Below are 56,759 nucleotides of genomic sequence, written 5' to 3' on the forward strand. Positions count from 1 at the left end.
CAGGCACCAGGCGGACTCGACGTCGGCGGGCAACCACCCCCGATTTTCACGCCCGCAGGGCGTGCGCGCAGCCACATCAAAGACTGAAAAGCGGACGGTCCTGCCAGGAACTGAGCCAACACGTAGGGCGTGTTCTGCAGCCCATAGAGTCGAAACCCGATCTTGCTCTATAGTCTGCTTAACGATATATATCAGCTATGGCACTACGTGAGCAGAGCTACCTCGTGCTCCTGGCGCTCTCCGACGGGCCCCTTCATGGCTACGGCGTGATCAAAACGGTCCAGGAGTTGTCGGAAAGCCGCATCCGGCTGGGCGCGGGCACCCTGTACGGCGCCCTGGACCGGCTGGCCGGAGAAGGCCTGGTCACCGTGGTCAAAGAAGAAGTCGTCGATGGCCGCCACCGCCGCTACTACGACCTGACCGGCCACGGCCGTCACATCCTGGCCGAGGAGACCGTCCGACTCGCCCGCCTGGCCGCCACCGCTCAGCGCCGACTCCGACTCCAGCTCGGAATGGGGATGTGATGGACGCCTACGAGCGGCGCTGCCGCCTGCTGATGCGCACCTACCCGCCGCGTTTTCGCGAGCATCGGGGCCAAGAGCTGCTGGGCACCCTGCTGGACCTCGCTACACCAGGGCGGACGCGACCCAGCCCGCGTGACAGCTTCGACATCGTCCGCGGCGGGCTGCTCACCCGGCTCAGAGACCATCCCCCTGCCGGACAGTGGATCCTGTACCGGCTGTTCGGCAGGCTTGTGTCCGACCAATACCGGATGTGGGTCCGCGACGACCTCCGCAGCAAGCTGTACTTCTTCCACACTTCGTTCCTGCGGTTCATGCTGATCGTTCCGCTGCTTGCCAGCATTGACGCGTTCCTCCGCGCTAACGGTATAGAACTGATGAACTGGCCGATCCCTGTGGCTCTCGGGCTCGCTTACCAGAGCGCGATCGCGACCAGACGTCGGGCATGTGATCGATATGGGCTTGAGGGTGTCGGACGCATCATGACCTGAGGCGGTCAGGTACGGCTTTTCCGCCCAATCAACCCGGGGCAGGACGGTTCCCGGTACTCTCTGCCCGAGCACGAGCTGTGGCCGGAGCCGGCGCCAGGCTTCTGCGCTCATGGGTGCCCTCTTCTCTCCGGCCAGGGTAACGCGGTTCGGAGAGGACGCTGATGGAGTGAGGTACTTCCGGCGAGGATGGGATGAGGCTCGGGGAGACGAGTACGCGAGTTGGGGGATGTCCACGTTCTATCTGGTGCTCGATGGCGAGGGGTACGCCCATGTGCAGGTCGAGGTCTACGCCGACGGCACGGTGATCGCCTACGACGCGGAGCACGACGAGGACCGGTACGGTGTCCTGACCTACGCTCAGTTGGATCTCGACGAGTTCGCTCCGTACGAGATCGGCGAGCGGGAGTTCTCCGAGGAGTTAGGCCGTCTGTGCCCGATGAACCTACGGGCTGATCGACCATGGCCACCTGGTCGATGAGGCTCCTTGTTCCGTCGCTGTTCCGTGGGAGCGTCGAAACCAGCGAGAAGTGACGCGAGATGACCACAGGCGTGATCCCTGCTCAGCGACATGATCGAGCCGTTTCCACAGGTGATGGCACCCGGCATCCAAGATCACCCAGATCTACGAGGGCAGGGCACACTCAGGGCACACGAGTGCGAGAAGCAGCGCGCAACGATGAGAACCGGTGAGTGGTAAAAGTGCTGCTCACAGGCATGATGAGACGGCTGTCGCAGATCAGAGTGGATAGCCGATCAGATCTCGGTCTACTAGTGCTCTGGCGGCCTGACCTGCGGTTACGTAGACGGTCACCCTTCTTGAGGGCACATCCCGGGTTTCCGGCACGTGCTGAAGAGCAGCCGTGCCGTATGCGGTGGGCCGTCCAGTGTGCGCCAGGGCAGTGTCAGCTCCGGCGAGCCGACGGCCTCGATGTGGGCGGCGAGCCGCAGTGCCACGCTCTCCAGGAGCGGGACGTCACGTAGCTTGCCGCCCTTCGGCGGAGCGAAGACCTGCTCTTGCTTGCCACCGAGCAACTTGACCTGTCGGCGTACATGGACGATGCCACGTAGGAAGTCGACGTCGTCGACGGCCAGGCCGAACGCCTCCCGTTCGCTGATTCTCAGTGTTTCTCGGTGAGAGCCAGCGAGCTGCCGCGTTGCCGGGGCAGCGTTCCCCGTTGCCGGGGTTTCCGTTTCACCGGGGCGTGCCCGGCGCGGGCGCCGGGTCTTACCGCTCCTCCACGGGCGTTTGGCGTCTCCCCGCAACTCTGGGCGACGTCGGCCGCCAACGCGGCCAGATTACGGGCGGCGTTCAGATCCCGGTCCAGGACCAGACCACACGCCGCGCAGGTGTAGGTGCGTTCGGACAGGGCGAGCTTGGCTTTCACCGCGCCACAACCCGAACACGTGAACACAAACGGCCTGCTACGTCAGTACTTCCCCAAGGGCACCGATCTGGGCCGCTTCACCCCTGCCGATCTGACCCGCGTCGAGAACCTTCTCAATCATCGGCCAAGACGGGCCCTCGGCTGGCGCACGCCGGCCGCCGTGTTCGCTGAACGTCTGCAATCATGAGCCATCGCTGTTGCGACGATCATGCGAAACCACCCTGAAACCCGCCCGCCGCCACGGGGTCACGGTTGGCGCGACGTCAACATGTGGTTCACGACTCCTTTGTCTCCTTTGTTCGCCAGGCGACCACAACGAGCCAAATGATCCAGGCGAGCATGAGGACATAGCCGATCAGGATTGTGGACGTGTTGGTTGCCGAGAAGCCGTCGGAACCTAGCACCCAGCTCTGCACGATGTAGGCAAGACCGGACAGCCCCATCAGGTAGCCAAGGGCTCTCGGCAGCCTCGCCGCCAAGGCCACTGCGCTGCCGAGCAGGATCAAGGTGAGACCGAACATGAAGCTCTGATAGCTCCTGGCGCCCCACTCCAACCACCGAACCGTCTCAGCGCTGGCGAAGTGGGCCGTCTTCTCCGCTGCCGGCGCGCTCACCCAAGCATCAACGGCCTGTTTGAGGGCGACCCCGTCCACCGCCTGCAGGACGCCGTAGAGCCCAAGCGCCACCCCCGCAGAGACAGCTCCCAGTCGCGCCACCCAGGCCGCGCCTCCAGCTCTGACGTCAAGAGCGAAGTAGAGGGCGAGTAGGCCGGCGATGATCACTGCCATGCCGGCGAACTGGCCGAGATGCACAACGGCCCAGCTGTCGCTCCTGGCGTAGTCGGCGAACACCGCCTTGTGGTTGTTGGCCGGCCCGCCGGTGTGGAGGAGGCCAATGAACACGTAGGAGATGAACCCCACTGCAAGCAGGACTGCCGGAAGGCGAAACGTCTTGCAGTCGATCATGATGGTGTCGCTCCCTCGTTTCGTAGGTGTGTGGGCGACTCCCACACTCCGGTCCAAGCGGTGGGATCGCACCGGCGAAACCGCCAGTTCTCGGTCAACACGTGTGGCACTGGAAGCGAGGACGGTGGCTATCCGCCGTTATCACGGACGCCGACGGTCGATCGCAAAGAAGGAGCACCGCGTCCGATGGAGCGCACGAACTCGCGGGCGTCGCGGACGAGCGCGGTTCACGGGTGTAGACATCGGCGCTTCCGGGACTGTCAGAGGTCTGTCGGGATCGTGTTCGTGCCCGAGAACGCCCCGCCGGTCAAGGTGGCTCGCCTGGAGGCATACGGCGCGAAGGCCATCGCCCCTGGGATCGAGTACGCGACGGCGTTAGCGGCCGCTGAGAAGTACGTGAAGCGGACGGGCGCGCTCTACTGCCACACTGCCATGCCTACGACCAGCCGGATATCGCGGCGGGGCAGGCATCCTGACCCTTGAGCTGCTTGAGCAGACCACGAACCCCGTCGACACCGTGGTCGTCGCCGTCGGCGGCGGCCTCATGCCGGGGGTGGCGGCAGCCCTGGAGGACCGTCCCGTACGGGTTGTCGCAGGCGAGCCTGAGACCGCGCCCACTCTTCGATCCGCGCTGGACATCGGGCAACCGACCGACGTTCCGGTCTCGGGTGTTGCCGCCGACTCGCTTGGAGCTCGGCGAGTTGGCGAGATCGCCTTCGATGTGGCACGCCGGAGCAATGCCCAAGACCTGTCGGTCAGCTTCGGGTTGGATGTGAAGGGCGTACCTTCCCGGGTGATCGACTGATTGGTCATCGAGTAGGCCCGCGTTGCTGCGCGGGTCGGGAAAGCACGCCATGGATGCTGCGGAACGGTACATGGCGGACTGGTTTGAGGCGATCAAGAGCCTGCGTCGGCCTCAAGGCTTCAGATCAGTGATCAGGAACGTGATCACGTGAGTCGCCGGTCGCCGTAGTGGGTTGAGGTCCTTTCTCGCCTCCGGCAGGGAGCTCCGCCCCGAGATGCACATTTTGTGCAAGCCGAAGGCCATCGGTGCCGAGCGCATGACCGTCGGCGGCCGACCTCCTCCGGCATCGGCCGGATGTAAAAAGTTCTGTACATGAGGTCAAAGATTCGCTACGTTTGCGATGTCAAAGATTTTGTACATCGAGGGGCTGGGAATGACACACGAGGAGAAACGTGCGTGGATCAGGCTGGTCGTCGGCGTGCTCGCGTAAGCCGCGTACGTGGTCGTCATCCTGAACCGGGCGGAGGGAGGCCCGCTGCCCGCCGTGCCGTATGCCGCCGCCCTGATGTGGTCGGTTGGCGGGGCGATCGTCGCGGCAGTCGCGGCCGAGACCGGGACGGCGATCGTGAACCCGCGAGCGTCCCGCGTCAAAGACGTGCGGGACAGAGAAATCGGGCGGCTCGGCGAATACACCGGTCAGTCGTTCGTCGTCATCGGCGCGGTGGCGGCGATGCTCATGGCGATGGCCGGGTGGGACCGGTTCTGGATCGCCAACGTGGTCTACCTCTGTTTCGTGCTGTCGGCGGTCCTCGGCTCGATCACCAAGATCGTCGTTTATCGCAGGAGCTTTCCGCAGTGGTGAAGCCAACCCGCGTCACGAACCGCATCCGCGCGCTTCGCTTCGCCCACGACGAGATGACCCAGGCCGAACTTGCCGAGCGCATCGCCGTGACCCGGCAGACCGTCATCGCCATCGAACAGGGCCGATACTCCCCTTCGCTGGAGATGGCCTTCCGGATCGCCCAGGTGTTCGGCGTTCCGCTCGACGACGTGTTCCAGTACCCCGACCTTCCCGAGGAGACGGCATGAAGGCCATCGTCCAGGACGCGTACGGCCCGGCCGACGTGCTCGAACTGCGGGACGTCGACCGGCCGTCCATCGGCGACGACGAGGTGCTCGTCGAGGTCCGCGCCGCCGGCGTGGATCCGGGCGTATGGATCCTCATGACCGGCCGGCCGTACCTCATGCGCCTCATGGGGTTCGGGCTGCGCCGGCCCAAGGTCCCGGTGCGCGGCCGTGACGTCGCCGGGGTGGTGGCTGCCGTCGGCGCCCGCGTCACCCGTTTCCGGCCAGGTCAGGAGGTGTACGGCACGTGCGAGAGCGGCTCGTTCGCCGAATACGCGAGCGCGCCGCAGGGACGGCTCGCGCCGAAGCCGGTCGGCCTGTCGTTCGAGCAGGCCGCCGCGGTGCCGGTCTCGGGGATGACGGCGCTGCAGAGCGTCCGTGACTGCGCCCGCGTACGGCCGGGGCAGCGAGTGATGGTGATCGGGGCGTCGGGAGGCGTGGGATCGTTCGCCGTGCAGATCGCCAAGGCGTCCGGCGCGAGCGTCACCGGCGTGTGCGGTGCGGTGAAGGCCGACCTCGTGCGATCGCTCGGCGCCGACGACGTCATCGACTACGCCCGTGACGAGATCGACCGCGATGGGGCACGCTACGACGTCGTCATCGACACCGCCGGGAACCGGCCGCTGTCCCTGCTGCGGCGCACCCTGACCCCGCGCGGGACGCTGGTGATCGTCGGGGGCGGGCACGACAGGTATCCGCTGTCCGGAGGCTTCGAGCGCCAGCTGAGAGCGCCGCTGGTCTCGATGTTCGTGAGTCAGCGGCTGCGCGGCCTGACCGCCAGGGAGCGCGCCGAGGATCTGGAGGAACTGGGACGGCTCATGGAATCCGGCACCGTCACCCCGGTCGTCGACCGCGCTTATCCCCTCGCCGGCGCACCCGACGCGATCCGCCACCTCGTCGGAGGGCACCCCGCGGGCAAGGTCGTCGTCACCCTGGCGGGAACGGCCTGACTCACGGACCAGCGACTCGGCCTTCCTGGCCTGGAACTCCTCCGCTCCAGCGTGGCGCGCTGAGCACCCGGGACGTCCGCGAACAAGCGCCGCTCATCACCGGTCGCGGGACCGCTGAACCGGCGGTCGCTCTCCTCGCCACCGAACAGCTCCGCTCTTCTCTTGAGGCTCGCCATGCACGCGATATCGCGTTACTCGTGCAGGTTGCAGCCCGTACCACGTGGGTATAGGCAGTTTCCCGAGGATGGTCCCGGACAGCAGGTCGTCGACGGCGCCGTAGCCGGAGAGTCCGGCGAGCACACCCAAGCCCAGTGCCGCGAGAGCGTATCGGAACCGGCTGAGCAGAGCCCAGACGACGGTCCCAAAGACGAGCAGGACCGAGGCACTGTGGTGCAGTTGCCGCATGAGCAGGCCGCCACGCACATCAAAACTGATCTTTCAGGCGGATCAGAAGGTTGGGGTTTCGAGTAGCTCCGGCCGCACAGCAGGTCAAAGGCCCTTCGAATGCGCCTGATCCCGAAGGGCCTTTTCGTGCTCGTACACCACCTCCATGGACGCAACCTCGCGCGCTGGCGGAAAAGCGATCTTGGGTCGTCTGGTCCAACTCCTGGTCGCCGTATGGCGCTGGGCCTGCACCGTCATGACAGTGCAGGCCCAGCGTGGTGGTGTCACTTAGGTGATACCAGGGTCAGCTCACTCGATGACCGCGAGGGCGTCGACGACACCAGCGCCGAAGAAGCTGTTGTCGTCGACGGTGCCGATGCAGGCCACGGTGTTCTGCGGGCACGGCTTGGATTCGGCCCGCGCTTTGAGCTCGCTGATCATCTTGACCGGCGACCAGGACGGGTGCGCCGACTTCATCTGCGCCATGACGCCGGCGACGTGCGGGCTCGCCATCGACGTACCGCTCTTGGTGCCGTAGCCGTCGGCCCCCGTCCGGGTGTTCCACGTCGTCGAGTAGATCGACGAGCCGGGAGCCGCGACGTCGATCTTGCCGAAGCCGTAGTTGGAGAAGGACGACCGGACGCTGTCCAGCGTGGTGCCCACGCGCTGCAGGGATGCGACCGTCACGACACCGTCAAACTCAGCCGGGATGTCGTTGCAGCGGTTGTTGATCGTGCGCACGGTCGGCCTCAGCGCGTCGTTGGGGCTGCCCTTGTCCACGGTCTTGTTGGCCATGTCGTAGTTGGAGTTGCCGGCCGCAGCGACGTGGACGACGCCCTGCTCGGTGGCCCACCCCACGGCGCGCCGGACGGCCTCCTTGCTGGCGGCCTGGTCGGGCTGGTCGTCACACCAGAACTCGAACGGGTCGACATAGTAGGAGTTGTTCGTGACGTCCATGTGCTTCAGGCCCGCCCACACGAAGCCGCAGATGGCGTACTCCGGGTAGATGTAGCCGTCGTCGTTGACGACCTTGACGGCCGCCATGCGCACGTTCGGCGCGACACCGACGATGCCGATGTTGTTGCGGGCGGCGGCGATGGTGCCGGCGACGTGCGTACCGTGGTCGCTCGTCGTCGGGCGCCAAGCCAACGGCGTCTGGTCCGGACGGCCGACGTTAGTGCAGTTGACCGAGTTCGCGACGTCGATGTTGGCCTTGAGGTCCGGGTGCGTCGGCGAGATGCCGCTGTCGAGCACCCCGACGAGGACGTTGCGGTTGCCGTCGGAGGTCGCCTGCGCCTGCGGGGCCTTGATCATCTGCATGTCCCACTGGATGCCCTCGTTGGGGTCGAGGCCCTCGCCAGGCTGCGGGTCGGACGGGATGTCGCCGTTGTCCGGCTTCTTGGCACCCTTCTTGTAACCGTTGGCGCCGGGGCCCCACGGCGGGGCCAGGTCGGTCGGCGTCCCCTCGGAGACCCCGGCCGTGCGGGTGGCGCCGACGGAGGCGACCGCGTTGCCACCCTTGGCGGTGACGTTCGCGCGGAAGGCCGCGCGGTCGGAGTGGGCGACGACCACGCCAATCTGGGGCCAGGACTGGACGACGACACCTCCGGCGGCCTCGACCGCGCGCTCAACGAGACGAGTCTGGCCGGGGTTGGCGATCCGGGCGTTGACGACGTAGCTCATGAGCATCCCGTCGGGGATGTCCACGTTGACCGGTGTCGACGTCGGCTCGTCGGTGGCGTCCGCGCTGGCCGAGCCGGTCGCGCCTCCAAGGAAGACGGCACCCACCATGGCGAACGCCGCGGCGGTGGCCGTAAGGCGTCGCTTGGGCAGGGAATGTTGCATGCGTTGCTCCTTGAACGGTGATGCCGCGGCACCCATCGCCGCGGTCTGGCTGGCCCAGATTCCGAAAGCCCGAAATAGCCCCGAAACCAACCTTTGGAGTTGGTTGGTGACAGTAACAACCCGACCATGAATTGTTCAAGAGCTCACCAACAAGGAAGGCTGACCGGATCAACCTGCTGGCCGGCGATCAAGCGCACAAGATGGTCATCTTCCGAATGGCGCTTCCGGGCTTCGTGTGGGTACGGTGGGGGTGATCAAGCGCCGGGGCGCAGGATCGGGGTATGCGCGACACGGAGCTGTACCGGCACCTGCTGGGCCTGGCCGCGGCCCACACCGGGCATGTTGCTGTATGGTAGGATGTACAGTAATTCCATCTCATACCGTCACACTTCACCGGCTCGCATCTACCGGCCGAGCAGGACGAGGGTCGTGCCCTTTCCTACGGATCAGAAGGCGCGCGGCTGTTACAGGCTAGAAGTCGCGCCACTGGTCGAACCAGTCAGCAGCCCCGGAATCCGGGACCCCGGCGCGTCGCGCCAGGGCGAAGAACGCGTCCGCGGCCTGTTCTCGCCGGAGCGTGTCGATGATCCCGTAGCGTTCGTCGATCCTGTTGAGTTTCTCGACGAGGTTTTGCAGGATCGGCCGCGCCTCGGCCGCCACGGCGGGATCGTTGGCAGACAGGTGGCCGATGGCGCGAAGGGCGGACGCGTAGGCCTTGCACGCGGCGGCGCCCGCCCGTTCGTCGTCATCGACCCAGTCACGCAACGGGTTGTCGACATTGGCCGCCAGCCAGGCGTCGGACTTGGCGCCCCAGACGGTCACGTGCACGGGCGTGCCCTTGTAGCGGGCCTTGAGAAGCCTGGCCTGGCTGCGCCGGATCCCATCGATGCTCAGGTGGCGCAGGGACGTCGCGGGGAGCGGCAGGCAGGGGGCGTCGATGCCGTAGGCGTCGGTGAGCCGCAGGGTGTGCAGCCGCGGGAAGCCGCTCAGGTCGGAGGCGTCCAGCAGCCGGCCATGCGGCCGATCCCACCGCAGGTGCAGCGACTCCAGGCCGGTCAGGGCTCTCAACGTGGCCAGTGACAGGTCACCCGCCACCTGAAGGTCGAGATCGCGAACTCCGTGCAGGCCGCTTGGGACGGCATGGGCCGATGAGGTCATGGTCAGCCGGATCCATCGGCCTTCCTCGGCTGCTTCGACGGCCTTGGGCGGTTCACCCGTCAGGTGGAGGGTCATCAGCCCGGGCGGCAGGCGCAGGTGCCGTAGCCCGGTGCCGGAGATCGTCAGCGTGGTGAGGTGCGTTGTGCTCAGATCGACGGTGCTCGGTGGATCGTCCCAGGTGAGCTGATCGATGAGGGGGCGGGTGGTGAGAGCCTCGGTGAGGCCGCGATCGGGACCGGAGTATCTCAGGTCGGTCAGGCAGGGCAGCGTGTCCAGGGCCGGCCAGCGAACCTGGGGGAGATGAGCCGGGAGGTCGAGGTCCGACATCGTGGCGTACATGGTCTGCGGTCCGTCGCCGAGATCGACCATGACCGGGTCATGGGTGGGGTTGTTGTAGGCCGTCTTGGCGTCTGTGGGCACCTGCAGGTCCCACTGCCGCTGGTGGACGGCCGGCAGTGGCACGTTTTCCCAGACGCCATAGGCGTTGGTCTCCTGAGGGACGCCGGGCAGGATGGGCATCTGCCCGAGCCAGAGGAGGTCAGGTGGCGGAGGGAGAGAGCTGTTGACCCTGAGGGCCGCCGGTCTTTCCGGCCATTTCCGCCAGTTGTGGTGAGTGAGGATGAGAGGACCGGTCGAGGCGAGGTCGTTCAGCGTGGGCATCACGTCGGAGTACCAGTCGAGCATGCACACCGTCGCCCACCCGTCATCGCTGACCCTGCTCACCTGGCACGCACCGTAGCCGCCCAGCGGAAGGGGCATGGCCGCGACGTCTCCGACCTTCATCATGGTCAGGAAGGTAGCAACCGCCTATGACAAGATCGCGTTCATTGGTTGGGCTACGCGCTCCCGTCTCCGCGCCCCTCATGGGGGTGATGCCGCTGGGAAAGGACACCGGCGAGGTGAGGTACTTCCGGCGGGGGTGGAACGAGGACCGGGGAGATCAGTACGCGAGCTGGGGAACGTCCACGTTCTACCTGGCGCTCGACGCCGAGGGAGACGCTCATGTGCAGGTCGAAGTCTACGTCAACGGCATAGTGATCGCCTATGACGCGGAGCATGACGAGGACCGGTACGGCGGCCTGACCTACGCTCGGCTGGATCTCGACGAGTTCACTCCGTACGAGATCGGCGAGCGGGAGTTCCACGAGGAACTGGGCCGGCTGCGCCCGATGAACCTGCGGGCCGATCAGCCATGGCCGTCCGGCCGATGAGATGCCTTGTTCCGTCGCTGTTCCGTGAAAGCGCCAAAACCAGTGAGAATTGACGCGAGACGACCGCAGGCGTAGTCCCTGCTCAGCAAAATGATCGAGCCATTTCCGCAGGTGACCGGATCCGGCTTCGGAGATCACCCAGATCTGGGAGGGCAGGGCACAGCCAGAGCACATGGGCGCGAGAAGCAGCGTGAAACGATGAGAACCAGCGAACGCCGAAAGCCCAGCTCAGAACGCCTTCTAGAAGGTCACCGCAGATCAGCCGCCATGACGGATCACATCTCGGTCTGCTAGCGTCCTGGCGCCATGACCTGCGGCTGTGGGCTGTGCGCTCGCCGGTCAGTAGGGAAGGAAGATCTGGCGCTCCGTCGCGCTGTCGTCGAAGGCCTCCAGCTGGGCCTGCCCTTCGGCGGCGAGGGTGTCCAGCATGGTGTGCAGCAGCGCGGTGCACAGAACCGTGGGACCGGCGTGGGAGTCGAACGCGAAGTCGGAGCTCACCGGCGCGAGCAGGACCTCGTCCGCGAGGTCGATGAGCTGGCCCACCGGTTGGTCGGTGATGAGAGCGACCTTCAGCCCGACGCGCCGCGCCCAGACGAGCCCCTGGGCCAGCTCGCGCGGGTAGCGCGGCAACCCGATGGCGAGCACCCATTCGGCTCCGGATTCAGCCGCCCGGCTCAGCCGGTCCTCCAAGGTCGAGCCTGCGATGTCCAGCACGCGTACGTCCGGGAGCACCTTTTCGGCGAGGTAGCCGAACAGATGCGCCAGCGGTGCGGAGATCCGCACTCCCATGACCAGGAGCGGACGCGACCTGGCCAGCTGACCGGCCACCCCTCGGAGCTGACTGAGATCCCCGAGACCGTCCCGCAGCCGCTCGAGGTCGCGGATCTCGGAGTTGACCAGTTCCTGGATCTCGTTTAGGTCCTCAGCGGGCGGCGCTTGCCGCGGGCCGCCGAACACGGATGAGCGGAGCGCGTCCCGGAACTCCGGGAACCCTCTGAACCCGAGCGCGGCGGCGAAGCGGGTGACCGACGGCTGGCTGACGCCAACGCGCTCGGCGATGTCGGCGCTGGTGAAGAAGACGGCCTCCTGCGCGTGTTCGAGCAGGTAGCGTGCGATCCGGCGCTGCGATGGGGAGAGCCGGTGGTCGCCGAAGAGCCCGCGCAGGTCCGCGGCGATCCGCGATGCGTCCGGCACGGCGAGCGGCTGGCCGGTCTCCCTGGCGTGCCCCATTGAACACTTCCCTTCTCCGTGGAGTGACAGACCCAGCGATGGCTCTCACCGCCCGGCGGGCGAGGCCATCGGATTGGCCGCGTGACTTCATGAATCGCGAAGTTTCCGTGGGCTCAAAGCGGCGCCGGGCGGCCCATTGTAGGGACCGCCCGGCTCGTTGGTGTGGGATGACGAGCGCTTAGTTCTTCGGACCGTTGCCGTTGAAGCGTGTCTTGCACTCCTGCAGTCTCACATCAACCTGCTCGCCCCTGTCGACGGTGACGTGCACCGTCTCGAGAACCTCGCCGCTCGGGCGGGCGCAGGTGAGCGTCCAGCTCTCCTGGAGGAATTTGCCCGGCCCGGTGGCGATGACGCCGGTCTCGGTGTAGGCGGGGGCCGGCCGCACCGACGGGTTGACGTGCCAGGTGAACTTGCCGTTGGTCGGGGCGACCAGCTTGGACTCCAGGTGGGTGGGGACCGCCTGGGGCGGGTCGATGACGTTGTTCGCCTGCCGGATCGGCGCGGTCCACAGGTCGAAGTCCTTCGTGATCGTCAGGACCGCGCCCTTCGGCGCCTTGCCCGTGATCACGGAGTGCGCCGCCGGGTCTGCCGCGTACTCCAGGGCCACCATGAACGCTTCGCGGTTCGACTTGCCCTCGTAGCGACCGGTGCCGAGGTAGTCCTCGATCACCTCGGGGTAGGTGTTGTTGGTCGACTGGGTCTTCATGATCTCGAAGGTGAACCCGAGGCCGCGGGTGGCGTAGTACGACCAGTCCGGGGTCTCGCCGGTCGTCTCGTAGTCGAAGCCCGACTTCATGCCCGTATAGCCGTTCTTGGCCGCCATCGCGTCGGTCAGGGCGGCGTAGACGGCCTCGTCCGGGGTGTCGCCCGCGCGCTTCTCCAGCGGCGGACGGAGGAGGGTGTGGCCGGAGGTGTGGTTCGTGATCAGGACGGTGACCTGGTTGGCCGTGGTCAGGTCCATGACGTTCTGCACTTCGGGCTCGGAACCCGGCCCCGGGCCGCGGGTCGTCGCGTTGGAACCCGCGTTGCTCCCCCAGCCGAAGGGGTAGTTGCGGTTGATGTCGATCCCGGCACTGCTGGCGCACGTCGGCGAGAGGCCGCAGCTGGTGCGCCGGTTGATCATGAACCCGTCCACGTTGACGACCGGGACGAAGATGACCCGTGCCTGATCGAGCAGACGCGTGATCTTCGGGTCCTTCCCGGCATTGTTGACCAGGTCGTAGGCGAACTCCAGCGTGTGCTCACCGGAGGGCCATTCGTTCCCGTGGTGGATGCCCATCATGAACAGGACGGGCTTGCCGTCGGCGGCGTTGACATCGCGGGTCACCTCGATGCCGTACACCTCACGGCCCTGACGGGTCTTGTGCGGCAGCGTGATGTGCTTGACGAGATCGGGGTGCTGTCTGCTCAACGCGAGCATCTCGTTGTTGTAGTCCGTGATCGTCCGGTAGGTGGTCCGGCCGCTGGGCAGACCTGCTGTCTGCTCGGCCACCAGCTGGAGGACCGCTTCGGTGTTGACCGACTCGGCGAAGCTGGTCGCGGCTGCCGGAATACTGAGACCTCCCAGTAGTCCGACGCTCAACGCAAGCGTCATAACGCGTTTCTTGGTGCTCCAGGCCATGGGCGGCTGCGAACCTCTTGAAGACATGGGGGAACCCTTTCTAACTGCGGACGAACTGGAACCAGAAACGCGCCCTTTTCCCCCGTGCGTTCTTTCGGGAGTGCTTTTGGATATCCGCCGATCGGCCGTTGATTGCAAAGTTTCAGGTAGTCTTGGGTATGAATGTATGCATGTCAACCCTCTCCGCCAAGGGTCTTCGCGAACGCGCGCGGAATGCCAGGGGTGACGGTGTCGTCACAGTCCGGAGTCAACCGGCGGGGCGGGCCGGCAGAGAGCCTGGGCGGCGCCGGCCTCCGGGTGGACCGCTGCGGGTTCACGGACCAGAACTTCTCGATCGTCTATCCTGAATCGCCTGCGCCATATCGGTATGCATGGTGACGGCACATGAAGCCCGATGCTCGAATTATGGTGTTTGCAGGTTTTGTATTCGAAGAACTTGACGCAGAACGGCCGGGCGTCTTCGGCGTGCCGAATTCATCATGGAGGACCGGGCAGTGTTTCACTGTCTTGAACCGTGTCCTGCTGTGCGGATTATCGTCGCTCACCTCCGGTCTGGAGTGTGACTTGATAATCCCCAGGTCAGACCACGGGTTAGTGACCGGTTTGAACGCCATCGCCGTGCCGTGATCGGCATGGATCGTGTGCGGAGCGAGCCCGCCGTTGGTGTGGATCGGGTTCTTGGTAAATGCTTCAGCGATTTCCCTGGATTTGCGGAAATCAACTGCCCAATACATGACATGTCATGAGATGATGTCAATCATCATGTACAGGTCGTAATATTGTCCGGCGACTGGCCTGTGTGACTCCGTGATATCCCACGTCCGGGCTCCGTTCGGCCGGCGGACGACCGGACACGGTTTCCTCGTGGAGTGAAGGTCTCTCCTGCTGTGGGAGTGAGCGCTGCCGCTGCTGGCCGGTCTTACTCGAAGGCGCGTAGTCGCAGGCTGTTGGTGACCACGAAGACCGAGGAGAACGCCATGGCCGCTCCGGCGATCATCGGGTTGAGCAGGCCGAGCGCCGCCAGCGGCAGAGCGGCCACGTTGTAGGCGAAGGCCCAGAACAGGTTGCCCTTGATCGTGGCCAGGGTACGGCGGGCCAGGCGGATCGCGTCGGCGGCCACCCGCAGGTCGCCGCGGACGAGCGTGAGGTCGGAGGCTTCGATGGCCGCGTCGGTGCCGGTGCCCATGGCCAGGCCCAGGTCGGCCTGGGCGAGGGCCGCGGCGTCGTTGACGCCGTCGCCGACCATGGCCACCGACCGGCCTTCCGCCTGCAGCCGCTTGACCACGTCGACCTTGTCGGCGGGCAGTACCTCGGCGATGACCTCGTCGATGCCCACCTCGGCCGCCACGGACCTGGCCGCGGCCTCGTGGTCGCCGGTGAGCAGCACCGGGGTCAGCCCCAGAGCGCGCAGCCGCCGGATCGCCTCGGCCGAGGTCGGCTTGACGGTGTCGGCCACCACGAGGACCGCGCGGGCGTGGCCGTCCCAGCCGACCGCGACGGCCGTACGGCCGGCCGCCTGCGCCTCGGCCAGCGCCCGCTCCAGGCCGGCGGGCAGGTGCTGCGACCAGCCGGCCAGCAGCCGGGGCCGCCCGACGAGCACGGCGTGCCCGTCGACGACGCCCTGCACGCCGAGGCCTTCGACGTTGGCGAAGTCCTCGGGGGTGGGCAGCTCGCCCACCCGCTCGGTGGCGCCGCGGGCGACGGCCTGGGCGATGGGGTGCTCGGAGGCGTGCTCCAGGGCGCCGGCCAGGCGCAGCACCTCCGTCTCGTCCTGGCCATCGGCGAGGTGCACCTCGGTGAGGGTCATCTTCCCCTCGGTGACCGTGCCGGTCTTGTCGAGCACGACGGTGTCGATCTTTCTGGTGGATTCCAGGACCTCGGGGCCCTTGATCAGGATGCCGAGCTGGGCGCCCCGGCCGGTGCCGACCAGCAGCGCGGTCGGGGTGGCCAGGCCCAGCGCGCAGGGGCAGGCGATGATCAGCACCGCGACCGCCGCGGTGAAGGCCGCCCCCGCGCCCCCGCCGGTGCCGAGCCAGAAGCCGAGAGTCCCGACGGCCAGCGCGATCACGATCGGCACGAAGATCCCGGAGATCCGGTCGGCCAGCCGCTGCACCCGCGCCTTGCCGGTCTGGGCCTCCTCCACCAGCCTGGCCATCTGCGCCAGCTGGGTGTCGGAGCCGACCCTTGTGGCGCGGACGACCAGCCGGCCGCCGGCGTTGACCGTCGCGCCGGTCACCGTGTCGCCGGGCCGTACCTCCACCGGCACCGACTCGCCGGTCAGCATCGAGGCGTCGACCGCCGAGGAGCCCTCCTCGACCACCCCGTCGGTGGCGATCTTCTCTCCCGGCCGCACCACGAACCTGTCCCCGACCGCCAGCCGCTCCAACGGGATACGGACCTCCACCCCATCGCGCAGCACGGCGACGTCCTTGGCGCCAAGATCCAGCAGCGCGCGCAGGGCCGCGCCGGCGCGGCGCTTGGCGCGGGCCTCGAAGTAGCGCCCCGCCAGGATGAACGCGGTCACCCCGGCGGCGGCCTCCAGGTAGATGTTGCCCGAGCCGTCGGTGCGCTCGATGGTGAGGGCGAACGGGTGGGTCATCCCCGGTGTGCCCGCCGTACCGAAGAACAGCGCCCACAGCGACCAGCCGAACGCGGCGAGCGTGCCGAGCGAGACCAGGGTGTCCATCGTGGCCGCGCCGTGGCGCAGGTTGGTCCAGGCGGCCCGGTGGAACGGCCAGCCTCCGTAGACCACGACCGGGGCGGCCAGGGTCAGCGACAGCCACTGCCAGTTGGTGAACTGCAGCGCCGGGATCATCGCCATCGCGATCACCGGTACGGCCAGCGCCACGGCGGTGACCAGCCGCTCCCGCAGCGACCGCAGCTCATCGGACGGCTCCGGCGGCGGAGTGGCGTCGGCCCGGGGCGGGGCGGGTAGTTCGGCGGTGTAGCCGGCCTTCTCCACCTCGGCGATCAACGCCTGGGGGTCGATCCCCGTACCGAAGGTGACCGTGGCCTTCTCGGTGGCGTAGTTCACGGTCGCGGTGACGCCGTCGAGCCTGTTGAGTTTGCGTTCGATCCGGTTGGCGCACGACGCGCAGGTCATGCCGCCGATCGAGAGTTCGACCGCGCCGGTTGGCGACCTGTCCTCGGTGACGGGGGACATCACCTCTCCTTTCTCGCGTCATGCCCGGCGTCAGCGGGAGTGCCCGCCGTGCCAGCCGGATCCGGACCGGACGGGCCTGCCCAGGGCTCGGGTGTCGCGGCCTCACCGGTCCGAAAGGTGATCTCCGGGTCCTGCCGTCGCCCGGTTCTCCGCCGGGGTGCGCGTGCAGGGAGGCCAGGTCTCCGGTGCGCAGCGTGACCGGGTGTCCGTAAGCGCCCAGACAGAGCCGCAGGTCGGCGACCGGGTGGCCGTCCTTGTCCGTCACCCTGAGTGCCAGCTTACCGACGGTGCCGGGGTCGGCGGGGTGGTGCCCGCCGCCCCGCTCATGTCGCGATGACAGCGGCGATCTTGCTGATCGGCTCGGCCAGCGCGTTGATCGCGTCCGACAGCCCCCTCAGCTCGGACTTGGACAGCTCGTTGTGCAGCTTCCAGCCGTCACCCTTACGGTGCGCCTGCAGTGCGGCCTCGGCGGCGGCGAACTTCCCGTCAAGCGCCCTGACCAGGTCGGGCGAGCGCTCCTCCAGCACCGGGCGCAGGGCCTGGACGGCCGCCTTGGCACCATCCAGGTTGGCGTCGAAGTCCCACAGATCGGTGTGCGACCAGATCTCCTCCTCACCGGTGATCTTCCCGGTGGCCACCTCGTCGAGCAGCGCCTTGGCGCCGTTGGCCAGCTGGACGGGGGACAGCTGCGCGGCGTTGGCCTTTTCCACGATGGTGGTGACGTCGGTCATGAGCCTGTCGGCGATCGGACCGTCCTTGGAGACGTCCTTCTTGATCCACAGGTCCTTCTCGATCCGGTGGTAGCCGGTCCACTCCTGGCCGTCCTCAAGGTCGGCCTCGCGGGCGTCGATGGCCGGGTCGAGGTCGCCGAAGATCTCCGCGACAGGCTCGATGCGTTCCCAGTAGGTGCGCGCGACCGGGTAGAGGGCCTTGGCCCTGTCGATGTCACCGGCCTTGACGGCGTCGACGAACTCCTGGGTCTTGACCAGCAGCGTGGCGCCCTGCGACGTGATGTAGCGCTTGTAGCCCGCGACGGCCTCCGACAGCTTGGCGTCGTCGGCCAGCGGCTTGTGGTCACCGCTGACCCGCAGCGGGGTGCGGATGCCGTTGCCGACCATGCCGGGCTTGCACGCGGCCTCGTAGGTGCCGGCCGGAAGCTCGACGATGACCTCACGGGTCAGGCCGGGCACGATGTTCTCCACCTCGCCCATCACCCGGTCGCCCGGCGCGTAGATGTAGAACTCGGTGACCTTGGAACCGGCGTTGGTGATGGTGAAGGTGGAGGTGCCGGCGCTCACCTCGCCGGCCGCGACCTTGCACTCGGTATCGGTCGCGGCAACGGTGATCTTGCCGTCCTGGGCGGGAGAGTAGCTCGCGCTGCCCGACTGGGGCTCGTCCGAGCAGGCGGACAGTGTGGCCAGAGCCAACCCGGCGGCGGCGAGAGCGATGGGCGTGCGCATGGTTCTCCTGTTTCAGACGGGGGTCGTGACGGCGGATGCAGGTCGCTTGGACTGCGGGCGGAGGAAGAAGATCAACGTGGGCGCCGCGTAGAGGACCCAGGCGATGGCGTCCGGCACGGTCGGCTGCGGGGTGATGTTGAACATGCCGGAGATCAGCGCCCCCCACCAGGAGTCGGCCGGAAGGATGCCGCTGATGTCGAACGCCTGGGTGGAAAGGCCCGGCAGGATGTTGGCCTCCTGCAGGTCGTGCACGCCGTACTTGAAGATGCCGGCGGCGACCAGGATCAGCAGCAGCCCCGTCCAGGTGAAGAACGTGGTGAGGTTGATCTTCAATGCGCTCCGGTAGATGCCCGCGCCGATCACGATCGCGGTGAGGATGCCCAGGCTGATGCCGATCAGCGGGGTGGCGTCCGTGGTCGCGCCCTGTACGGAGGCGAAGAACAGCAGCGCGGTCTCCAGGCCCTCACGGGCCACGGCCAGGAACGCCATGACGACCACGGCGACCGCGCCGAGCTGGAGCGCGTCGTTGAGCTTCGTGCGCAGCTCGCCCGAGAGCGAGCGGGCGGCCCGGCGCATCCAGAAGATCATCCAGGTGACGAAGACGGTGGCGAGCAGCGAGGTGACCGCGTCGAACAGCTCCTGCTGCCGGTGCCCGAGGTGGGCCGCGGTGAAGGTGAGCAGCGCGCCGAACCCGATGGAGAGCACCGCCGCGGCGATGACCCCCGCCCACACGAGGGGGAGGCGATCCCTGCGGTCGCTCTTGACCAGGAACGCGACAAGGACGGAGACCACGAGCGTGGCCTCCAGTCCTTCGCGCAGGCCGATGAGATAGCTGGCGAACACCTTCACTCCAGAGGTCATTGGAAAGGCTTGCCTAAGATAGGGCAGGCAAACCTTACTCTATCGACGGCTCCCCGCCTCCTGCGCCCTGGCCAGCTCGGAGTGCCGGTAGGAATATCCGATGTACACGGCCAGTCCGACCAGGAACCACACCACGAAGCGCACCCAGGTCTGCCAGTGCAGGAAGGTGACCAGCCAGAGTGAGAAGAGGCCGCCGATCGCCGGCACCGCCGGCATTCCCGGGCAGCGGAAGCTCCGCGGCAGGTCGGGCTGCCGGTAGCGGAGCACGATCACCGCGGTGCACACGACCGCGAAGGCGAGCAGGATGCCGATGTTGGTCAGCTCCGCAGCCTCCCTGATGGGGAGGAACCCGGCGATGACGGCGGAGGCGATGCCGACGATCCACGTCACGCGCGTCGGTACGTGCCGCGTCGGGTGCGTCTTGGCGAACCACCTGGGCAGGAGTCCGTCGCGGCTCATCGAGAACCAGACGCGGCTCACGCCGAGCATGAAGGTGAACATCACGGTCAGGATGCCGACGATCGCCCCGACCGCGATCACGTCCGCCAGGCGGCTCAGACCCACCGACTGGAACGCCGTGGAGAAGCCGCTCTCCCTGTTGATCTCCCTGTAGTTCTGCATGCCGGTCAACACCAGGCAGGCCAGCACGTAGAGGGCCATCGAGATGGCGAGTGAGTACACGATCGCCTTCGGCATGTGGCGCCGGGACTCCCTGGACTCCTCCGCCGCCGTGCTCATGGCGTCGTAGCCGAAGACGGCGAAGAAGACCGTGGCCGCCCCCGTCATGGCGCCGCCGACCCCGTAGGGGAAGAACGGGGTGTAGTTGGCGGTGTCGACGTGGAGGAAGCCGACGACGATGACCAGCAGCACCACGGCGACCTTCAGCCCGACGACGGCCGTCTCGAACCGGGCCGCGTTTCTCATGCCGAGGTTCAGCAGGTAGGCGATCAGCAGGCACAGGAGGGCGGCGAACAGGTCCACCCGGTGCCCCGCACCCGTCCCGGGCGCCCCCAGCATCCACGCGGGCAACCGCACGCCCAGGTCGCCGAGCAGGAAGGAGAAGTAACCCGAGATGCCGATGGCGACGACCGCGACGATCGCGGTGTACTCCAGCAGCAGGTCCCAGCCGATGAACCAGCCCGGCAGCTCGCCGAGGACCACGTAGCCGTACGTGTACGCCGACCCCGCCTCCGGGATGAGCCCGGCGAACTCCGCGTAGGACAGTGCCGCCGCCGCGCTCGCGATCCCGGCGATCAGGAAGGACACCACGACGGCGGGTCCCGCCGTGCCGTTGGCGACCGTGCCCGCGAGCGTGAAGATGCCCGCGCCGATGATGCCGCCCACCCCGATAGCGGTGAGCTGCCACAGCCCCAGCACGCGGGTGAGCTGCTCGCCCCCGCCGCACTCCGGCCCCTCGACATAGTCGATGGGTTTGCGGCGCAGCACTCCCGATCCCGGCCGGAATATGGCCATGCCGCATCCTCTCCGCGCGCCGGCAGCGGATCGTCCCGCCCCTCTGCCGGATCCGGTGAAGGGTGCCTACCCTGTTTCACCTGCGCCGATGCGGTTACCCGCCGTACAGTCCGGCGGTCCGGGCGATCCCCTCGTCACGGCGCAGGTGTCCGTGCTCGGCCGGCCCGAGGGCGATGAGCCCCCTGGCGACAGCCATCTCGATGACCGCCGGTGAGGGGACCAGGCCGTCGTACGGCAGGCGCCCGTTCCCCCCGGAGCGTGGCGAGGTACCGTCGTCTTAAGGAATCTCAGCCACCGGGGGAACCGCTATGCCAAGCGATCCCGATCACGTGCTCGACGCCATCGACGGAGTCGTCGACGAGTGGCTCGCCATGAGCGAAGACTCCATGCGCTGGGCACCACCAGAAAAAACTCCACCGAAGCGGCGGCTCGCGTTACCGGCGCCGCCCCTGCCGTGGGGCCCCGACGATTTCCTGCACGAGATCGGCTCCCTTCTCGGCACCCGGGCGCATACCGTGGCGGACGTCGTGACCGAGGCGTTCCGCCCGCTGGGAGAGGGGCTGACCGGGGCGTTCACCGCATTCCTTGACAGCCCCGCCGTCCGGCAGCTGATCGACCTGGCCGGTCCGGCCGGGGATCAAGCGTCCCCCGGAACCGCCGAGGAGCGCGCCGAGCGCGGCGATCCCCGGCCCGCGCCGCCGCCCGTGCCGCCATCGGCACCGCCGCCGCAGGAGCATCCATGACGCGGCGGCCCGCGCCCCGTCAGGCGCTCTGCGGCATCTCGTAGGCCTGGGCGATCAGCTCGTAGGAGCGGATCCTGTCCAGAGGACTGTGAACCATCGTGGTGATCATCAGCTCGTCGGCCTCGGTGCGCTTGCGCAGCTCCTCCAGGCCCGCCCGTACCCGCACGGTGTCCCCGTACACGACCTTGGACAGGTAGTCGTCGAGGAAGTCCTGCTCCACCGGGCTGTAGGCGTAGGTCTCGGCCTCCTCGGGCGTGGGGGTGGGCTGCGGGGCCCCACGGCGCAGGCGCAGCATGGACAGCCCGCCCGAACGGGCCAGGCGGAGCGCCTGTTCCGAGGTCTCCGCGGCGACGGCGGAGACGCCGATCATCGCGTACGGCCGGTCGAGCACGGCCGACGGCTGGAAGGACGACCGGTAGAGGTCCAGGGCGGGGACGGTGTTGGCCGCGCTGAAGTGGTGGGCGAACGCGAACGGCAGGCCGAGCAGGCCGGCGAGCTGGGCGCTGAAGCCGCTGGAGCCGAGCAACCAGATCGGCGGCCGGCCCGTCTCGGGGGACCGGGGAATGGCGACGACCTTCTCCAGCGGATGGCCCGCGGGGAAGGCATCGTCCAGGAAGGCGGTCAGCTCGGCGAGCTGCTCGGGGAAGTCGTCGGCGTCCAGGCCGTGGCGGCGTAGCGCGCGGGCTGTGGCGGGGTCGGTGCCCGGTGCCCGGCCGAGCCCGAGATCGATCCGGCCCGGATGCAGCGCGTGCAGGGTGCCGAACTGCTCGGCGACGATCAGCGGAGCGTGGTTGGGCAGCATCACACCGCCGGACCCCAGCCGGATGGTCGTGGTCGCCGCGGCCAGATGCGCGATCAGCACGGCGGGCGAGGAGCTGGCCACGGATGGCATCCCGTGGTGTTCGGCGACCCAGATCCGGTGGTAGCCCAGCCGCTCCGCCCGCCGCGCCAGCTCGGTGCTCGCCCGCAGGGTCTCGGTGACGGTCACGCCCGAACCGACCGTGGCCAGTTCGAGGATCGACAGAGGGACCTCGGAGGCGCCGCGTGCCACACCGCGGATGTTGTCTTCAGCCATGACGGCGGCAACCCCGGCTGAGCGGGGATTATTCCGGCCGGCCGGGGCGCGGGTGAGCCGTGCGGTCCGCTCGGCGAGGGATGCTCGGGCGGGTGAATCGCGCGGTCCGCCCGGCGGGGGATGCCCGGGGCGGGTGAGCCGCGCGGTCCGCTCGGCGGGGGATGCCGGGGGTCAGACCGCGGCCGTCCGCCGGTCGGACGAGACGGTCTTGGCGAGCAGGAAATCCTCCACGACGAGGGTGGCGGCGCCCAGGGCGACCGCGTCGGGCCCGAGACGGCCCAGCACGATGGAGGCCGTCTCGTACGGCTGGGTGAGGGAGTTGTCGGAGGCGGACCTCTTGATCCTCGTCAGGTGGTACTGGCCCAGCAGGAGCCCGGCCCAGCCGCCGATGACGATCCGCTCGGGGTTGAACAGGTTGATCAGGTTGGCCAGGCCCGCCCCGAGGTAGTCGGCCGTCTCCTCGATGACGGGACCTCCGGCCCTGACCAGCTCGGCCAGGGCCGCCTGCTCGTTGGAGATCTCGGTGGACAGCCCGGCACGTTCCAGGATGCTCTCGGCTCCGATGTAGGCCTCCAGGCAGCCGCGGCCGCCACACCGGCAGGCCCGCCCCCCTACCGCGATCTTCGTATGCCCCCACTCGCCGGCGCTGCTGTTGGCGCCGCGGTAGGTGATCCCGTCGGTGATGATGCTGGCCCCGGCCCCCGAACCGATCAGCGCGACGATAGTGTGCCGTGTCCCGCGCCCGGCGCCGAACCACAGCTCGGCCTGCCCCATCGTCTTGGCGCCGTTGTCGACGTACAGCGGGAGTGAGGTACCCGCCCGCAGGAGCGTGCCCAGCGGGACCGCGTCCCAGCCGAAGGTCTGGGCGTGGATGAGCGCCTCCGGCCCGCTTTCGACGATGCCGGGGACGCCGACGCCCACGCCGAGCACCTGGGCGGGGTCGACCCCGCTTGCGGCCAGCACGGCTTCGATGCCGGAAAGGATGTGCCGCACGACCAGGTCGACGTCGTGCCGGTCCGGGCGGAGGGGATACTCGGCCTTGGCCCGCTCGTTCATGTCCAGGTCGAACAGCTCGACGCGCACGTGAGTCTCGCCGACATCCACCCCGATCGCGTAGCCGAACTCCGGGTTCACCCGCAGTAGCACCCGGGGGCGACCGCCGTCGGACTCCACCAGACCCGCCTCGACAATGATGTCGTCGGCGATGAGGTCGCCGGTCACGTTGCTGACCGAGGCGGCGCTCAGGCCGGTCAGCCCGCTGAGTTCGTGGCGGCTGGTCGGGCCCTCGAAGTAAAGCGTCCGCAACAGCACCGCCCGGTTCTCACGTCGGAGATCGCGCACTGTCCTGCGTTCGGGCCTGACCATGTTCTTCCTTCCCCCGCGTCTCGGGCCATGTTAGATCAGGTCGTGAAGTAAGTCATCCGGAGGGGTCGCGGACCGATATTTTGCCCTGGACAAGGAGGTAGCCGGGGCAGATGGCGGGCAGGACACCCACCATGGCACTCGGGGGATGGATCTCCCGCTGGCCGGTGATCCGGCAGCTCGGGGGAGAGGACGGCCGGAGCGACGCCGCGCGGTCGGCACGGACCGACGCGCTGCGGCCCCGCACCGAGGAGGCGGACACGGTCGCCAAATCGATCTGCCCCTACTGCGCGGTCGGGTGCGGCCAGCTCGTCTACGTCAAGGACGGCCGCGTCACCCAGATCGAAGGTGACCCCGACTCGCCGATCTCACGCGGACGGCTCTGTCCCAAGGGATCGGCGAGCAAGCAGCTCGTCACCCATCCCGGCCGGCAGACACGGGTGCTCTACCGGCGCCCCCACGGCACCGAGTGGGAGCCGCTGGACCTCGAGACCGCGATGGACATGATCGCCGACCGGGTCGTGCGCACCCGGCGGGAGACCTGGCAGCAGGAGGACGACGGCAAGATCGTACGGCGCACCATGGGCATCGCCGGCCTGGGCGGGGCGACGCTCGACAACGAAGAGAACTACCTGATGAAGAAGCTGTACACCGCCCTCGGCGCGGTACAGGTGGAGAACCAGGCCCGTATTTGACACTCCTCCACCGTCCCCGGTCTGGGGACCAGCTTCGGGCGCGGCGGCGCCACGGACTTCCAGCAGGACCTGGCCGAGTCCGACTGCATCGTCATCCAGGGCTCCAACATGGCCGAGTGCCATCCGGTGGGGTTCCAGTGGGTGGCGGAGGCGAAGGCGCGGGGGGCGAAGATCTTCCACGTCGACCCGCGCTACACCCGGACCAGCGCGTTCGCCGACAAGCACATCCCGATCCGCGCCGGGAGTGACATCGTCCTGCTCGGCGCGCTGATCAACCACGTCCTCACCCACGGGCTGGACTTCCGTGAGTACGTGCTCGCCTACACCAACGCCTCGACGATCGTCTCCGCGCGCTTCCAGGACACCGAGGACCTGGACGGGCTGTTCTCCGGTTTCGACCCGGAGACACGCACGTACGACCCGTCCAGCTGGGCCTACGAGGGCGCGCCCGAGGAGGCCGCCGCCGGGCTCCGCGGCGAGCAGCTGGAAGGCGGCGAGCACCACGCCGAAGCCGCGGGTTCCGACCAGTACGGCGCGGGCGGCGCCGCGACGCACCCCAGACCGCCCACCGACCCGACACTGACCCACCCGCGCTGCGTCTACCAGATCCTCAGGCGGCACTTCGCCCGCTACACCCCGGACACGGTGGCCGAGCTGTGCGGGATCTCCCGGGAGGACTTCGCTGAGCTCGCCGACGCGATCACCGCCAACTCCGGCAGGGAGCGCACCACCGCCTGGGCGTACGCGGTCGGCTGGACCCAGCACTCCGTGGGCGTGCAGTACATCCGCACGGCCGCGATCCTGCAGCTGCTGCTCGGCAACGTGGGCCGCCCCGGCGGCGGCATCCTGGCGCTGCGCGGCCACGCCAGCATCCAGGGCTCCACCGACATCCCGACCCTGTTCAACACCCTGCCGGGATACCTGCCGATGCCGCACGCCCACCGGCACGAGGGGCTGGAGGACTACCTGGCCAAGGCGGGAGCCGACACCGGCTTCTGGGGCCGCAAGCGCTCCTACATGGTGAGCCTGCTCAAGACGTGGTGGGGGGAGGCGGCCACCGAGGAGAACGACTTCTGCTTCGACTACCTGCCGCGCATCACCGGCGACCACGGGCACTACACGACCGTGATGGGACAGATCGACGGCACCGTGAAGGGCTACTTCGTGGTGGGGGAGAACCCGGCGGTCGGCTCCTCCGGCGGCAAGGCTCAGCGCCTCGGGCTGGCCAACCTCGACTGGCTGGTGGTGCGCGACCTGACCCTGGTGGAGACCGCCACGTTCTGGAAGGACGGCCCCGAACTGGAGACCGGGGAGATGCGCACCGAGGAGATCGCCACCGAGGTGTTCTTCCTGCCCGCCGCCAGCCACGTGGAGAAGGAGGGCACCTTCACCAACACCCAGCGGCTGCTGCAGTGGCGCCAGAAGGCACTCGACCCGCCGGGCGACTGCCGCAGCGACCTGTCGTTCTACTACCACCTCGGCAAGCGGATCAGGCAGCGGATGTCCGGCGACGAGATCGACCGGCCGGTGCGCGAGCTGACCTGGGACTACCGCGAGGAGGGCGAGCACGCCGAGCCCTCGGCGGAGGCCGTGCTGCGCGAGATCAACGGCACCGGCCCCGACGGGCGGGCGCTGTCGGCCTACACCGAGCTCAAGCCCGACGGCTCCACCCGGTGCGGCTGCTGGATCTACTGCGGCGTCTACGCCGACGAGGTCAACCAGGCCGCCCGGCGCAGGCCGGGACGCGAGCAGAACCGGGTCGCGCTCGAATGGGGCTGGGCGTGGCCGGCCAACCGGCGCCTCCTCTACAACCGCGCCTCCGCCGACCCCGAGGGCCGCCCGTGGAGCGAACGCAAGGCCTACATCTGGTGGGACGCGGGGAAGGGCGAGTGGACCGGGGACGACGTACCGGACTTCGAGAGGGACAAGCCACCGGACTACGTGCCGCCCGAGGGCGCCCTGGCCGAGGACGCGCTGGCCGGGACCGACCCGTTCATCATGCAGGCCGACGGCAAGGGCTGGCTGTACGCCCCGGCGGGCCTGGCCGATGGGCCGTTGCCGACGCACTACGAGCCGCACGAGTCGCCGGTGCGCAACACGCTGTACGGCCAGCAGGCCAACCCCGCACGCAAGATCTACCGGAGCCCCGAGACCCCCTACAACCCGCCGGAGTCGCCACGCTTCCCCTACGTGCTCACCACCTACCGCCTCACCGAGCACCACACCGCGGGTGCCATGAGCCGCCCGCTGGCCTACCTCGCCGAACTGCAGCCCGAACTGTTCTGCGAGGTCTCCCCGGAACTCGCCGCCGAGGCCGGGCTGGTCAACGGGGACTGGGCGACGATCGTGACGAGCCGCACCGCGATCGAGGCCCGCGTCCTGGTGACCGCACGCGTCCGCCCGCTGCGCATCGAGGGCAGGCCGATCCACCAGGTCGGCCTGCCGTACCACTGGGGCTGGGGCAGCGGCGGCCTCGTCACCGGCGACGTCACCAACGACCTGCTCCCCATCGTGCTCGACCCGAACGTCTACATCCAGGAGAGCAAGGCCATGACCTGCGACGTGCGGCCCGGCAGGCGTCCCAGGGGGAAGGCCCTGCTCGACCTGGTGGAGGAGTACCGCCGTGGCTGAACGGATGGGGTTCTTCACCGACACCAGCGTCTGCATCGGGTGCAAGGCGTGCGAGGTCGCCTGCAAGGAGTGGAACGACATCCCCGACGACGGCTTCGTCTTCCGGGCCACCTCCTACGACAACACCGGGAGCCTGGGGGCGAGCACCTGGCGCCACGTCGCCTTCATCGAACAGCCGGGCCGGCCGGACGCCGACGGAGAATCCGGGGGCATCGACGGCTGGCTGATGTCGTCGGACGTGTGCAAGCACTGCACGCACGCTGCGTGCCTGGACGTCTGCCCGACCGGGGCGCTGTTCCGCACCGAGTTCGACACCGTGGTGGTCCAGGCCGACGTCTGCAACGGCTGCGGCTACTGCGTGCCCGCCTGCCCCTACGGGGTGATCGACCGCAGGGAGCGCGACGGCCGGGCGTTCAAGTGCACCATGTGCTACGACCGGCAGCTCGGCGGCCTGGAACCGGCCTGCGCCAAGGCCTGCCCGACCGACTCCATCCAGTTCGGCCCCCTGGACGAGCTCCGCGCCCGCGCCGGGGAACGGGTGGAACGGCTGCGCGCCGAGGGCAGGCCGGAGGCCCGGCTGTACGGCGCGAGCCCCGACGACGGCGTGGGCGGCAACGGGGCGTTCTTCCTGCTGCTGGCCGACCCCGAGGTGTACGGCCTGCCCCCCGACCCGGTGGTCACCACCCGCGACCTGCCCGCCATGTGGCGCTGGGCCGGCGGGGCGGCGCTCTCCCTCGTCGGCGCCGTCGCCGTGTCCTTCCTGAGGAGAGGTTGATGAGGCGGGAACAGCCGATGGTGCCGGAGGCCGAGTTCCGGTCCTACTACGGGCAGCCGGTGATCAAGGCTCCGGTCTGGCACGAGCCCCACATGCCGGTCTACCTCTACCTGGGCGGCCTGTCCGGAGCGGCGTCGGTGATGGGCGCCATGGCCGGGCTCTCCGGACACGATCGGCTCGCGCTCACCGCGAGGGTCACCGCGGCCCTCGGAGCCACCGCCGGAGCGGCCTTCCTGGTCGCCGAACTCGGCCGGCCGGAGCGGTTCCTCAACATGCTGCGCGTGTTCAAACCCACCTCGCCGATGAGCATGGGCTCCTGGACCCTGGCCGCCCACAGCACACTGGCCGCGGCAGCCGCCGCCTCCGCGCTCCTCGCCCCCCGGCCAGCCCTGCCCCCCGCGGCCGCCGCCGCCCTGCGCCGCGCGGGTGACACGGCGATCCTGGCCGCCGGTCTGACCACCGGCCCGCTGATGGCGACCTACACCGCGGTCCTCCTCGCCGACACCGCCGTACCCGCCTGGCATGACGCCTACCGGGAGCTGCCGTTCATGTTCGCCGGAAGCGCGCTGGCCAGCGCGGGCGCGGCAGGCATGCTGGCCACGCCCCGCGCGCAGGCAGGCCCGGCCCGCGCCGTCGCCGCGCTGGGAGCCGCCGTGGAGACGGCCGCCGGCATCGTGCTGGAACGCCGCCTCGGCCTGGTCGGCGAGCCGTACCACCGGGGCAGGGCGGGCCGCCTGATGCGCACGGCCCGGATCCTGACCGCGGGCGGCGGCCTGCTCGCCGCAGTCGCCGGGCGCAGCCGCGCCCTCACCGCGCTGTCCGGCCTCGCCCTCACCGCGGGCTCGCTCTGTCTCCGTTTCGGGGCACTGGAGGCGGGCAGGGCCTCGGCGGCCGACCCGAAGTACACCGTGGCCCCCCAGCGCCGGCGCCTCGAAGCAGAGGGACCCACCTCGGTCCCGGCACCACCCTGACCAGAGCCAAGCCATCTCGACGGTCAGGATGAGCCGCCTTCTTACGACCTTCTGCGCGACCCGCATAGCAAGTTAACCAACAGAGTCCTCGCCGGGGCCCTGGGTTCAGCTTCGGCATCAAAATAGACTCTTGCGCGCTTAACGGAAAAATTATCGATAAATGCACTGAGAATTAGGAACAGCAAAGCCAATATCAAAGGCATCCTGCATCCCGGAGCCTGCGCTACAGCGCCGATAGGCTACTGAGGGAGATCAAGTGGTCGGCTTTTCCGGGATCCATGAAAGCTTTCAGGAATTGACGTCTTATACTCTATGCTCCGCTCGCCATGAATCAGCCGTTCATCTTCCTGTTGACATTCTGGTCGACTGCGGCTACCAGCTCGAAAAACAAATCCTTACCAATTCTCATGTAGCCGTCGAGTCCGGCGCCCTTTCGCAAGATGACATCAACCACGTAACGTCCGTAGCGCGCCCTGAATCCCCACTGAGCGCAGTCATTTACATTACTATTTGAAATTTCAAATCCCACGCAGAAGACATTTGCCGAGTCCGCCTTCAACCCGAGCTCTCGGATGTCCATGGAGATCGAATGCAGGCCGTCCACAATATGAAAATTTCTGCCGTTCGGCATTCTTTGATAATCGGCCTCCGCCTGGGCAGGACTCGAGAAACTTAGCACGATCTGAGCGATCGGTCGCGTGCCGTCACCATCTAGCCAGGATCGGAGGCGATATTCCTCGGCATCCATTGAGCTCAGGGTTTCAATATCGGTGGTATCTGGATTTTGAGCCCCAAGTGAGAGCTTTTCCACCAGCGATCGAGGAAGGATTTCGCTCGCCACAAGAAGTGCGTCAATTGGGACATCTTTGCCCAAAGTTGAGTGTTCGGCTACTGAGACGATTTTCTCGCCGGAGCCCGGTGCGCAACCCGAGATCGCAAGCATTGCTGAAAGCGCGACACCAAAGCCTTGAGCCAAGACTTTCATTGACATGCTTTCTCACATCCTGAACTGAGGGTCTGTGTAAAACACGAAGCTGTCGAACAGGTAATTAATGTTAATCCACAGATCGTATGGGCGTATTTCCTTACTGCTTTCCAAGGGAAGTGTGCCTTTAGAAGGTTTCGGATCGCGCTTAGCCGATGTGCGGTCGGTCCTGGTCGCATCAGTCGAGACCAGAGATGGCAAGCCGACGGTTGAGCCAGCCAGTTGCTTTGGTGAGTCAGGGGCGCCTTGGACTAGAGTGACCGCTCGTACTGAAGCAGTGACCGGAATCGCCTGGAACAACAACATGCCCGGCGTCAGCGCCGTAGTCAATGCCACTGTCATCCAGGTCTTCCGATGTGCGGAACGGGCCCACGGCAAACTGCGGCGCATACGCCGTCACCCTCCGAGCCAGTCAGTGCGACGGCAAACGCCTTCGCGTTCCCCGCCCCGCATGAGTCCCCAGAAGAACCGGATTCTGCGGTTCAGAGCACGTCATTCAACAAACGATCAGAAATTACACATCAACCATCATGGATCACAAGATCCGTATAAGTAACAAATAAAATAAACCTAACCCTGGGGTGATAAAAGTCACTCGCCGTATACTTGCGCTTATTGGTGGGTTGTGAGTCCAGCGGCCGGTGGTATCCGTAAGGCTCGGGTCTGTCCATTGGAACGGTGACTTCGGTCGTGCAGAGGCACATCGTGTCCCGGGAGCGGGCGTGGGCTCTCTTTGCTGACCACGTCAACCGACCCGTAATGGTGAACGTCAAACGAGTTGACGCGTAGCCGTGGGTAGAGCGCTCAATGAGAGGTGTTTGGGCTGGTTGTTTCCCTCAATGACCGTCCCACCTGGCCTCCTGGAGGGGATGCCGGGGCTTTGCCCGGGTACTGGTAGGTTCTCGCGCGGAGGCGTGTGGGCGCCTGGTGGCCCCCGCGGTCTTCAAAACCGACGAGGCCGAGGTTCTCGGCCTGGCGGGTTCGATTCCCGTCCGCCTCCGCCACCAGGTTGACCAGGGAAAACATCGAGAGTCGGCCTCAATGAGCACCATCAAGGCCGCTCTGATGGGAACAGAAGGGGAGACACCCCGCCCCGCTGCCCGCCGACCTCGCCCGCGATTCCACGATTCGCACCACTGCCAGGCCAGACGTGCGCTTATGCTGAACGGCGTGCCGTACCTCGAAGAGCGCATCGACACCGTCGAAACCGACATCACTGAGATCAAAGACCGCCTCGGTCTCCTCGAACGCTCCGTCGGCAACATCGAGAAGAACACCGCGGTCATGCGCGACGACATCGCCGGCCTGAAGGCCGGGCAGATCGAGATCCGCGGCCTACTTGCCCGCGTCGTCGGCCGCCTCGAAGGCGTCGACGCCTAAGCAGCCGCCTCCCGGGTCCTCGGTCACTAGGTCATGGATGAGCGCTTCGGTGAAACCGGTCAGGGCGTCGTCGACCTGGTCGGCGTCCGCGCCGCGTAGGACCCGCCCGAGCATGGTGCCGGCCGGCAGATGTTCCCAGTCCCCGCCGGGGACACCCAGGGCGGCCAGGATCGGCTGCTCCTGGGCGCGGGCCCATCGCATGATGCCGCGCGGTGACCGGGTTCCGCACAACACCGCGAACAGCGAGATCGCCGGCATCACCGCCAGCGAGTGCCGGATGCCGCGCGGATCGCGATGGTCGTCGACTGGGGCCAGGCAGTCCAGCAGTGTCGGGAACGCCGGCAGTAGTTCCCCAGGTTCGATCTCGTCCGGCAGCCTGGCATCGGCGCACTGGCGGGCGAGGTCATCGATCAGGAGAGACGGCATCCGGGCACGGCTCCAGGCGATCACACGGCATTGACAACCACGTGATCATCAGGACCTTGCCCCTCGTTTCATCCGACCGCGCTCCATACTCCGGAAGGAGTACACCATCCGCGGTAACGGGATCGGCGTAGTGCCTTCTGCTGCACGACTACGCGGGAGAGCCTGATCACGAGTATTGAGCGCAACGCTCAACGACTCGAGGAGAGATGATGCCAACCCATACGGATGGAGCTCTGGCGAGGCTAGGCCGGTTCTGTTTCCGGCGCCGTCGCCTGGTCCTGCTGACCTGGATTGTCGGTGTGATGGCCGTGGCGTTCGCCGGCTTCGGCTTCGGTGCTGCCCCCGACAACGACTTCACCGGTGGGGACTCCGGGTCGGCCAAGGCGCAGGCTCTGATCGAGAAGCACTTCCCCGAACAGCAGGGGGACACGCTGACTCTTGCGATCAAGGCGGAGAAGGGGATCGACGACCCCGCCGCCCGGAAGAAGATCGAGAAGGTTGTCGCCGATCTGGCGGCCTCACCCATTACCGGGCCGGTGATCTCGCCGTATCAGGACGAGAATCTGGTGACGAAGGATCGTCGTATTGCCCGTACGACGATCCCGTTGACCGACAAGGATGTGGAGAAGACTGAGGTCAAGCCGCTGGTGGACACGGTCAGGGACGCTTCCGGTGACGGCGTGACGTTCGGGCTGGGTGGGAATAAGGCGGAAAAGGCCGAGACGCCCCCGCAGGGTTCGGCCGAGAGCGTGGGCGTCCTGGCGGCAGCGGTGATCTTGTTCATTGCCTTTGGGTCACTGGTGGCGATGGGCCTGCCGATCGTGACTGCGCTGCTGGCGATCCTCGGTGGCATGGCCCTGGTCAAGTTGGTGGGGCATGTGGTCCCCGCGCCGGATTTCACTTTGGTCTTCGCCGCGATGGTCGGGCTCGGTGTCGGCATCGACTACGCACTGTTCATTGTGACCCGCTACAAGGACGGCCTGCAGGACGGTGACGAGCCGGAGGCTGCCACGGTCAAGGCCATCGCAACCGCGGGTCACGCGGTGCTGTTCGCCGGTACGACCGTGGTGATCGCGTTGCTGGGCCTGGTCGTCATGGGACAGCGGCTGATGACCGGCGTGGCCGTCGCCACGTCGGTGACCGTGTTGGTGACGATGATCGCCGCGGTGACCTTGCTGCCGGCGTTCCTGGGCTTCACCGGCTACAAGATCAACTCGCTGCGTCTGCCCCGTCGTATCTCCCGCCGGCAGGAGGCCGATGGTGTCCCGGACCGGGAGCGCCGTACCCTCGCCGAGCGCTGGGCCGGTGTGGTGCAGCGCAAGCCGCTGATCGCAGCGATCCTGGCCGGTGGGGTTCTGCTGGTGATGGGCGCCCCCACGCTGTCGATGCGGCTGAGTCAGCCCGACGCCAGTGTCCAGCCTCACGACAGGAGCAGCTACATCTCATACGAGATCCTCTCCGAGGGCTTCGGCCCCGGCTACAGCGCACCGCTGATCTTCGCCACCGAGGTCGGTTCCAAGGGCGCCGATCTGAGCAACGTCATCAAAGTGGTCAGGAAGACCGAGGGCGTCGCTTACGCAACGCCGCCCCAGGTCAGCAAGGACGGGCAGGCCGCCATCTTCATGGCCTTCCCCAAGACCGGGTATCAGGATGAGGCGACCACGGACCTGGTGCACGAGCTCCGCGACGAGATGCTGCCCAAGGTACCTGGCGGCCAAGAGGTCTACGTCGGTGGCCCGAACGCCGGCACGATCGACTTCGCCGACGAGGCCGGCTCGCGCCTGCCCCTGATGATCGCGGTCGTCATCGCGATGTCCCTGGTGCTGCTGGTCGCCATGGTCCGGTCGGTCACGATCGCGCTGCAGGCCGCCGTGATGAACCTGCTGTCCATCGGCGCCGCCTACGGCGTGCTGGTCGCGATCGTGCAGTGGGGATGGTTCGGCCCGGCCCTTGGATTCCCCACCGCCATGCCGGTCACGACCTGGGTGCCAATGATGATGATGCCGGTCCTGTTCGGCCTGTCGATGGACTACGAGGTCTTCTTGATCTCGCGGGTCCGTGAGGAGTACGAGCGCACCGGCGACACCCGGAGGGCTGTCACCCTCGGGTTGGCGCGGACCGCCAAGGTCATCACGGCCGCGGCCGCCATCATGGTCGCCGTGTTCACCACCTCCCTGCTCGGCCCCGACCTCGCGGTCAAGCAGGGAGGTCTGGGCATGGCCGTCGCCGTGCTCATCGACGCCACCCTCGTCCGAATGATCCTCGTCCCCGCGGTGATGGAACTGTGCGGCAAGGCCAACTGGTGGATGCCCGGACGCCGGGCACCGAAGGCGACCTCGGCTTCACATGCCAGGGTCGAGGAAGAGGTCAGAGTCTGACCCTTCCTCCAGTCGGCCGACCATCCAGAGTGCCCGTCCGGATCCGCTGACATCTGCGCCGCGGCGGGCCAGGTCGGCAAGCGGATGGTCGGCTCGGACAAGACGGAGCTCTCACACAGCGCGTCCAACGGAGTTGTCGATATCAGCGGTTTCGGGGGGCTACCAGGCCGGATTCGTAGGCGAGGACCACGAGGTGGGCGCGGTCACGGGCATGGAGTTTGACCATGGCCCGGTTGATGTGGGTCTTCGCGGTCAGCGGGCTGATCACCATGCGGTCGGCGATCTGGTCGTTGGACAGGCCATGTGCGACCAGGACGACGGCTTCGCGTTCGCGGTTGGTCAGCTCTTTCAGCACCGTGTCGGCGCCCGGGTGGAGCGGCTGGGTGACGTAGCGGTTGATCAGCTTGCGAGTGATCGACGGTGCGAGCAGGGCGTCACCGCGTGCGGCGACACGGACGGCGTGGAGGAGGTCTTCCGGCAGGATGTCCTTGACGAGGAATCCGGCGGCGCCGGCGCGCAGCGCGTTGAAGACGTACTCGTCGAGGCCGTAGTTGGTCAGGATGACGACGTGCACCCGGTCCAGGGCCGGGTCCGCGGCGATGCGCCGGGTCGCCTCGATGCCGTCGACGATCGGCATCTGGATGTCGATGAGCACGATGTCGGGCAGGTGCTGCTTGGCGAGAGCCAGGCCCTCCTTGCCGTCGGCGGCCTCGGCCACCACCTCGATGTCGTCTTCGAGGTCGAGGAGCGCGCGGAATCCACTGCGAATGAGCGGCTGGTCGTCGACCAGCAGGACACGGATCATGGCGTTCGCTCCATGGGAAGCTCGGCCTGGACGGTGAAGCCGCCCTCGTCGCGGGGTTCGGCGCGCAGGTGGCCGCCGAGGGCGGTGACGCGTTCGTGCATCCCGAGCAGTCCGATGCCGGGCATCGGGGCGGCGCCCGGCGCGGCCTTGCCGTCGTCGTCGACGCGTATGGCGAGGGCGTCCGGACGGTAGTCGATCCGGACTGAGGCCGTGGTGGCGGCGGCGTGGCGGGCGACGTTGGTGAGCGACTCCTGAACGATGCGATAGGCGGTCCGGTCCACCGCGGCCGGCACGTCGCATCGCTGTCCTTCGATCGTCAGCGTCGTGTCCAGTCCGCTCGTACGGGCCCGTTTCACCAGTTCCGGTACGTGGTCGAGGCCATGTGGCGGGGGCGCGTCGTCGTCGCGCAGCGCCTCCAGGGTCGCTCGCAGCTCCCGGGTCGCCTCCCGGCCGGCCTCCTGGATCGCCAGCAGAGCCTCCGGCACCTGCTCGCCGCGCTTGCGGGCCACGTGGACGGCGACTTCGGCCTGCACCTTGATGACCGAGATCTGGTGGGTGAGCGAATCGTGCAGCTCCCGCGCGATGTGCAGCCGTTCCTCGTCGGCGCGGCGCCGCGCGGTCTCCTCCCGGGTGCGCTCGGCCTCGTCCGCCCGCCGCTCGGCCTGCCGCAGCGCTTCCCCCGCGGCACCGGCAGCGACCAGCCAGGCCACCTCGAGGGCGCCTCGGGCCTGCGCGAATGCCTCGCCCGTGTCGTGCAGGCCCGAGGCCAGGGCCGCGAGAGGGAGAGCGGCCAGCAGGGTCACGCTCGCCGCCGCCGTGATGATGCGGTGTCCCGCCCGCACGGCGGCGTACACCGCGAACAGGTACGCGACGGCAGGCACGTCGAACCCCGCCGCCTGGTAACCCACCGCGCACAGCCCGGTGACGGCCAGGACGGGAACCGGCGCGCGGCGGCGCGCGGCCAGCGCCAGGCCGCCAGCTGTCAGTAGCGCGTAGCCGAGCAGGTCGAGGTCCGTGGCGGAGTGCTGCCCGGACAGCCCGGTGACCAGCAGCGTCGCCGCCACGCAGACGGCGATCGCCCAGTCTCCGACACCGGCCCGGACACCGAACCGTCCTGTACTCATGTGCGCACCTTAGCCGGATGTCTGCGCGGGCGACTCCTGCGCGCGGATGATCGGCCGGCTACCGCACACGCGGTACCTTCGCGGCTCCTGCGGCGTCCGCGGTAGCCGGCTGCGGCATCGGCGGCAGCACGAATTGCCTGCGCCCGCTGGACGACCGGCGGTGGGTCCGGCGGACATGATCAGGCGACGTCCGGTCGTAGAGAAGGAGCACCCCATGTCCGTCCGTCGCCTGCTTGCCGCCGCCGCAGCCCCCCTGCTCGGAGGTTTCGGGCTTGCCACACCGGCGGCCGCGTACGCCTTGGTCCAGCCGGCCGCCACCAGTGCTTACACCTTGACCGCCGGGCGTCTCTGGTCCTTGGTGGCCGCGCTGCTGGGGCTGGCCGGCGCGGTCATCGGCGGGCTGGCTCTGGCCCGCTCCCGCCGCACCGGCTGAATCGTCAGCCAGGCCGGCGCGCTTCTGCTGTGGGAAACGCTCCGGGCGACCGGGCTCGACCAGGCACTTTCCGCAGCTCTGGGACGGTGGCACAAGCCGCGGGCGATCCGCCAGGCGCATGCGTCCGCCCGCGCGCGGGCCTGGACGCTGGCCGGTGAAGCGGAGATCGTTTTGAGCGCAAGAGTCCGCAGCGGTGCGATCCGGGTGCGGGCATTGCCGTAGTAGACGGCGTTGGTGCAGATCACCAGGTAGCGGCCGGCGTCTGGGGCCAGGTAGAGGCTGGTGCCGGTGAAACCGTGGTGGTACGCGACGCGGCCACCGGCGGCGAGAATCCACGACAGGTCGCGGTCCAGACCCGGTTCGATCGCGGCCTGCGGGACAAGGCTCGCTCGCCGGCGACACCCTGCTGCACGCCGACTTCCACGAGGGCAACCTCCTCACAACCCCGGCCGGGGTGCGGCTCATCGACTGGGGTCTCGCCTGTCACGGTGCAGCGTGGGTCGAGACCGCCCTGCTCATTCCCCGGCTGATCCTGGCCGGTCACACCCCCGAGCAGGCTGAGGCGCGCGCCGAGCAGGTGCCCGCGTGGAAGACCGCACCCGAGGCTGCGGTGACCGGTCTGGCGGCCGTGTGGTCGCTGTTCCGTGAGTTCGTCGCCCGCAACGGCCCTGAGCGCATCCGTGCCTCACGGGCCCACGCTGCTACTGCTGGCCGGGCATGGGTGGAGTACCGCACCACCTGACACCTTGGAGCGCCAACAGAACGTCGCTCACCGGCCAACAGCACGCCACCACCCGGCAGCGGGCTGAGACGCTCGCCGCCGAACTCAACAGCCGCCCACGCAAGACGCTGGGCTGGGACACCCCGACCCAGCGCCTGTCTCGCCGGCTCGAAGCTGCCCTTGAGTCCGAGGCATCATGAGCCTGTGGACATCGAACTACTCTATTTCGCTGGCTGCCCGAACTGGCAACTCGCGCAGGAACGTCTCAGCAAAGCCCTCACGGTCGCGGACCGCTCCGATCTGGTGGTCAACCTCTACGCGGTCGAGACGGATGAGGAAGCCCAGGCCCTCCGCTTCCCGGGGTCACCTACGATCCGCATCGACGGACACGACCCCTTCCCTTCCGCGGCCAGGACCTACGGACTGACCTGCCGCGTCTACACGACACCAGATGGCCTTGCTGGTGCGCCCACTGTTGACCAACTCGTCCAGGCACTCACCCACGAACCCTAAGATCGTCGCAACACGATCGCTGTGTTGCGACGATCCCTAGAATCCGCCATGGCGGGGCGGGGTCACCGGCCTGGGTAACGCCGGGCCGTCTAACGGGCGCTGCCCAGCAGCAGCCGGATCCACCAGTCGCCGGCCTCGGCTGCTCGCTGCTCCATGAAGTCTCCGTTGGAGAAGGGTGGGTGCGGCCCTCGCGTCCGTGGGGTGAAGCGAGGGCCGCCCAGCCTGGGTGGGGGCCGGTCAACCACGGTGGTCTTTCCACATGGAGAAGGTGAGGTAGGACCACCGGCCCTTGCCACCGTGTGACCTGAGCGACGAGGCGGCCGGGCGTTGAAGACGCGGCGGATAGTCGCGGCGCAGCCGCAGCACCGCATCCTGGGCGAGGTAGTCGGCCAGGAGTCGGGCGGCGCCGTCCGGGTCGGAGATCGGATGGTTGATCCAGTCGCCCGCCGCGGCGGGCCAGCGGAAATCCTCAGGGTCGCACTACACGAGAAGCCCCTCGGGAAGAGCCAGCGTGGGGTAGCCGTTGCGCATCACCATGACGTCGGAGTTCAGCGTCGGGATGCCTTGCTCCGGCAGAGCCGCGCGCATGGCTCTGCCAGCGTGAAGCAGCACCATCTGCGTGTCGGTTCGGGCACCAGTTGACGATCAACTGGCTTCAAAATGTCGACGAGTATGAGCACCATATCTCGGACGGAAACCGGTCGCCGTCTCATGGAGATAGATCAACTATGGTGACCGGCTATGAAAACCCTCATCGTCGGTGGCACTGGCTTTCTCGGCAGCGAGCTCGCTCGCCAATGCCTGGCGGGAGGGTATGAAGTTGCCGCGACCTATCTGACCCGCCCAGGCGAGACTGCAGGCGTCAAGTGGTTGCCGCTCGATCTGCGCCGACAAGAGGATGTTTGCGTGTTGATCAGCGCATTGCGCCCGGAGCTGGTCGTCAATGCCGCGTTCCGTCAGACCGATTGGACGACTACGGCGGTTGGTGCCGCGAACATGGCTCTCGCCGCCTCCCTGGTAGGCGGACATCTGGTTCATGTGTCGAGCGATGCGGTTTTCTCTGGTGCCGCCATTCGCTATGACGAGACATGTGTCCCGGACCCGATCACGCCGTACGGTGCGGCGAAGGCAGCCGCCGAGACGGCAGTGAACGCGATCTTGCCCACTGCGGTTATAGCCCGGACATCGCTCATCATCGGTGACGGGGATTCCTCGCACGAGGCCCTGGTGCATTCACTGACCACCCGCAGGTCGAGTGGAGCGCTGTTCACGGACGATGTGCGGTGCCCCGTCCACGTTGTTGATCTTGCTGCGGCACTCCTGGAACTTGCCGCGTCCGAGTATTGCGGTATCCACCACGTCGCAGGAGCCGATGCCGTGAGCCGATACGAGCTCGGGCTGCTCATCGCCCAACGCGACGGTCTCGATGTTGGACTCTTGTCTTCTGGGCGGCGAGCGGACACCGACTTGCCCGGCCCGATAGATGTGCGCTTGGAATGCGCCATGACGCAGCGGCGGCTTCGGACCAAACTGCGTGGCGCACGGCAGTTTCTAGGGTGACGGTCAGTGTTGGTCTAGAAGACGATGCTGTTGCGTTTAGCTGGGAAGCCGTCGGCCAAGAGAGGTTGAACGAGGCAACGGGACACCTGTAGATCAACGATCGGCGAAGAAAGTCGATCAAGCACAGGGGTCCCGTTGCAGGAGAAGTCTGTCATCACGCGGATGATCGAGACAGCTGGGGGCGTGTACGCCCCCGGATCACGTTTTCGAGCGCGGACTTGCAGCCCGTCCACGATGCCAAACGCAACGGCGTTGTCCTCATAACCCTCATGATCATGATATTGACCTGCGGGGGAATGGTCCGGTCGGGGATTGTGTGAAATCTTTCACAAGGTAGTCTCCCTCCCGAAGGAGCCGCCGTGTGAAGGCATCCGACGAGTTCCAGGCACCGGGCCTTGACCTGTTCCACTTTCCCCCGCTCTGGCCGGGCGCGCCGTACTGGCTGACCAAACCGATCGTGATGGCCGTGGTGGGAGCCATTCTGATCTGCGCCCTGATGTGGGCCGCGTTCGCCAAGCCCAAGCTGGTGCCGCGTGGTCTGCAGAACGTCGCGGAGATGGGCTACGTTTTCGTCCGCGACCAGGCGGCCAGGCCCTTTCTCGGTAAGGACGCCGATCGCTGGATGGGGCTGCTGCTCAGCATCTTTTTCCTGTCCTGGATCTGGAACCTGATGGGCGTGATCCCGCTCGTCCAGCTCCCTGTCTCCTCCTTCCTGGCCTTCCCGGCGGTGATCGCCCTCTCGGTTTATGTCATCAAGATCTACGTAGGCATCCGCGCCCAGGGAGCAAAGGGTTATGTCGGCAACCTCATCCCCCGAGGCCTGCCCAAGCTCGCATACATCCTGCTGATCCCACTGGAGCTGCTGCAGAACTTCGTGACCTCCCTGTTCACCCACATGCTCCGGCTGGCCGCCAACATGTTCGCCGGGCACCTGATCCTGGCGTTCTTCAGCGCGGTGGGTTTCTGGTTCCTGTTTGAGCGGCCCACCCTGCTGGGCGTCCCGATCGGCGTGCTCGGCGTGGTCATGGCCATCGTGATGACCGGATTCGAGATGTTCATCCAGTTCCTGCAGGCCTACCTCTTCGTGCTGCTCACCGCCCTCTTCATCGGGTCCTCGCTCAACCCGGAGCACTGAGGAGGCCCCGGCTTCTCCCTGAAGGGGACGTTCTCAGGCCGGCGACCGCTCCGATCGATACCTTGGTCCGGTCCCGACGCCCCTGCTCGCCACGGGTGTTGTTCCGCCAAGATGGTGATCAATGTGGCACCTGTGGTGCCGTCGGCTGTCGGGGTTCCGGGGCGGAGGGAAACGCCGTGCCATTCACCATTCTCGGTCCGGTCAGGGCGCAGCGGAACGGCAGGTCAAGCGCTCTGGGCCGGTCCCAGCGGCGGGGGCTGCTCGGCTTCCTGCTACTCAACGCCGGTCGGGTCGTCACGTTGGAGGCGCTGATCGACGCCCTCTGGGACGGTGCGCCCCCGTCCTCGGCCCGCTCCCAGATCTACTCGGGGATCCACGCGATCCGCAGCGAGCTGCGGGCCCTCGGCATCGAGGAGGTGAGATCGGTCCGGGGCGGCTACACGCTGCGGGCAGATACCGAGGAGCTGGACCTTGCCCTGTTCGAGGCCTGTGAGAGGCAGGCCCGGTCGCAGCAGGATCCCGAGCAGGCCGTCCAGTCGCTCCGCCAAGGTCTCGGACTCTGGAACGGCCCCGCGTTGAGTGACGCCTCGGGGGCATATGTCGAGTCGGTCCGGGCCCATCTCGAGGAGAAGCGACTCGCCTGTGTCGAAAGACTGATCGACGCCGAACTGGCCCTGGGACGGCACAGTACGGTGATCAGCGAGTTCCAGGGGCTGGTGAGCGGCCACCCGCTGCGAGAGCGGCTGCGCGCACAGCTCATGCTGGCGCTCTACCGGAGCGGGCGCCGGATCGACGCCCTCGATCTCGCCCGTGAGCTGCGCCGCAGACTCGTCGAGGAGCACGGTCTGGACCCCGGCCACGCGGTGGTCGAGCTGGAGCAGGCCATCCTGCGGGCCGATCCGTCCCTGGACCTCCCGGCGCCGCGTGCCGTGGCGGCCACCCGCGGGGTGTCTCCGGCCGATGCCCCCGCCCAGCTTCCGGCGGACACCGCCGACTTCACCGGGCGAGGTCAGGAACTGGCCGCCGCAGTGCGGGCCCTGACCGGTGTGCCGGGAGCCGTGCCGCGGCTCTGTGTGATCGCCGGCCCACCGGGCGTCGGGAAGACCGCCTTTGCCGTGCATGTCGGGCACCGGGTCCGCGAGTACTACCCGGACTGCCAGCTCTTCGTCGACCTGCGTGGCGCGGACAACCAGCCGGCGGACCCCGGCGAGGTGCTCGCCGGTTTCCTGCGCGCGCTGGGCGTCGACGGCAGGGCGATCCCGGAGAGCTGTGCCGAGCGCTCCGCGCTCTACCGGACCCTGCTCGCCGACCGGTGCGCGCTCGTGGTGCTCGACAACGCGACGGATGAGGACCAGTTACGGCCTCTGCTGCCCGGGGCGGCCACCTGCGCCGTTCTGGTGACCAGCCGCAGACGGCTTGCCGGCCTGGGCGTCCAGGAGCTGATCGGCCTGCGTCCGTTCGACAGCGAGGAGTCGGTCACGCTGGTGAGCCGGATCGCCGGAGCGGACCGTATCGCCCGCGAGGACGCCGAAACCCGCGAGGTGGCACGGCTCTGCGGCGGACTGCCGCTCGCACTGCGCATCGCGGGAGCGCGTCTCGCCGCGCGGCCACATCGCGGTATCGGTGAACTGGCCGCGCGCCTTGCCGACGAGCACCGCCGCCTGGACGAGCTCTCCTATTCCGGGCTCGCCGTCCGGGCCAGTCTCGACCTGAGCTACCGGGGCCTGAGCGAGCCGGAGCGGCGACTGCTGCGGCGGCTGGCCTTTCTCGACGTTCCCCAGGTCACGCCGTGGCTGGCCGTCGCGGTCAGCGGTGAGGATCGGGCCGATGCCGAGGAGATGCTGGAGAGCCTGACGGACATCCACCTGGTGCAGGTCGCCGGCGTCGATCGCACCGGTCAGATCCGGTACAGCCTGCATGATCTCGTGCGCGCCTACTGCCGGGAGCGGATGGCCGGGGACGAGACCGCCACCGACGCGGTGTCCACGGTCGCGTTGGCCGCCCGGCACCTGCTCCGGCTGGCCGCCGAGGCGCGAGGTGCCAACCGGGGTCGCGACTACTGGGCCCGCCTCGCCGAGGAGCTGACCGTCGAGGTCGACCAGGCGAGCCTGACCTGTGCCGCGAGCAACGCGGTGGCCTGGCTTGAGGCTGAGCGGGCCACTCTTTCCGGCATCCTGCGGCAGACCTCAGCCCTGGGTCTTTCCGGCGAGTGCTGGCGGATCGCCCTGATGGGGACCTGGCTCTACGACGTCCAGTCCTACACGGGCGAATACCGGGCGATGCTCTCGATCGCCCGTCAGGCGGCTCAGGAGTCGGGCGACAGACGTGCCGAGGCGATCGTGATGGCGGCCTCCGGTGAGCTGCGCATATTCTCCGGGGCCGTGGAGGAGGGCGGGTCCATGCTCCAGGAGGCTGAGCGGATCTTCGTCGAGCTCGGGGACGAGTACGGGCTGGCCGACGTCGGGCGCAACCTGGGAAACCTGGAACGCCTGCGAGGCGAGTACGCCGCCGCTCTGCGGCGCTATCGATGGCTGCGTGAGTCCTTCCAGGCGGTGGGAGATCACGCCGGAGAGGCCCTGGCCCTGCGTTCCATCGGCCAGATCCATATGGACGAGTGTCGACTCGGGGAGGCTCTGCCGTACCTGGAGGAGGCTCTCGCCGTGGCGATGAGGGGCCGGGGCGACTGGCAGCGGCTGGCCGTGTTGGTCTGGCTCGGGGAGGCCTACTGGAGGCTGGGGCGGCTGGACGAGGCCCGGGCGGCGTTTCTGCCGGTCGCCCAGGCGGTGGAGCAGGCGGGCGACTCTTCGGGAGGCGCCTACGCCCGACTTGGCCTGGCGCGGGTGGCCCTCGATGCCGGCGACCATAAGGAGGCCCGGGCTCAGCTCGCCCTGGCGACCGAGCACGTCATCCGCTGTGAAGTCCTGCCGGTGCTCTGCAAGGTCAGCATGGAGATCGCCAGAGCGCGACTGCGCGTTGGAGACGTCGGAGAGGCCGCGGAGAGGATCGAGCATGTCCTCCCGTTGATCGCCGAGATGGCCATCCCCTCGCTGCGGACCAAGGCCATGGAGCTGCTGGCGGAGGTCCGCGAGCAGCTGGGCGATGCCGAGGATGCGGCCCGGGTCCGTGCCGAGATCCGGAGAGCCCGCGGGGACCTGGAGCGAGGTCAAGGCGTGTAGATCACGTATAGCTCGCGTATCAACCCATGCTGACAGAAATAACTACCGATGATCCACCGGGTCACGCGCACGAGTACTGGGCTTTTTCACCGGGGAGAGGCGGCCTGGCCCCGGTGGAGTGAGCCGGCCGGTGTTGACCGACCGAGAAGGAGGTGACCATGCGTCCTTTCGAATGGGGGTGATCGGGCGAGGTGGTAGCGGCCGCTCTACGGGGGCGGACAGGCAGGAGAGCCTGTCATGACCGGCCGTGGACCCGGCCTTCACATGGTGGCCGGCGGTGAGTCCCCGAGGCCCCGCCGGCCGCCGCGTACGACGACAGAGAGGAGGCGGCGGTGGACGCCGATGGCAAGGGTGGGGCCTTCCGGCAGGCATTCGCCGTGGCCGAGTTCCGGGCGCTGTGGGCGGCCATGGCGGTCGTGCGGACCGGTACCCAACTGGGGCGGGTGGCTCTGGCGGTGCTCGCCTACGAGCGCACCGGTTCGGCGGCGGTGACCGCGCTCGTCTACGCCCTCACCCTGCTTCCGGCGTTGATCGGTGGACCGTTGCTGGGCGGTCTCGCCGACCGCTATCCGCGCCGGCGGCTGATCGTCGTCTGCGGGCTGACCCGGGCCGCGCTGATCGCACTGGTCGCCGTTCCGGGGATCCCGCTGCCGGTGCTGTGCGCGCTGCTCTTCGCCTCGCAGCTGCTCGAATCACCCACGGTGGCCGCCCAGATGGCTCTTACCCCCGACATTCTTCCTTCTGAGGCGTACCAGGCCGGTATCGCGATACAGCACCTCACCTCCCAGATCGTCACCCTGGCCGGATTCGCGGCCGGGGGCGTGCTGGTGGCCGCGGTGGGAACGACCGGATCACTCGCCATCAACGCCGCGGCCTTCGCGCTGGCTGCGCTGGTCGTGTCCCGGGGGATCCGCTTCCGGCCCGCCACCCGAGCCCGCGACACCGGCGGTCAGGTACGGCGGGACGGGCCGATGACCGGAGTGCGTCTGCTGGTCGCCGACCGCCGGCTGCGGAGCCTGCTGGCCCTCGCCATGCTCGCCGGCTTCCATGTCGTCCCGGAGGTCCTGGCCGCCCCGTACGCCGACGAACTCCGCCAGGACACCGCGATGGTGGGTCTGCTCATGGCCGCCCTCCCGGTGGGTAACGTGCTGGGTGTCTTCCTCTTCACCCGATCCGTTCCCGCCCCTGCCCGGTTGCGGTTGCTTGGACCTCTCGCGCTCGCCGCAAGCCTCCCGCTGCTGGTATCGCCGCTCCTGCCGGGCCCCGTCGCGTCGCTGGCACTGTGGGCTCTGGTCGGAATGCTGGGGGCCTACCAGGTCACCGCGAACGCGGAGTTCGTCCGGATCGTCCCTACCGAGCGGCGTGGCCAGGTACTCGGTCTCGCGTCGGCGGCGTTGGTGGCCGCGCAGGGGCTGGGCATGATCGTGGGCGGAATGCTCGCCACCCGACTGGGAGTGCCGGGTGCCCTCGCCGTCGCGGGGGCGGCCGGGTTGGTGGTCGGCGCGCCGGCCGCTCTCGGCTGGCACCGGGCCCGCGTCCGGTCCGAGACCGCCGCCCCCCGCCCGAGCGGAAGACGGCCGGCTGTCAGGTAGTGCTCCCTGACCTGGACGGTGGACGGAGCCGGGACCGTGTCCTGCCCCGGCCGGCGCATCACCGCCGCCCATGAGCCGCGCGGTGGCGGACACCGGCCAGGTGTACCGCGGTGTGCGAGGTTCCCGGCCCGGCGTGTTCGATCTCCGTCCGTCTTCACTCTATTTTCTTACCTATGGACTCACGGAGGCGTGTTCCGCGCACCGACCTCGTGCTCGCCGATCCGCGCCTGGTCGCGACGGCGGGGAAGCTGGGGCGGACGATCGTCAAGGACGCCGTGGCACAGGCCCAGCGGCGGGCGCGGCAGGGGGAGATCGGACCCGAGGAGGTCGCGGACGCGGCGGTGGCGGCGCTTCCGCTGTACGCCACGAGCATGCGACCGGTAATCAACATGACCGGCGTGCTGCTCCACACCAATCTCGGCAGGGCGCCCTTGTCAGCGGCGGCGATCGCCGCGACGGCGGCCGTCGCGGGCTCCGCCGACGTGGAGTTCGACCTGGTCACCGGTGCCCGTGCCCGGCGCGGCCGGGGTGCGCTGGAGGCGCTCGCGCAGGCGGTGCCCGCCGCCGAGGACGTGCACGTGGTCAACAACAACGCCGCCGCGCTCGTGCTGGTGGCCACCGCGCTCGCCGCCGGACGGGAGATTGTGGTCAGCCGGGGAGAGCTGGTGGAGATCGGGGACGGGTTCCGCATCCCCGACCTGCTGGTCTCCACCGGCGCGAGGTTGCGCGAGGTGGGCACCACCAACCGCACCTCCTACGCGGACTACGCGGCGGCCGTCGGGCCGGAGACCGGGTTCGTGCTCAAGGTGCACCCGTCGAATTTCCGGGTCGAGGGCTTCACCGGCTCGGTCGAGGCCGCGGAGCTCTGCGGCCTCGGTGTGCCGGTCGTGGTCGACATCGGTTCCGGCCTGCTGGCGCGCGAGCCGCTGCTGCCCGAGGAGCCCGACGCGGCGGGCATGCTCAAGGCGGGGGCCGACCTGGTCACCGCCAGCGGTGACAAGCTGCTCGGCGGGCCACAGGCGGGACTGCTGCTCGGCCGGCGCGATCTGGTCGAACGGTGCAGGCGGCACCCGCTCGCCCGCGCCCTGCGGGTGGACAAGCTGACCCTGGCCGCGCTGGAGGCCACCCTGCGCGGGCCCGCCACGCCCCTTCACGAGGCGCTGCACGCCGATCCGGCGGTGCTGGGCGAGCGCGCCGAGCTGCTCGCCGACAAGCTGGCCGGGGCCGGCATCGACGCGAGGGCCGTACCGAGCGAGGCGACCGTGGGCGGTGGGGGAGCGCCCGGCGTGACGCTGCCCAGCGTGGCGGTGAGCCTGCCCGAGCGGTTCACCGTACCGCTGCGGACCGGCGCGACCGCGGTCGTCGGCCGGGTGGAGGGCGGCCGGCTCCTGCTCGACCTGCGGACCCTTCCCGCGGTTTGGGACGACGAGGTGATGCGGGCGGTTCTGGAGGCGGACGTCTGATGCACGTCGTCGCGACGGCGGGCCACGTCGACCACGGCAAGTCCACGCTGGTACGGGCGCTCACCGGGATGGAGCCGGACCGGCTGGCGGAGGAACGGCGGCGGGGGCTGACGATCGAGCTCGGGTACGCCTGGACGACGCTGCCCTCGGGGGAGCGGCTGGCCTTCGTCGACGTGCCCGGACACGAGCGGTTCCTCGGCACGATGCTGGCCGGGGTCGGTTCCGCGCCCGCCGTCATGTTCGTGGTGGCGGCCGACGAGGGCTGGATGCCGCAGTCCGAGGAGCACCTGGTCGCGCTGGAGGCCCTCGGGGTACGGCACGGCCTGCTCGTGGTGACCCGGGCCGACCTGGCCGACCCCGCGCCGGCGATCGGGCGGGCGCGGGCCCGGATGGCCGCGATCGGCCTGGGCGAGGTCGAGACACTGGCGGTGAGCGGCCGTACGGGGCAGGGGCTCGACGGGCTGCGGGAGGCGCTGGACCGGCTGGTGGCCGCACTGCCCGTGCCCGATCCGAAGGCACCGGTCCGGCTCTGGGTCGACCGGGCGTTCAGCGTGCGGGGCAGCGGCACGGTGGTGACCGGGACGCTGCCCGAGGGGACGGTCGCGGTCGGGGACGAGCTGGCGCTTCCCGGCGGGCCGGTCCGGGTCCGAGGGTTGGAGAGCCTGAAGGAGCCGCTGACCTCGGTGACCGGCGTGGCCCGGGTGGCGGTCAACCTGCGGGGGCAGGGCGTTCCCGAACGCGGCCGGGCCCTGGTCACACCGGGAGCGTGGACCTTCACCGACCTGGTCGACGTGCGGCTCACCCCGGTCGGAGCCACCGGGGTGGTGGCGGCCGCCGGCGCTGCCGGACAGTTTGACGGGGCCGGAGCCGCCGGAACGGCCGGAGCCGATGTGCCGGGACGGGAGGGGGCCGCCTGGGCGCGAGTGCCGGGAGACCCGGGCGAAAGCGGCCTGCCGCGGCGGCTGACCGCGCACATCGGGTCGGCGGCGGTGGTGTGCGAGGTGCGGCCGCTCGGCGGGCGGATCGTACGGCTCCGCCTGGCCAGGCCGCTCCCGCTGCACCTGGGCGACGTGCTGCTGCTCCGTGATCCTGGCCGGGACCGCGCCGAGGTGCGGGTGCTCGCCGGGGCGAGCGTGCTCGACCTGCGTCCGCCGGAGCTGCGCCGCCGGGGCGCGGCGCGGGAACGTGCGGGCCGGCTCGCGGCGGCCCGGCCGGACGCGACCTCCCTGCTCCGCGCTCACCCTCTGCTGCGCGCCGGCGAGCTGTCGGCCATGGGGTGTGTCCCGGAGGGAGAGCCGGTGTGCGGTGACTGGTATGCCGATCCGGCCTACTGGTCGGGGCTGGAGGAGCGTCTTCCCCAGGTGGTGCGGCGGTACGCCGCCGAGCATCCGCTGGAGCCGGGCATGCCGGCGGAGGCGGCCCGCCACGAGCTCGGTCTGCCCGACCGGCGGCTGGTCGCGGCGCTCGTGCGGCGCCCGCTCGCCGTCGCCGACGGGCGGATCGTGAGCGGACCGCCGGCCCTGCCCGCGCCGGTGGCCCGGGCACTCGAACGGCTCGGCGCGGAGCTGGCCGCCCATCCCTTCCGGGCGCCGGAGGCCGGGCGGCTGGCCGAGCTGGGGCTGGGGCCCCGGGAGCTGGCGGCGGCCGTACGGACGGGGGCCCTGCTGCGCGTGGCCGACGGGATCGTGCTGCTGCCCGGCGCGGATGTCCGGGCCGCGGCGTCGCTCGCCCGGCTGCCGCAGCCGTTCACGGTCAGCCAGGCCCGGCAGGCCCTGGACACCAGCCGCAGAGTCGCGGTGCCGCTGCTGGAACACCTTGATCACCGAGGGCTCACCGAGCGGGTCGACGGGGTCCACCGCCGGTGCCGGGTACCGTCACCCGGTTAGGGGTATGCCGTACGCCCGGTAAAGGACCGTCCGATTACTTCCTGAAGCGTCGGGTACGTACTTTGACCTGGGGAAAGACCGTCGCTCGATGCTTTCGGCGCTTTTGGCGAGGAAGGAATGCGTCATGCCTGACAACAAGGGCGTTACCTACCAGGGGCCGGGCAGCGTGGAGGTTCAGGCCATCGCCTACCCCGAGTTCGAGCTCAAGGACGGCCCCGGGGTCAATTCGGCCAACGTAGGGCGCAAGGTCCGGCACGGTGCGATCGTCAAGGCCATCGCGACCAACATCTGCGGCAGCGACCAGCACATGGTCCGCGGCCGCACCACCGCGCCCCGCGGGCTCGTCCTCGGTCACGAGATCACCGGCGAGGTCGTCGAGGTCGGCTCCGACGTGGAGTTCACCAAGGTGGGTGACCTGGTGTCGGTCCCCTTCAACATCGCCTGTGGCCGCTGCCGCAACTGCAAGGAAGGGAAGACCGGCATCTGCGAGAACGTCAACCCCGACCGGCCCGGCTCTGCCTACGGCTACGTCGACATGGGCGGCTGGCCCGGGGGGCAGGCCGAGTACGTGCTCGTTCCCTACGCCGACTGGAATCTGCTGAAATTTCCGGACAAGGACCAGGCGATGGAGAAGATCCTCGACCTGGCCATGCTCGCGGACATCTTCCCGACCGGTTTCCACGGCTGCGTCACCGCCGGAGTGAAGCCGGGGTCGACCGTCTACATCGCGGGCGCCGGCCCGGTCGGGCTCGCCGCGGCCGTCTCGGCGTTCCTGCTCGGGGCCGCCGTGGTCATCGTCGGTGACCTGAACGAGGACCGTCTCGCCCAGGCCCGTAGCTTCGGCTGCGAGACCGTCGACGTCTCCCAGGGCGAGCCAAAGGACCAGATCGAGCAGATCCTCGGCGTGCCCGAGGTGGACTGCGGCGTCGACGCCGTCGGGTTCGAAGCCCGCGGCCACGGCGCCCAGGCGGGTACGGAACAGCCCGCCACCGTGCTCAACTCGCTCATGGACCTCACCCGGGCGGGCGGCGCGCTCGGCATTCCGGGGCTGTACGTGACCGGTGACCCGGGCGCCGCGGACGAGGCGGCGAAGCAGGGGTCCCTGTCCATCCGGCTCGGCCTCGGCTGGGCCAAGTCGCTCTCCTTCGCTACCGGCCAGTGTCCCGTCATGCGGTACAACCGCCGGCTGATGACGGCGATCCTGAACGACCGGGTGCAGATCGCCAAGGCGGTCAACGCCACCCCGATCCCGCTCGACCAGGCACCTCGGGGATACGAGGAGTTCGACAAGGGCGCCGCGCGCAAATACGTGTTGGACCCGCACGGCATGCTGGTGGCGGCCCAGTAGCCGGCGCCTCCTCCTTGCCGGGGTCGCCACGTGCCCCTCGCGCCGGGAGCATGGGGCGCCCCGGCACCGGAGTGCCCGAGCGGCGGATTCCCGCTATGGCGAAGACCCGTGAAACATGTCCTGTCCCACCAGCCTGTCGAGGCGGATCGGCAGGTCGCGGACACGGACGCCGGTGGCGTGGTGCACCGCGTTGGCGACCGCCGCGGCGGTGCCGACGATGCCGATCTCACCGATGCCCTTGGACCCCATCGGGTTGAGGTGCGGATCGTCCTCCTCGACCCAGAACGCCTGGATGTCGGGCACGTCCGCGCAGGTGGCGATGTGATACTGGGCGAAGTCGTGGTTGAGGTAGTCGCCGAACTCGCGATCCAGGACGCTCTCCTCCAGCAGGGCCATGGACAGGCCCATCGTCATCCCACCGATGAACTGCGAGCGCGCGGTCGCCGGATTGATGATCCGGCCCGCGGCGAACACCCCGAGCAGCCGCAGCACGCGCGTCTCCCCGGTGTCGGTGTCCACGCCCACCTCGGCGAACTGCGCGCCGAAGGCGTGGCGCGCGAACCGCTGCTGCCCGCTGATCTCCTCCGTCGTGTCGGCGCTCGCCTCGACACCCTCGGCGGGCAGGTCGCCGCCCCGCCGATCGAGCTCGTCCACCAGCGCCTCGCAGGCCCGCACCACGGCCGTGCCCCACGAGGCGGTCCCCATCGACCCGCCGGCCAGCGAGGCGGTGGGCAGCGCGCTGTCGCCGATCTCCACCCGGACCCGGCTCACCGGGGTACGGAGCGCGTCGGCGGCGATCTGGGTCAGCACCGTCCGGGCGCCGGTGCCGATGTCGGCGGCGGCGATCCGTACGGTGAACCAGCCGTCCGGCTCTGCCCGGACGCTCGCCTGGGAGGGGCGCCGGTAGACCGGATAGGTGGACGCCGCCACCCCGGTCCCGGCCAGCAGCCGGCCCCGGCGCCGGACTCCCGGCGTGGGATCCCGGTCGGCCCAGCCGAACCGCCGGGCGCCTTCGCGCAGGCAGGCCACCAGGTTGCGGGAGCTGAACGGCAGCCCGCTCTCCGGGTCGGTGTCCGGCTCGTTGCGGATCCGCAGCTCGATCGGGTCGAGCCCGCAGGCGATCGCCAGCTCATCCATCGCCGACTCCAGCGCGAACATCCCCGGAGCCTCGCCGGGCGCGCGCATCCAGGAGGGCGTGGGGACGTCGAGCCGGACCAGCCGGTGGGTGGTGCGCCGGGCAGGTGCGGCGTACATCATCCGGGTGGGCGTGGTGGTCTGCTCGGCGAACTCCCGGACCGTGGAGCTCTGCTCGAACGCCTCGTGCACGATCGCGGTCAGCCGCCCACCGGCGTCCGCGCCGAGCCGTACCCGCTGGATCGTCGGGGTGCGGTAGCCCGTCACCGCGAACATCTGCTGCCTGGTCACCGTGAGCTTGACCGGACGCCCGGCCTGTTTGGCGGCGAGCGCCGCGAGCACGGTGGGCGACCAGGGCGTGCCCTTGGCGCCGAAGCCGCCGCCCACGTGCGGGGATATCACCTGGACGTGGGCGGGCGGCAGGCCGAACAGCGGTGCGAGCGTGTCGCGGACCGCCGACGCGCCCTGGTTGGAGTCGTGGAGCGTGAGCCCGTCGGCGTCCCATTCGGCGACCGTGGCGTGCGGCTCCATCGGGTTGTTGTGCTCGGCCGGCGTGGTGTAGGTGGCGTCCACCACGACCGGGGCGGAGGCGAGGGCGGCGTCCGGATCGCCCTGCTCGACATCGGCGGGGAGGTCCGGATTGACCTGGTCCGGCCGGTACAGTCCTGGATGATCGGCGCGCAGTTCGACGTCGTGCCGCTCAGCCGCGTACTCCACCCTGACCCGGCTGGCCGCCTCCCTGGCGTCCTGGAGCGTCTCGGCCATCACGACCGCGACGTACTGGCCGCGGTAGGCCACCCGCGGGGACTGGAGCACGGCCAGTTCGGGGTCGTCGGTGGGGGCCAGCCTGGGGGCGTTGCCGTACCAGATGGCGGCGATCACGCCGGGACACTTGAGCGCGCCGTCGATGTCGACGGCGCGGATCTCGCCGCGGGCGACGGTGGACTGCACCGGTGCCGCGTGGACCAGATCCCGCGGGGTGTACTCGGAGGCGTACCGGGCGCGGCCGGTGACCTTGTCCAGGCCTTCGACCCGGCTCATCGCCGAGCCGACGGACCGCGGGGTCGTGGTGGTCATGGTGTCTCCACGAGATCGGTGAGGGTACGGACCAGCACGTTCCGGGCGAGCGGCACCTTGAAGCCGTTCTCCGGCAGCGGACGCGCCCGGGTGAGCTCGGCGTCCGCCGCACGGGTGAACTCCGCCGCGGTGGCGGGAGCCCCGCGCAGCGCCTCCTCGGCGAGCTCCGCCCGCCAGGGCGCGTGCGCGATCCCGCCGAAGGCGATCCGGCAGTCCCGGACCACGCCGTCGGTCACGTCCAGCGCCGCCGCCACCGACACCACGGCGAACGCGAACGAGGCACGGTCTCGCACCTTGCGGTACCGCGACCGGGTGGCGAACGGCAGCGCGGGCAGCTCCACCGCGGTGATCAGATCGCCCGGCTCCAGCACGGTGTCGCGGTCCGGCTCGTCACCCGGTAGCCGGTGCAGCCCGGGTATCCGCACCTGACGCGTCCCCCGCCGCCCCTCCACATGCACGGCCGTGCCGAGCGCGGCCAGCGCCACGGCCATGTCCGAGGGGTGGGTGGCCACGCAGGCGGCGGAGTGGCCGATGACCGCCAGATTACGGTGGTCGCCCTCGATGGCGGGGCAGCCCGAGCCGGGCCGCCGCTTGTTGCACGGCTTGGTGACATCCTGGAAGTAGGGGCAGCGGGTGCGCTGCAGCAGGTTGCCGCCGACCGTGGCCATGTTGCGGATCTGACCGGACGCACCGGACAGTACGGCCTCGGCGAGCATCGGGTATCGCCGCCGCACGGCCGGGTGCGCCGCCAGGTCGCTGTTGCGCACGCCCGCGCCGATCAGCAGGCCACCGCCCGCGGTGTCCTCGACCGTGTCGGAGGCGACCCGGGTGACGTCCACCAGAGCCTCGGGTGAGACGACGCCCAGCCGCATCAGGTCCACCAGGTTCGTGCCGCCGCCTAGGTACATGGCGTTGGGCCGCTCGTCAAGCGCGGCCACCGCCGCCCGCGCGTCCGTTGCCCGCCGATAGGTGAAGGGCTTCACGGTGCCACCTCTCCGATGGCGGCGACGATGTTGACGTAGGCTCCGCAACGGCACAGGTTGCCGCTCATCCGCTCCCGGATCTCGTGGTCGTCGAGGCGCGGTGAGGTGCTCACATCCGGGGTGACCACGCTGGGCCACCCCGCGGCGGCCTCGGCCAGCATTCCGACCGCCGAGCAGAGCTGCCCCGGCGTGCAGTAGCCGCACTGGAAGGCGTCGTGTTCGATGAACGCCGTCTGCAGCGGATGCGGGATGGTGCCGTCGGCGAGCCCTTCGACCGTGGTGATCTCCCGGTCGTCGAGGGTCACCGTCAGTGCCAGGCAGGACTTCATCCGTCGTCCGTCCACCAGCACCGTGCAGGCCCCGCACTGCCCGTGGTCGCAGCCCTTCTTCGCCCCGATGAGGTCGAGCTGCTCGCGCAGGGTGTCAAGGAGCGTCTCCCGCGTGTCCACGGTGAGCGGGTACCCGGTCCGGTTGACCGACAGCCGGATGTCCATGGTGACCGGAGTCGAGGCATCCCATGGTGCCGTATCGGCTTCGTCATTCATGGCGCTTCTCTACCCGGATGTCCGTTACGCATTTCCCCGTGCCCGTCAACGGACGTTTGACTTTCGCCGCCGGGCAGCGCCCTGAGGATCTCACCTCTCCGGGAGGCGTAACCCCTCGGTGAGCTGCTCCCGTATCCGGTCGGCCGCCAGAGAATCCATGCTGTCGGTCAGGGCGAGCGCCTGTACCAGCGCTTCGCGTGCCGCGGACTTGTTTCCGGCGGCCAGGTGCGCGTTGTTGATCATGATGAGGGTGCGGGCCTCGTGGAGCGGGACCCGTATCCTCTCGTACAGGGACAGGGCCTGCTGGAAGTGTGACACGGCCTGTGCCGGGTCGGTGTTCGCGAGAGCCAGCTCGCCCAGTCCGACCAGCACCCGTGCCTCCGCGAGCCGCTGGCTTGACGTGTTGGCCAGCATCAGGGAGTGGCGCAGCGCGCTCTCCGCCTCCTTCAGCATGCCCTGCCGTAGCCGCGCGATGCCCAGTCCGTGTAGCGCGTACGCCTCTCCCGTGGGGTCGCCGAGGTCCCTGACGACGGTCAGCGCCTCGTCGAACACGCATGCCGCGAGAGCCGGTTCGTCCGCCTGGAGATGGGTGTGGCCCATCCGGTGCAGGACCTGTGCCTTCACCCTTCTGCTGCCCCCGTTACCGCTGAGCCGCAACGCCTCCGACAGCAGTTGCTTGGCGCCGTCGAGGTCGTCGAACTCCAGCCGGAGCTGGGCCAGGTTGTGGAGTGAGTAGGCGGCGGCGACCTGGTCACCGATGTCGCGGAATATCTCCAGTGCCCACTGGTAGCGTGCGGCCGCCTCGTCGAAGCGGCCGTTCATCCGGTCCAGGAACCCGATGTTGCGGATGGCCATGGCCACCCCTCGATCATCGTTGATCTCCCGGAACAGGTTGACCGCCGCTTCGAAATCACGCTGTGCGTCGTCGAACCGCTGCTCGGTGATGGCCAGCGATCCCATTGAGTGAAGCACCGCGGCCTGGCCTCGCTTGTCCCGGGCCTGCCGGCTGGCTGCCAAGGCGATCTCGTGGGTCTCGCGCCAGTCGTCGAGGTAGACCCGCGCCTCGAAGAATGCCACGGCGTTGACCGTAAGGCTCCAGCAGAGCTCGACGAAGCCCGCCTGTGCCGCCTGCCGGATGCTGGACACCAGGATCATCCGCTCGCGCTCGAACCAGGAGAGCGGCGCCGCCACCAGCTGGTCCACCAGCTTCTTGGGCATCGACCACAGGGGGGCCTCGCTGCGGACCAGGATGTCGGGGCCGTACTCCCGGTGACGGGCTGCCTCCGCGAGGAAGAGCAGGCCGCCGAGTGCGCGGCCCAGTGCCGCGCTGCGCTCGGCGGCCTGCTCTTCCGCGGCGAGGCGTTCCCGGGCGAACACCCGGATGAGGTCGTGGAATCGATACTGGGTGTGCACGCCTCGCCCGACCCCGGTGGTCTCGACCAGCTGCGCGTCGGCCAGGTCGTCCAGCAGGTCCTGGGCGTCGCTGAAGGGCAGGTCGAGGAGGGCGGCGCTGATCCAGGCGGGGAAGAGCCGGGAGTCCAGGATCGCCAGCCGGCGGAAGAGCCGCTGGGCATCCTTGCCCGCGCTGTCGTAGGTCAGCGAGATGCTGGCCCTGATCCCCATATCGCCGTGCCTGAGCTCGTCCAGCCGGTGGGTCTCGTCCTCGAGCCGGTCCACCAGCTGCTCGATGCTCCAGTGAGGGCGCGCCAGGAGGCGGGCGCCGGCGATGCGCAGTGCCAGGGGGAGCCGGCCGCAGAGCTCGGCCAGAGCAGCGGCGGACTCCGCTTCGGACTGTACCCGCTCGACCCCGGCTATCCGTGACAGCAGGTCTATCGACTGGCTGGAGTCGAAGACGTCCACGTCGACGTGGATCGCGCCGGCCAGGCCGGCGAACCTGCTCCGGCTGGTGATGATCACGGCTGAGGCGGGATTGCCGGGCAACAGCGGCAGGACCTGGCTCTCGTTGCCCGCGTCGTCGAGAACGATCAGCATCCTGCGGTCGGCGAGCAGAGCGCGGTACATCTCGGCCCGCTCCTCCAGGCCGTCGGGGAGCGCGGTGCCGGGCACACCGAGCACGCGGAGGAAACGTTCGAGCACCTGCATCGGACTGGTCGGGCGCGAGACGCCTCCGTGCAGGTCGGCATAGAGCTGCCCGTCGGGAAAATGGTCGGCGACGTTGTGCGCGGCGTGCACCGCGACGGTGGTCTTACCGACCCCGGCCTTCCCGACGATCGCGATGATCGGTACGGCGAAGTGGGAGCGGTCGCAGGAGGTGAGCGTCAGCCACTGCCGGATGTCGTCGATCTGCTTGGTACGGCCGGTGAAATCGGCGATGTCGGTGGGAAGCATGCCGGGGATGCTCGGTACGCGGGCCGTCAGTTCCCCGATGGCGCGGGCAGGTGCCGCCGGGAGGTCGAGGCTCTCGTCGGAGGTGAGGATGGCGTGTTCGAGCTGCTGGAGCCGTTCGTCGGGCTCGATCCCCAGTTCTTCGATCATGGTGCGCCGGGCGAGCCGGTAGACCTGCAGTGCCTCCGCCTGGCGTCCCGAACGGTACAGCGCCAGCATCAACTGACCGCGGAGCCGCTCACGCAGCGGATACTCCTGCACGAGCTCGTTGAGCTCGCCGACCAGTTCGTGATGCCTTCCCAGGTCCAGTTCGAGCTGGACGCAGTCCTCGTTCGCCGTGATCCGGCGCTCGGCGAGCCTGCTCGCCGCCGACTGCACGAGCCTGCTCTCGATGCCGTTCAGGGCGGGCCCACGCCAGAGCGTGAGCACCTCGCGGTAGCGGTCTATGGCTTCGTCGAGGTTGCGGCCCTCACGGGCGCGCCGGGCCTGGAGGATGAGACTCTCGAAGCGGTGCGAGTCGATCTGGCTGCTGTCGGCCTGGAGCGCGTATCCCTGGGCCTGGGTGGAGATGACGTCGGCGCTGCCGTGGGCGAGGAACAGGCGCCGCAGGGCGGATATGCAGATCTGCACCTGAGCCCGTGACGTGGTCGGCGGATCGTCTCCGTAGATCGCCTCCATGAGGCGGCCGGTGGTGACCGCGCGGTTGGCGTCGAGGAGGAGCAGAGCGAGCACGGTCTGCTGTCTGATGCCTCCGAGGTCCAGCCGTTGACTGCCGGCAGCGACCTCCAGAGGCCCGAGAAGGCGAAATTCCACCGCATCTCCTTGAAGAAAACACGCAACCCCGGCTTGTGCGAAAGCCCCTGCACTCCCCGATGCGAGAGAAGTGCCGTCCGTACAACATCAGTGTCA

At 68.7% G+C, this 56,759-nt stretch carries 49 protein-coding genes, 1 tRNA gene and 1 pseudogene; 27 read left to right on the forward strand and 24 right to left on the reverse strand.

Translation table 11 applies throughout. From position 1 onward, the window contains the following. The first annotated feature begins 197 nt into the window (after positions 1-197). The 3 genes from ACIN94_RS28995 to ACIN94_RS29005 all read left to right on the forward strand — a co-directional run bounded on the left by ACIN94_RS28995 (position 198) and on the right by ACIN94_RS29005 (position 1,490). Positions 198-524: a PadR family transcriptional regulator gene (locus tag ACIN94_RS28995; protein ID WP_400712747.1), complete on the forward strand. Its 327-nt coding sequence runs from the start codon at positions 198-200 to the stop codon at positions 522-524. Further along, the gene (locus ACIN94_RS29000) at positions 524-1,012 is read left to right on the forward strand and encodes a hypothetical protein (protein ID WP_400712750.1); all 489 of its coding nucleotides are present in this window, start codon (positions 524-526) and stop codon (positions 1,010-1,012) included. Before ACIN94_RS28995 ends, ACIN94_RS29000 begins: the two co-directional genes overlap by 1 nt. Before the next feature lie 226 nt (positions 1,013-1,238). Beyond that, positions 1,239-1,490 (forward strand): hypothetical protein, encoded by a 252-nt coding sequence (locus ACIN94_RS29005; protein ID WP_400712753.1) that lies wholly within the window; start codon positions 1,239-1,241, stop codon positions 1,488-1,490. Positions 1,491-1,819: 329 nt separating this feature from the next. Here ACIN94_RS29005 and ACIN94_RS29010 read toward each other — a convergent pair whose 3' ends face one another. Both ACIN94_RS29010 and ACIN94_RS29015 read right to left on the reverse strand, forming a co-directional pair. Then, on the reverse strand, positions 1,820-2,044 hold the full coding sequence (locus tag ACIN94_RS29010; protein ID WP_400712756.1) for a hypothetical protein: 225 nt from the start codon (positions 2,042-2,044) through the stop codon (positions 1,820-1,822). 86 nt (positions 2,045-2,130) lie between these two features. Then, a complete protein-coding gene (locus ACIN94_RS29015) occupies positions 2,131-2,397 on the reverse strand; it encodes a zinc ribbon domain-containing protein (RefSeq protein ID WP_400712759.1) in 267 nt (88 codons plus the stop codon). A 22-nt stretch (positions 2,398-2,419) separates the two neighbouring features. Here ACIN94_RS29015 and ACIN94_RS29020 point away from each other — a divergent pair. Then, positions 2,420-2,584: pseudogene (locus ACIN94_RS29020) on the forward strand (transposase); the annotation flags it as partial. A gap of 88 nt (positions 2,585-2,672) precedes the next feature. Here the strand turns inward: ACIN94_RS29020 and ACIN94_RS29025 are convergent. Continuing rightward, positions 2,673-3,362, reverse strand: coding sequence for a DUF4386 family protein (locus tag ACIN94_RS29025; protein WP_400712762.1), 690 nt, complete (start codon positions 3,360-3,362; stop codon positions 2,673-2,675). A 186-nt stretch (positions 3,363-3,548) separates the two neighbouring features. Here ACIN94_RS29025 and ACIN94_RS29030 point away from each other — a divergent pair, with 186 nt between their 5' ends. The 5 genes from ACIN94_RS29030 (at position 3,549) to ACIN94_RS29050 (ending at position 6,182) form a co-directional block, all read left to right on the forward strand. After that, a complete protein-coding gene (locus ACIN94_RS29030) occupies positions 3,549-3,845 on the forward strand; it encodes a hypothetical protein (protein WP_400712765.1) in 297 nt (98 codons plus the stop codon). 1 nt (position 3,846) lies between these two features. Then, positions 3,847-4,167, forward strand: a complete 321-nt coding sequence (locus ACIN94_RS29035) for a pyridoxal-phosphate dependent enzyme (protein ID WP_400712948.1) — start codon at positions 3,847-3,849, stop codon at positions 4,165-4,167. 439 nt (positions 4,168-4,606) lie between these two features. After that, positions 4,607-4,969, forward strand: a complete 363-nt coding sequence (locus tag ACIN94_RS29040; RefSeq protein ID WP_400712768.1) for a hypothetical protein — start codon at positions 4,607-4,609, stop codon at positions 4,967-4,969. After that, complete coding sequence (locus tag ACIN94_RS29045; RefSeq protein ID WP_400712771.1) at positions 4,963-5,196, forward strand: helix-turn-helix transcriptional regulator; 234 nt, start codon at positions 4,963-4,965, stop codon at positions 5,194-5,196. The genes ACIN94_RS29040 and ACIN94_RS29045 overlap by 7 nt, the downstream gene beginning before the upstream one ends. After that, positions 5,193-6,182, forward strand: coding sequence for an NAD(P)-dependent alcohol dehydrogenase (locus ACIN94_RS29050; RefSeq protein ID WP_400712774.1), 990 nt, complete (start codon positions 5,193-5,195; stop codon positions 6,180-6,182). Before ACIN94_RS29045 ends, ACIN94_RS29050 begins: the two co-directional genes overlap by 4 nt. Before the next feature lie 693 nt (positions 6,183-6,875). Here ACIN94_RS29050 and ACIN94_RS29055 read toward each other — a convergent pair. Both ACIN94_RS29055 and ACIN94_RS29060 read right to left on the reverse strand, forming a co-directional pair. Next, positions 6,876-8,411, reverse strand: a complete 1,536-nt coding sequence (locus ACIN94_RS29055) for a S8 family peptidase (RefSeq protein ID WP_400712777.1) — start codon at positions 8,409-8,411, stop codon at positions 6,876-6,878. A gap of 471 nt (positions 8,412-8,882) precedes the next feature. Further along, a complete protein-coding gene (locus tag ACIN94_RS29060; protein WP_400712780.1) occupies positions 8,883-10,355 on the reverse strand; it encodes a hypothetical protein in 1,473 nt (490 codons plus the stop codon). A gap of 86 nt (positions 10,356-10,441) precedes the next feature. On the opposite strand from ACIN94_RS29060, the gene ACIN94_RS29065 reads away from it, so the two are divergent. Continuing rightward, complete coding sequence (locus tag ACIN94_RS29065) at positions 10,442-10,780, forward strand: hypothetical protein (RefSeq protein WP_400712783.1); 339 nt, start codon at positions 10,442-10,444, stop codon at positions 10,778-10,780. 339 nt (positions 10,781-11,119) lie between these two features. Here the strand turns inward: ACIN94_RS29065 and ACIN94_RS29070 are convergent, their stop codons facing one another. From ACIN94_RS29070 to ACIN94_RS29095, 6 genes are all read right to left on the reverse strand, one after another. Continuing rightward, a complete protein-coding gene (locus tag ACIN94_RS29070) occupies positions 11,120-12,010 on the reverse strand; it encodes a MurR/RpiR family transcriptional regulator (RefSeq protein ID WP_400712786.1) in 891 nt (296 codons plus the stop codon). A 178-nt stretch (positions 12,011-12,188) separates the two neighbouring features. Next, a complete protein-coding gene (locus ACIN94_RS29075) occupies positions 12,189-13,604 on the reverse strand; it encodes a M14 family zinc carboxypeptidase (RefSeq protein WP_400712789.1) in 1,416 nt (471 codons plus the stop codon). Between the two features lie 946 nt (positions 13,605-14,550). Continuing rightward, positions 14,551-16,794, reverse strand: a complete 2,244-nt coding sequence (locus ACIN94_RS29080; protein WP_400712792.1) for a heavy metal translocating P-type ATPase — start codon at positions 16,792-16,794, stop codon at positions 14,551-14,553. A gap of 323 nt (positions 16,795-17,117) precedes the next feature. Next, positions 17,118-18,254, reverse strand: a complete 1,137-nt coding sequence (gene efeO, locus ACIN94_RS29085; RefSeq protein ID WP_400712795.1) for an iron uptake system protein EfeO — start codon at positions 18,252-18,254, stop codon at positions 17,118-17,120. A gap of 12 nt (positions 18,255-18,266) precedes the next feature. Beyond that, positions 18,267-19,115, reverse strand: coding sequence for an iron uptake transporter permease EfeU (gene efeU / locus ACIN94_RS29090; protein ID WP_400712798.1), 849 nt, complete (start codon positions 19,113-19,115; stop codon positions 18,267-18,269). A gap of 39 nt (positions 19,116-19,154) precedes the next feature. Next, positions 19,155-20,588 (reverse strand): amino acid permease, encoded by a 1,434-nt coding sequence (locus ACIN94_RS29095; protein ID WP_400712801.1) that lies wholly within the window; start codon positions 20,586-20,588, stop codon positions 19,155-19,157. Between the two features lie 308 nt (positions 20,589-20,896). Here ACIN94_RS29095 and ACIN94_RS29100 point away from each other — a divergent pair, with 308 nt between their 5' ends. Further along, positions 20,897-21,331 (forward strand): hypothetical protein, encoded by a 435-nt coding sequence (locus ACIN94_RS29100; RefSeq protein WP_400712804.1) that lies wholly within the window; start codon positions 20,897-20,899, stop codon positions 21,329-21,331. A 19-nt stretch (positions 21,332-21,350) separates the two neighbouring features. Here the strand turns inward: ACIN94_RS29100 and ACIN94_RS29105 are convergent, their stop codons facing one another. Beyond that, complete coding sequence (locus ACIN94_RS29105) at positions 21,351-22,406, reverse strand: LLM class flavin-dependent oxidoreductase (protein ID WP_400712807.1); 1,056 nt, start codon at positions 22,404-22,406, stop codon at positions 21,351-21,353. 171 nt (positions 22,407-22,577) lie between these two features. After that, positions 22,578-23,771, reverse strand: coding sequence for an ROK family protein (locus tag ACIN94_RS29110; RefSeq protein ID WP_400712810.1), 1,194 nt, complete (start codon positions 23,769-23,771; stop codon positions 22,578-22,580). Positions 23,772-23,902: 131 nt separating this feature from the next. Between ACIN94_RS29110 and fdh the strand changes: the two genes are divergently transcribed. Genes fdh through nrfD form a run of 3 tightly spaced genes read left to right on the forward strand, consistent with a single transcriptional unit; the run spans position 23,903 to position 28,840 of the window. After that, a complete protein-coding gene (gene fdh / locus ACIN94_RS29115; RefSeq protein WP_400712951.1) occupies positions 23,903-27,094 on the forward strand; it encodes a formate dehydrogenase in 3,192 nt (1,063 codons plus the stop codon). 4 nt (positions 27,095-27,098) lie between these two features. Beyond that, positions 27,099-27,869 carry a 4Fe-4S dicluster domain-containing protein gene (locus tag ACIN94_RS29120; protein WP_400712954.1) on the forward strand — a complete coding sequence of 257 codons (771 nt, stop codon included), beginning with the start codon at positions 27,099-27,101 and terminating at the stop codon, positions 27,867-27,869. Then, complete coding sequence (nrfD, locus tag ACIN94_RS29125) at positions 27,869-28,840, forward strand: NrfD/PsrC family molybdoenzyme membrane anchor subunit (protein WP_400712813.1); 972 nt, start codon at positions 27,869-27,871, stop codon at positions 28,838-28,840. The genes ACIN94_RS29120 and nrfD overlap by 1 nt, the downstream gene beginning before the upstream one ends. Positions 28,841-29,171: 331 nt before the next feature. Here nrfD and ACIN94_RS29130 read toward each other — a convergent pair whose 3' ends face one another. Continuing rightward, positions 29,172-29,831, reverse strand: coding sequence for a hypothetical protein (locus ACIN94_RS29130; protein WP_400712816.1), 660 nt, complete (start codon positions 29,829-29,831; stop codon positions 29,172-29,174). 6 nt (positions 29,832-29,837) lie between these two features. Further along, a complete protein-coding gene (locus tag ACIN94_RS29135; protein ID WP_400712819.1) occupies positions 29,838-30,167 on the reverse strand; it encodes a hypothetical protein in 330 nt (109 codons plus the stop codon). A gap of 566 nt (positions 30,168-30,733) precedes the next feature. On the opposite strand from ACIN94_RS29135, the gene ACIN94_RS29140 reads away from it, so the two are divergent. Together ACIN94_RS29140 and ACIN94_RS29145 are read left to right on the forward strand one after the other, a co-directional pair. Continuing rightward, positions 30,734-30,829, forward strand: a tRNA-Sec gene (locus tag ACIN94_RS29140). A 37-nt stretch (positions 30,830-30,866) separates the two neighbouring features. Beyond that, positions 30,867-31,205 carry a hypothetical protein gene (locus tag ACIN94_RS29145; protein WP_400712822.1) on the forward strand — a complete coding sequence of 113 codons (339 nt, stop codon included), beginning with the start codon at positions 30,867-30,869 and terminating at the stop codon, positions 31,203-31,205. On the opposite strand, the gene ACIN94_RS29150 is transcribed toward ACIN94_RS29145, so the two are convergent. Continuing rightward, positions 31,161-31,631 carry a transposase family protein gene (locus ACIN94_RS29150; protein ID WP_400712825.1) on the reverse strand — a complete coding sequence of 157 codons (471 nt, stop codon included), beginning with the start codon at positions 31,629-31,631 and terminating at the stop codon, positions 31,161-31,163. The two genes, ACIN94_RS29145 and ACIN94_RS29150, sit on opposite strands and share 45 nt — an antisense overlap. Positions 31,632-31,840: 209 nt before the next feature. Between ACIN94_RS29150 and ACIN94_RS29155 the strand changes: the two genes are divergently transcribed. Continuing rightward, on the forward strand, positions 31,841-34,009 hold the full coding sequence (locus ACIN94_RS29155; protein WP_400712828.1) for an MMPL family transporter: 2,169 nt from the start codon (positions 31,841-31,843) through the stop codon (positions 34,007-34,009). Positions 34,010-34,151: 142 nt separating this feature from the next. On the opposite strand, the gene ACIN94_RS29160 is transcribed toward ACIN94_RS29155, so the two are convergent. Both ACIN94_RS29160 and ACIN94_RS29165 read right to left on the reverse strand, forming a co-directional pair. Beyond that, positions 34,152-34,814 (reverse strand): response regulator, encoded by a 663-nt coding sequence (locus ACIN94_RS29160; RefSeq protein ID WP_400712831.1) that lies wholly within the window; start codon positions 34,812-34,814, stop codon positions 34,152-34,154. Beyond that, positions 34,811-35,938 (reverse strand): sensor histidine kinase, encoded by a 1,128-nt coding sequence (locus ACIN94_RS29165; protein ID WP_400712834.1) that lies wholly within the window; start codon positions 35,936-35,938, stop codon positions 34,811-34,813. Before ACIN94_RS29165 ends, ACIN94_RS29160 begins: the two co-directional genes overlap by 4 nt. Positions 35,939-36,152: 214 nt before the next feature. Here ACIN94_RS29165 and ACIN94_RS29170 point away from each other — a divergent pair, with 214 nt between their 5' ends. The 3 genes from ACIN94_RS29170 to ACIN94_RS29180 all read left to right on the forward strand — a co-directional run bounded on the left by ACIN94_RS29170 (position 36,153) and on the right by ACIN94_RS29180 (position 37,605). Further along, positions 36,153-36,371, forward strand: coding sequence for a DUF6223 family protein (locus ACIN94_RS29170; protein ID WP_400712837.1), 219 nt, complete (start codon positions 36,153-36,155; stop codon positions 36,369-36,371). Positions 36,372-36,777: 406 nt separating this feature from the next. Continuing rightward, positions 36,778-37,113, forward strand: a complete 336-nt coding sequence (locus tag ACIN94_RS29175; RefSeq protein ID WP_400712956.1) for a phosphotransferase — start codon at positions 36,778-36,780, stop codon at positions 37,111-37,113. 183 nt (positions 37,114-37,296) lie between these two features. Next, entirely contained in the window at positions 37,297-37,605 is a 309-nt protein-coding gene (locus ACIN94_RS29180) for a thioredoxin family protein (RefSeq protein WP_400712840.1), read from the forward strand. 89 nt (positions 37,606-37,694) lie between these two features. On the opposite strand, the gene ACIN94_RS29185 is transcribed toward ACIN94_RS29180, so the two are convergent. Both ACIN94_RS29185 and ACIN94_RS29190 read right to left on the reverse strand, forming a co-directional pair. Then, the gene (locus ACIN94_RS29185; RefSeq protein ID WP_400712843.1) at positions 37,695-37,850 is read right to left on the reverse strand and encodes a hypothetical protein; all 156 of its coding nucleotides are present in this window, start codon (positions 37,848-37,850) and stop codon (positions 37,695-37,697) included. Between the two features lie 235 nt (positions 37,851-38,085). Next, complete coding sequence (locus tag ACIN94_RS29190) at positions 38,086-38,220, reverse strand: hypothetical protein (protein ID WP_400712846.1); 135 nt, start codon at positions 38,218-38,220, stop codon at positions 38,086-38,088. A 126-nt stretch (positions 38,221-38,346) separates the two neighbouring features. Between ACIN94_RS29190 and ACIN94_RS29195 the strand changes: the two genes are divergently transcribed. From ACIN94_RS29195 to fdhA, 7 genes are all read left to right on the forward strand, one after another. Beyond that, positions 38,347-39,165: an SDR family oxidoreductase gene (locus ACIN94_RS29195; RefSeq protein ID WP_400712849.1), complete on the forward strand. Its 819-nt coding sequence runs from the start codon at positions 38,347-38,349 to the stop codon at positions 39,163-39,165. A gap of 361 nt (positions 39,166-39,526) precedes the next feature. Beyond that, the gene (gene atpB / locus ACIN94_RS29200) at positions 39,527-40,300 is read left to right on the forward strand and encodes a F0F1 ATP synthase subunit A (protein WP_400712852.1); all 774 of its coding nucleotides are present in this window, start codon (positions 39,527-39,529) and stop codon (positions 40,298-40,300) included. Between the two features lie 176 nt (positions 40,301-40,476). Next, on the forward strand, positions 40,477-43,476 hold the full coding sequence (locus tag ACIN94_RS29205; RefSeq protein ID WP_400712855.1) for a BTAD domain-containing putative transcriptional regulator: 3,000 nt from the start codon (positions 40,477-40,479) through the stop codon (positions 43,474-43,476). 332 nt (positions 43,477-43,808) lie between these two features. Further along, complete coding sequence (locus ACIN94_RS29210) at positions 43,809-45,068, forward strand: MFS transporter (protein WP_400712858.1); 1,260 nt, start codon at positions 43,809-43,811, stop codon at positions 45,066-45,068. A 173-nt stretch (positions 45,069-45,241) separates the two neighbouring features. After that, complete coding sequence (selA, locus tag ACIN94_RS29215; protein WP_400712861.1) at positions 45,242-46,531, forward strand: L-seryl-tRNA(Sec) selenium transferase; 1,290 nt, start codon at positions 45,242-45,244, stop codon at positions 46,529-46,531. Then, positions 46,531-48,417 carry a SelB C-terminal domain-containing protein gene (locus ACIN94_RS29220; RefSeq protein ID WP_400712864.1) on the forward strand — a complete coding sequence of 629 codons (1,887 nt, stop codon included), beginning with the start codon at positions 46,531-46,533 and terminating at the stop codon, positions 48,415-48,417. The genes selA and ACIN94_RS29220 overlap by 1 nt, the downstream gene beginning before the upstream one ends. Before the next feature lie 124 nt (positions 48,418-48,541). After that, positions 48,542-49,765 (forward strand): formaldehyde dehydrogenase, glutathione-independent, encoded by a 1,224-nt coding sequence (fdhA, locus tag ACIN94_RS29225; RefSeq protein WP_400712867.1) that lies wholly within the window; start codon positions 48,542-48,544, stop codon positions 49,763-49,765. Positions 49,766-49,858: 93 nt separating this feature from the next. Here the strand turns inward: fdhA and ACIN94_RS29230 are convergent, their stop codons facing one another. From ACIN94_RS29230 to ACIN94_RS29245, 4 genes are all read right to left on the reverse strand, one after another. Further along, complete coding sequence (locus tag ACIN94_RS29230) at positions 49,859-51,976, reverse strand: xanthine dehydrogenase family protein molybdopterin-binding subunit (RefSeq protein WP_400712870.1); 2,118 nt, start codon at positions 51,974-51,976, stop codon at positions 49,859-49,861. After that, entirely contained in the window at positions 51,973-52,959 is a 987-nt protein-coding gene (locus ACIN94_RS29235) for an FAD binding domain-containing protein (protein WP_400712873.1), read from the reverse strand. The genes ACIN94_RS29230 and ACIN94_RS29235 overlap by 4 nt, the downstream gene beginning before the upstream one ends. Continuing rightward, positions 52,956-53,504, reverse strand: coding sequence for a 2Fe-2S iron-sulfur cluster-binding protein (locus ACIN94_RS29240; protein WP_400712876.1), 549 nt, complete (start codon positions 53,502-53,504; stop codon positions 52,956-52,958). Before ACIN94_RS29240 ends, ACIN94_RS29235 begins: the two co-directional genes overlap by 4 nt. A gap of 90 nt (positions 53,505-53,594) precedes the next feature. Beyond that, positions 53,595-56,663 carry a BTAD domain-containing putative transcriptional regulator gene (locus ACIN94_RS29245; RefSeq protein ID WP_400712879.1) on the reverse strand — a complete coding sequence of 1,023 codons (3,069 nt, stop codon included), beginning with the start codon at positions 56,661-56,663 and terminating at the stop codon, positions 53,595-53,597. Positions 56,664-56,759 lie beyond the last annotated feature (96 nt).

The organism is Streptosporangium sp. NPDC087985 (assembly GCF_044741965.1).
GTDB lineage: Bacteria > Actinomycetota > Actinomycetes > Streptosporangiales > Streptosporangiaceae > Streptosporangium.

Excerpts from the sequence above, each read along its gene's own strand:
- ACIN94_RS29190 (WP_400712846.1), bottom strand. The coding sequence starts at position 38,220 with ATGGTGCTGCTTCACGCTGGCAGAGCCATGCGCGCGGCTCTGCCGGAG.
- ACIN94_RS29065 (WP_400712783.1), top strand. The coding sequence starts at position 10,442 with ATGCCGCTGGGAAAGGACACCGGCGAGGTGAGGTACTTCCGGCGGGGG.
- ACIN94_RS29050 (WP_400712774.1), top strand. The coding sequence starts at position 5,193 with ATGAAGGCCATCGTCCAGGACGCGTACGGCCCGGCCGACGTGCTCGAA.
- efeU (WP_400712798.1), bottom strand. The coding sequence starts at position 19,115 with ATGACCTCTGGAGTGAAGGTGTTCGCCAGCTATCTCATCGGCCTGCGC.
- efeO (WP_400712795.1), bottom strand. The coding sequence starts at position 18,254 with ATGCGCACGCCCATCGCTCTCGCCGCCGCCGGGTTGGCTCTGGCCACA.
- ACIN94_RS29230 (WP_400712870.1), bottom strand. The coding sequence starts at position 51,976 with ATGACCACCACGACCCCGCGGTCCGTCGGCTCGGCGATGAGCCGGGTC.
- ACIN94_RS29145 (WP_400712822.1), top strand. The coding sequence starts at position 30,867 with ATGAGCACCATCAAGGCCGCTCTGATGGGAACAGAAGGGGAGACACCC.
- nrfD (WP_400712813.1), top strand. The coding sequence starts at position 27,869 with ATGAGGCGGGAACAGCCGATGGTGCCGGAGGCCGAGTTCCGGTCCTAC.
- ACIN94_RS29240 (WP_400712876.1), bottom strand. The coding sequence starts at position 53,504 with ATGAATGACGAAGCCGATACGGCACCATGGGATGCCTCGACTCCGGTC.
- ACIN94_RS29100 (WP_400712804.1), top strand. The coding sequence starts at position 20,897 with ATGCCAAGCGATCCCGATCACGTGCTCGACGCCATCGACGGAGTCGTC.
- ACIN94_RS29000 (WP_400712750.1), top strand. The coding sequence starts at position 524 with ATGGACGCCTACGAGCGGCGCTGCCGCCTGCTGATGCGCACCTACCCG.
- ACIN94_RS29025 (WP_400712762.1), bottom strand. The coding sequence starts at position 3,362 with ATGATCGACTGCAAGACGTTTCGCCTTCCGGCAGTCCTGCTTGCAGTG.
- ACIN94_RS29005 (WP_400712753.1), top strand. The coding sequence starts at position 1,239 with ATGTCCACGTTCTATCTGGTGCTCGATGGCGAGGGGTACGCCCATGTG.
- ACIN94_RS28995 (WP_400712747.1), top strand. The coding sequence starts at position 198 with ATGGCACTACGTGAGCAGAGCTACCTCGTGCTCCTGGCGCTCTCCGAC.
- ACIN94_RS29055 (WP_400712777.1), bottom strand. The coding sequence starts at position 8,411 with ATGCAACATTCCCTGCCCAAGCGACGCCTTACGGCCACCGCCGCGGCG.
- ACIN94_RS29075 (WP_400712789.1), bottom strand. The coding sequence starts at position 13,604 with ATGACGCTTGCGTTGAGCGTCGGACTACTGGGAGGTCTCAGTATTCCG.
- ACIN94_RS29170 (WP_400712837.1), top strand. The coding sequence starts at position 36,153 with ATGTCCGTCCGTCGCCTGCTTGCCGCCGCCGCAGCCCCCCTGCTCGGA.
- ACIN94_RS29130 (WP_400712816.1), bottom strand. The coding sequence starts at position 29,831 with ATGTCAATGAAAGTCTTGGCTCAAGGCTTTGGTGTCGCGCTTTCAGCA.
- ACIN94_RS29120 (WP_400712954.1), top strand. The coding sequence starts at position 27,099 with ATGGGGTTCTTCACCGACACCAGCGTCTGCATCGGGTGCAAGGCGTGC.
- ACIN94_RS29165 (WP_400712834.1), bottom strand. The coding sequence starts at position 35,938 with ATGAGTACAGGACGGTTCGGTGTCCGGGCCGGTGTCGGAGACTGGGCG.
- ACIN94_RS29105 (WP_400712807.1), bottom strand. The coding sequence starts at position 22,406 with ATGGCTGAAGACAACATCCGCGGTGTGGCACGCGGCGCCTCCGAGGTC.
- ACIN94_RS29030 (WP_400712765.1), top strand. The coding sequence starts at position 3,549 with ATGGAGCGCACGAACTCGCGGGCGTCGCGGACGAGCGCGGTTCACGGG.
- ACIN94_RS29070 (WP_400712786.1), bottom strand. The coding sequence starts at position 12,010 with ATGGGGCACGCCAGGGAGACCGGCCAGCCGCTCGCCGTGCCGGACGCA.
- selA (WP_400712861.1), top strand. The coding sequence starts at position 45,242 with ATGGACTCACGGAGGCGTGTTCCGCGCACCGACCTCGTGCTCGCCGAT.
- ACIN94_RS29195 (WP_400712849.1), top strand. The coding sequence starts at position 38,347 with ATGAAAACCCTCATCGTCGGTGGCACTGGCTTTCTCGGCAGCGAGCTC.
- ACIN94_RS29135 (WP_400712819.1), bottom strand. The coding sequence starts at position 30,167 with ATGACAGTGGCATTGACTACGGCGCTGACGCCGGGCATGTTGTTGTTC.
- fdhA (WP_400712867.1), top strand. The coding sequence starts at position 48,542 with ATGCCTGACAACAAGGGCGTTACCTACCAGGGGCCGGGCAGCGTGGAG.
- ACIN94_RS29080 (WP_400712792.1), bottom strand. The coding sequence starts at position 16,794 with ATGTCCCCCGTCACCGAGGACAGGTCGCCAACCGGCGCGGTCGAACTC.
- ACIN94_RS29110 (WP_400712810.1), bottom strand. The coding sequence starts at position 23,771 with ATGGTCAGGCCCGAACGCAGGACAGTGCGCGATCTCCGACGTGAGAAC.
- ACIN94_RS29095 (WP_400712801.1), bottom strand. The coding sequence starts at position 20,588 with ATGGCCATATTCCGGCCGGGATCGGGAGTGCTGCGCCGCAAACCCATC.
- ACIN94_RS29150 (WP_400712825.1), bottom strand. The coding sequence starts at position 31,631 with ATGCCGTCTCTCCTGATCGATGACCTCGCCCGCCAGTGCGCCGATGCC.
- ACIN94_RS29155 (WP_400712828.1), top strand. The coding sequence starts at position 31,841 with ATGCCAACCCATACGGATGGAGCTCTGGCGAGGCTAGGCCGGTTCTGT.
- ACIN94_RS29060 (WP_400712780.1), bottom strand. The coding sequence starts at position 10,355 with ATGATGAAGGTCGGAGACGTCGCGGCCATGCCCCTTCCGCTGGGCGGC.
- ACIN94_RS29160 (WP_400712831.1), bottom strand. The coding sequence starts at position 34,814 with ATGATCCGTGTCCTGCTGGTCGACGACCAGCCGCTCATTCGCAGTGGA.
- ACIN94_RS29220 (WP_400712864.1), top strand. The coding sequence starts at position 46,531 with ATGCACGTCGTCGCGACGGCGGGCCACGTCGACCACGGCAAGTCCACG.